57 protein-coding genes (1 of these 57 running past the window's edge) are annotated in these 57,671 nt (G+C 47.7%); 50 read left to right on the top strand and 7 right to left on the bottom strand.

The genetic code is table 11. From position 1 onward, the window contains the following. A protein-coding gene (locus HMPREF0860_RS10755) for an ABC transporter permease (RefSeq protein ID WP_051170005.1) crosses the window boundary here: on the top strand, positions 1 to 179 show its 3' portion. Its footprint begins 1,549 nt before the window's first position; 179 of the gene's 1,728 nt are visible here — the last part of the coding sequence; its start codon lies beyond the left edge, outside the window; its stop codon occupies positions 177 to 179. Positions 180 to 183: 4 nt separating this feature from the next. Further along, positions 184 to 1,293, top strand: coding sequence for an ABC transporter ATP-binding protein (locus HMPREF0860_RS10750; RefSeq protein WP_021331606.1), 1,110 nt, complete (start codon positions 184 to 186; stop codon positions 1,291 to 1,293). Positions 1,294 to 1,362: 69 nt separating this feature from the next. Here the strand turns inward: HMPREF0860_RS10750 and HMPREF0860_RS10745 are convergent, their stop codons facing one another. After that, a complete protein-coding gene (locus tag HMPREF0860_RS10745) occupies positions 1,363 to 2,139 on the bottom strand; it encodes an Rpn family recombination-promoting nuclease/putative transposase (RefSeq protein WP_021331642.1) in 777 nt (258 codons plus the stop codon). Positions 2,140 to 2,392: 253 nt separating this feature from the next. Here HMPREF0860_RS10745 and HMPREF0860_RS10740 point away from each other — a divergent pair, with 253 nt between their 5' ends. From HMPREF0860_RS10740 to HMPREF0860_RS10635, 21 genes are all read left to right on the top strand, one after another. Next, complete coding sequence (locus tag HMPREF0860_RS10740) at positions 2,393 to 4,660, top strand: helix-turn-helix transcriptional regulator (RefSeq protein ID WP_162147015.1); 2,268 nt, start codon at positions 2,393 to 2,395, stop codon at positions 4,658 to 4,660. Further along, positions 4,647 to 5,414, top strand: coding sequence for an MmcQ/YjbR family DNA-binding protein (locus HMPREF0860_RS10735; RefSeq protein WP_021331633.1), 768 nt, complete (start codon positions 4,647 to 4,649; stop codon positions 5,412 to 5,414). Before HMPREF0860_RS10740 ends, HMPREF0860_RS10735 begins: the two co-directional genes overlap by 14 nt. Before the next feature lie 17 nt (positions 5,415 to 5,431). Beyond that, on the top strand, positions 5,432 to 6,298 hold the full coding sequence (locus HMPREF0860_RS10730; protein WP_021331627.1) for an NAD(P)/FAD-dependent oxidoreductase: 867 nt from the start codon (positions 5,432 to 5,434) through the stop codon (positions 6,296 to 6,298). Between the two features lie 89 nt (positions 6,299 to 6,387). Then, entirely contained in the window at positions 6,388 to 6,930 is a 543-nt protein-coding gene (locus HMPREF0860_RS10725) for a glutathione peroxidase (protein WP_021331638.1), read from the top strand. Between the two features lie 173 nt (positions 6,931 to 7,103). Beyond that, positions 7,104 to 8,051 carry a bile acid:sodium symporter family protein gene (locus tag HMPREF0860_RS10720; protein ID WP_021331599.1) on the top strand — a complete coding sequence of 316 codons (948 nt, stop codon included), beginning with the start codon at positions 7,104 to 7,106 and terminating at the stop codon, positions 8,049 to 8,051. A gap of 94 nt (positions 8,052 to 8,145) precedes the next feature. Continuing rightward, complete coding sequence (locus HMPREF0860_RS10715) at positions 8,146 to 8,757, top strand: class I SAM-dependent DNA methyltransferase (RefSeq protein WP_038081955.1); 612 nt, start codon at positions 8,146 to 8,148, stop codon at positions 8,755 to 8,757. Positions 8,758 to 8,868: 111 nt separating this feature from the next. Continuing rightward, complete coding sequence (locus HMPREF0860_RS10710; RefSeq protein ID WP_038081953.1) at positions 8,869 to 9,972, top strand: polyprenyl synthetase family protein; 1,104 nt, start codon at positions 8,869 to 8,871, stop codon at positions 9,970 to 9,972. Continuing rightward, positions 9,965 to 10,501 carry a tetratricopeptide repeat protein gene (locus HMPREF0860_RS10705; RefSeq protein WP_021331631.1) on the top strand — a complete coding sequence of 179 codons (537 nt, stop codon included), beginning with the start codon at positions 9,965 to 9,967 and terminating at the stop codon, positions 10,499 to 10,501. Before HMPREF0860_RS10710 ends, HMPREF0860_RS10705 begins: the two co-directional genes overlap by 8 nt. Further along, positions 10,498 to 10,914: a SoxR reducing system RseC family protein gene (locus tag HMPREF0860_RS10700; RefSeq protein WP_021331615.1), complete on the top strand. Its 417-nt coding sequence runs from the start codon at positions 10,498 to 10,500 to the stop codon at positions 10,912 to 10,914. The genes HMPREF0860_RS10705 and HMPREF0860_RS10700 overlap by 4 nt, the downstream gene beginning before the upstream one ends. Positions 10,915 to 11,227: 313 nt before the next feature. Continuing rightward, on the top strand, positions 11,228 to 12,529 hold the full coding sequence (aroA, locus tag HMPREF0860_RS10690; RefSeq protein WP_021495772.1) for a 3-phosphoshikimate 1-carboxyvinyltransferase: 1,302 nt from the start codon (positions 11,228 to 11,230) through the stop codon (positions 12,527 to 12,529). Between the two features lie 9 nt (positions 12,530 to 12,538). Next, on the top strand, positions 12,539 to 13,921 hold the full coding sequence (locus HMPREF0860_RS10685) for an MmgE/PrpD family protein (protein WP_021331620.1): 1,383 nt from the start codon (positions 12,539 to 12,541) through the stop codon (positions 13,919 to 13,921). Positions 13,922 to 14,031: 110 nt separating this feature from the next. Next, a complete protein-coding gene (locus HMPREF0860_RS10680) occupies positions 14,032 to 14,733 on the top strand; it encodes an ABC transporter ATP-binding protein (RefSeq protein ID WP_021331625.1) in 702 nt (233 codons plus the stop codon). A gap of 2 nt (positions 14,734 to 14,735) precedes the next feature. Further along, a complete protein-coding gene (locus HMPREF0860_RS10675) occupies positions 14,736 to 15,566 on the top strand; it encodes a hypothetical protein (protein ID WP_021331641.1) in 831 nt (276 codons plus the stop codon). A 1-nt stretch (position 15,567) separates the two neighbouring features. Further along, positions 15,568 to 16,473: an orotidine-5'-phosphate decarboxylase gene (gene pyrF, locus HMPREF0860_RS10670; RefSeq protein WP_021331614.1), complete on the top strand. Its 906-nt coding sequence runs from the start codon at positions 15,568 to 15,570 to the stop codon at positions 16,471 to 16,473. A gap of 192 nt (positions 16,474 to 16,665) precedes the next feature. Then, entirely contained in the window at positions 16,666 to 18,447 is a 1,782-nt protein-coding gene (locus HMPREF0860_RS10665) for a flavocytochrome c (RefSeq protein ID WP_021495774.1), read from the top strand. Positions 18,448 to 18,629: 182 nt separating this feature from the next. Then, entirely contained in the window at positions 18,630 to 19,514 is an 885-nt protein-coding gene (locus HMPREF0860_RS10660; protein ID WP_038082435.1) for a dihydrodipicolinate synthase family protein, read from the top strand. Positions 19,515 to 19,558: 44 nt separating this feature from the next. Then, positions 19,559 to 20,524, top strand: a complete 966-nt coding sequence (locus HMPREF0860_RS10655; protein ID WP_021331612.1) for a tripartite tricarboxylate transporter substrate binding protein — start codon at positions 19,559 to 19,561, stop codon at positions 20,522 to 20,524. A 66-nt stretch (positions 20,525 to 20,590) separates the two neighbouring features. Next, the gene (locus HMPREF0860_RS10650; protein ID WP_021331610.1) at positions 20,591 to 21,058 is read left to right on the top strand and encodes a tripartite tricarboxylate transporter TctB family protein; all 468 of its coding nucleotides are present in this window, start codon (positions 20,591 to 20,593) and stop codon (positions 21,056 to 21,058) included. A gap of 28 nt (positions 21,059 to 21,086) precedes the next feature. Next, on the top strand, positions 21,087 to 22,613 hold the full coding sequence (locus tag HMPREF0860_RS10645; protein WP_021495758.1) for a tripartite tricarboxylate transporter permease: 1,527 nt from the start codon (positions 21,087 to 21,089) through the stop codon (positions 22,611 to 22,613). Between the two features lie 136 nt (positions 22,614 to 22,749). Continuing rightward, a complete protein-coding gene (locus HMPREF0860_RS10640; RefSeq protein WP_051170004.1) occupies positions 22,750 to 24,537 on the top strand; it encodes a flavocytochrome c in 1,788 nt (595 codons plus the stop codon). Between the two features lie 142 nt (positions 24,538 to 24,679). Further along, positions 24,680 to 25,066, top strand: a complete 387-nt coding sequence (locus HMPREF0860_RS10635) for a hypothetical protein (protein ID WP_021331619.1) — start codon at positions 24,680 to 24,682, stop codon at positions 25,064 to 25,066. Here the strand turns inward: HMPREF0860_RS10635 and HMPREF0860_RS10630 are convergent. Together HMPREF0860_RS10630 and HMPREF0860_RS10625 are read right to left on the bottom strand one after the other, a co-directional pair. Then, a complete protein-coding gene (locus HMPREF0860_RS10630; RefSeq protein ID WP_021331608.1) occupies positions 25,063 to 25,740 on the bottom strand; it encodes a helix-turn-helix transcriptional regulator in 678 nt (225 codons plus the stop codon). The two genes, HMPREF0860_RS10635 and HMPREF0860_RS10630, sit on opposite strands and share 4 nt — an antisense overlap. Before the next feature lie 40 nt (positions 25,741 to 25,780). Then, a complete protein-coding gene (locus tag HMPREF0860_RS10625; protein ID WP_021495764.1) occupies positions 25,781 to 26,896 on the bottom strand; it encodes an alanine racemase in 1,116 nt (371 codons plus the stop codon). 124 nt (positions 26,897 to 27,020) lie between these two features. On the opposite strand from HMPREF0860_RS10625, the gene HMPREF0860_RS10620 reads away from it, so the two are divergent. The 18 genes from HMPREF0860_RS10620 (at position 27,021) to HMPREF0860_RS10535 (ending at position 43,779) form a co-directional block, all read left to right on the top strand. After that, on the top strand, positions 27,021 to 28,514 hold the full coding sequence (locus HMPREF0860_RS10620) for an amidohydrolase (RefSeq protein ID WP_052037686.1): 1,494 nt from the start codon (positions 27,021 to 27,023) through the stop codon (positions 28,512 to 28,514). A gap of 10 nt (positions 28,515 to 28,524) precedes the next feature. Beyond that, entirely contained in the window at positions 28,525 to 28,899 is a 375-nt protein-coding gene (locus HMPREF0860_RS10615) for a RidA family protein (protein ID WP_021330944.1), read from the top strand. A gap of 33 nt (positions 28,900 to 28,932) precedes the next feature. Beyond that, entirely contained in the window at positions 28,933 to 30,321 is a 1,389-nt protein-coding gene (locus tag HMPREF0860_RS10610) for a YfcC family protein (RefSeq protein WP_021330957.1), read from the top strand. Between the two features lie 160 nt (positions 30,322 to 30,481). Then, positions 30,482 to 32,380, top strand: coding sequence for a dihydroorotate dehydrogenase (locus HMPREF0860_RS13630; RefSeq protein ID WP_021495768.1), 1,899 nt, complete (start codon positions 30,482 to 30,484; stop codon positions 32,378 to 32,380). Between the two features lie 91 nt (positions 32,381 to 32,471). Continuing rightward, entirely contained in the window at positions 32,472 to 33,560 is a 1,089-nt protein-coding gene (locus HMPREF0860_RS10600) for a 30S ribosomal protein S1 (RefSeq protein WP_021330956.1), read from the top strand. A gap of 2 nt (positions 33,561 to 33,562) precedes the next feature. After that, positions 33,563 to 34,072, top strand: a complete 510-nt coding sequence (locus HMPREF0860_RS10595; RefSeq protein ID WP_021330934.1) for an HD domain-containing protein — start codon at positions 33,563 to 33,565, stop codon at positions 34,070 to 34,072. Positions 34,073 to 34,298: 226 nt separating this feature from the next. Continuing rightward, on the top strand, positions 34,299 to 34,556 hold the full coding sequence (locus HMPREF0860_RS10590) for a phosphopantetheine-binding protein (protein WP_021330938.1): 258 nt from the start codon (positions 34,299 to 34,301) through the stop codon (positions 34,554 to 34,556). Positions 34,557 to 34,568: 12 nt separating this feature from the next. Continuing rightward, the gene (locus HMPREF0860_RS10585) at positions 34,569 to 34,817 is read left to right on the top strand and encodes an acyl carrier protein (RefSeq protein WP_021330961.1); all 249 of its coding nucleotides are present in this window, start codon (positions 34,569 to 34,571) and stop codon (positions 34,815 to 34,817) included. A 68-nt stretch (positions 34,818 to 34,885) separates the two neighbouring features. Continuing rightward, positions 34,886 to 36,913 carry an AMP-binding protein gene (locus HMPREF0860_RS10580; RefSeq protein WP_038081482.1) on the top strand — a complete coding sequence of 676 codons (2,028 nt, stop codon included), beginning with the start codon at positions 34,886 to 34,888 and terminating at the stop codon, positions 36,911 to 36,913. Between the two features lie 74 nt (positions 36,914 to 36,987). Beyond that, positions 36,988 to 37,353, top strand: coding sequence for an ApeI family dehydratase (locus HMPREF0860_RS10575; protein WP_021495773.1), 366 nt, complete (start codon positions 36,988 to 36,990; stop codon positions 37,351 to 37,353). A gap of 3 nt (positions 37,354 to 37,356) precedes the next feature. Then, positions 37,357 to 38,160, top strand: coding sequence for a glycosyltransferase family 2 protein (locus HMPREF0860_RS10570; protein ID WP_021330937.1), 804 nt, complete (start codon positions 37,357 to 37,359; stop codon positions 38,158 to 38,160). Continuing rightward, the gene (locus HMPREF0860_RS10565; protein WP_021330962.1) at positions 38,153 to 39,151 is read left to right on the top strand and encodes a lysophospholipid acyltransferase family protein; all 999 of its coding nucleotides are present in this window, start codon (positions 38,153 to 38,155) and stop codon (positions 39,149 to 39,151) included. Before HMPREF0860_RS10570 ends, HMPREF0860_RS10565 begins: the two co-directional genes overlap by 8 nt. A 1-nt stretch (position 39,152) precedes the next feature. Beyond that, complete coding sequence (locus HMPREF0860_RS10560) at positions 39,153 to 39,578, top strand: acyl-CoA thioesterase (RefSeq protein WP_021330943.1); 426 nt, start codon at positions 39,153 to 39,155, stop codon at positions 39,576 to 39,578. A 31-nt stretch (positions 39,579 to 39,609) separates the two neighbouring features. Then, positions 39,610 to 40,239, top strand: a complete 630-nt coding sequence (locus HMPREF0860_RS10555) for a LolA family protein (protein WP_021330954.1) — start codon at positions 39,610 to 39,612, stop codon at positions 40,237 to 40,239. Continuing rightward, positions 40,211 to 42,568 (top strand): MMPL family transporter, encoded by a 2,358-nt coding sequence (locus HMPREF0860_RS10550; RefSeq protein ID WP_021330952.1) that lies wholly within the window; start codon positions 40,211 to 40,213, stop codon positions 42,566 to 42,568. Before HMPREF0860_RS10555 ends, HMPREF0860_RS10550 begins: the two co-directional genes overlap by 29 nt. A 10-nt stretch (positions 42,569 to 42,578) precedes the next feature. Then, positions 42,579 to 43,028: a hypothetical protein gene (locus tag HMPREF0860_RS13410; protein ID WP_021330945.1), complete on the top strand. Its 450-nt coding sequence runs from the start codon at positions 42,579 to 42,581 to the stop codon at positions 43,026 to 43,028. 164 nt (positions 43,029 to 43,192) lie between these two features. Next, on the top strand, positions 43,193 to 43,498 hold the full coding sequence (locus tag HMPREF0860_RS10540; protein WP_038081499.1) for a type II toxin-antitoxin system RelE/ParE family toxin: 306 nt from the start codon (positions 43,193 to 43,195) through the stop codon (positions 43,496 to 43,498). Beyond that, positions 43,486 to 43,779, top strand: a complete 294-nt coding sequence (locus HMPREF0860_RS10535; RefSeq protein ID WP_021330949.1) for an addiction module antidote protein — start codon at positions 43,486 to 43,488, stop codon at positions 43,777 to 43,779. The genes HMPREF0860_RS10540 and HMPREF0860_RS10535 overlap by 13 nt, the downstream gene beginning before the upstream one ends. Positions 43,780 to 43,799: 20 nt before the next feature. Here HMPREF0860_RS10535 and HMPREF0860_RS10530 read toward each other — a convergent pair whose 3' ends face one another. Then, positions 43,800 to 44,174, bottom strand: coding sequence for a HigA family addiction module antitoxin (locus tag HMPREF0860_RS10530; protein WP_231364420.1), 375 nt, complete (start codon positions 44,172 to 44,174; stop codon positions 43,800 to 43,802). 308 nt (positions 44,175 to 44,482) lie between these two features. On the opposite strand from HMPREF0860_RS10530, the gene HMPREF0860_RS10525 reads away from it, so the two are divergent. Next, on the top strand, positions 44,483 to 47,422 hold the full coding sequence (locus tag HMPREF0860_RS10525; protein ID WP_021330948.1) for a leucine-rich repeat domain-containing protein: 2,940 nt from the start codon (positions 44,483 to 44,485) through the stop codon (positions 47,420 to 47,422). A 151-nt stretch (positions 47,423 to 47,573) separates the two neighbouring features. Here the strand turns inward: HMPREF0860_RS10525 and HMPREF0860_RS10520 are convergent, their stop codons facing one another. Further along, entirely contained in the window at positions 47,574 to 49,964 is a 2,391-nt protein-coding gene (locus HMPREF0860_RS10520) for an efflux RND transporter permease subunit (protein ID WP_021330940.1), read from the bottom strand. Between the two features lie 224 nt (positions 49,965 to 50,188). Between HMPREF0860_RS10520 and HMPREF0860_RS10515 the strand changes: the two genes are divergently transcribed. After that, entirely contained in the window at positions 50,189 to 51,391 is a 1,203-nt protein-coding gene (locus HMPREF0860_RS10515) for a dicarboxylate/amino acid:cation symporter (protein WP_021330936.1), read from the top strand. Positions 51,392 to 51,633: 242 nt separating this feature from the next. Here HMPREF0860_RS10515 and HMPREF0860_RS10505 read toward each other — a convergent pair whose 3' ends face one another. Both HMPREF0860_RS10505 and HMPREF0860_RS10500 read right to left on the bottom strand, forming a co-directional pair. Then, positions 51,634 to 52,287, bottom strand: coding sequence for a cupin domain-containing protein (locus tag HMPREF0860_RS10505; RefSeq protein WP_038081484.1), 654 nt, complete (start codon positions 52,285 to 52,287; stop codon positions 51,634 to 51,636). Positions 52,288 to 52,493: 206 nt separating this feature from the next. After that, positions 52,494 to 53,156: a Crp/Fnr family transcriptional regulator gene (locus HMPREF0860_RS10500; protein ID WP_038081503.1), complete on the bottom strand. Its 663-nt coding sequence runs from the start codon at positions 53,154 to 53,156 to the stop codon at positions 52,494 to 52,496. Between the two features lie 257 nt (positions 53,157 to 53,413). Between HMPREF0860_RS10500 and HMPREF0860_RS10495 the strand changes: the two genes are divergently transcribed. From HMPREF0860_RS10495 to HMPREF0860_RS10465, 7 genes are all read left to right on the top strand, one after another. Then, a complete protein-coding gene (locus HMPREF0860_RS10495; protein WP_021330951.1) occupies positions 53,414 to 53,845 on the top strand; it encodes a putative toxin-antitoxin system toxin component, PIN family in 432 nt (143 codons plus the stop codon). Then, entirely contained in the window at positions 53,842 to 54,075 is a 234-nt protein-coding gene (locus HMPREF0860_RS10490) for a hypothetical protein (RefSeq protein ID WP_021330942.1), read from the top strand. Before HMPREF0860_RS10495 ends, HMPREF0860_RS10490 begins: the two co-directional genes overlap by 4 nt. A gap of 83 nt (positions 54,076 to 54,158) precedes the next feature. Continuing rightward, entirely contained in the window at positions 54,159 to 54,608 is a 450-nt protein-coding gene (locus HMPREF0860_RS10485) for a hypothetical protein (RefSeq protein ID WP_021495767.1), read from the top strand. A gap of 46 nt (positions 54,609 to 54,654) precedes the next feature. Beyond that, complete coding sequence (locus tag HMPREF0860_RS13840) at positions 54,655 to 55,038, top strand: hypothetical protein (protein ID WP_162147014.1); 384 nt, start codon at positions 54,655 to 54,657, stop codon at positions 55,036 to 55,038. 137 nt (positions 55,039 to 55,175) lie between these two features. Beyond that, positions 55,176 to 56,126, top strand: coding sequence for an ABC transporter substrate-binding protein (locus HMPREF0860_RS10475; protein ID WP_021330950.1), 951 nt, complete (start codon positions 55,176 to 55,178; stop codon positions 56,124 to 56,126). Continuing rightward, on the top strand, positions 56,101 to 56,859 hold the full coding sequence (locus HMPREF0860_RS10470) for an ABC transporter permease (protein WP_021330941.1): 759 nt from the start codon (positions 56,101 to 56,103) through the stop codon (positions 56,857 to 56,859). Before HMPREF0860_RS10475 ends, HMPREF0860_RS10470 begins: the two co-directional genes overlap by 26 nt. Then, positions 56,837 to 57,517: an ABC transporter ATP-binding protein gene (locus HMPREF0860_RS10465; RefSeq protein WP_021330947.1), complete on the top strand. Its 681-nt coding sequence runs from the start codon at positions 56,837 to 56,839 to the stop codon at positions 57,515 to 57,517. The genes HMPREF0860_RS10470 and HMPREF0860_RS10465 overlap by 23 nt, the downstream gene beginning before the upstream one ends. Positions 57,518 to 57,671: the final 154 nt, after the last annotated feature.

The following is a 57,671-nucleotide window of genomic DNA, read 5'->3' as shown; positions in this document are numbered from 1 at the left end:
TCACCACATCGGTGCTGCTCTACGGTCCGTATACGCGGACGCTCGGGGTGGCGATTTACTCGCTGCGCAGCGACGGTTATATCCAGAGAGCTTCCGCGCTCGCTTCGGTAGCCATCATATTGATCATCGTGTGTAATACGATCGTCACGCAGATTACAAAAGAGAGAAAAGGAAGGTAGAGCCGTGGCTCAAGTCGTATTAAAACACGTTACGAAAAAATTCGAAGAAAAATCGATAGAGTCGGTTGTCGCGGTAGACGACTTCAATCTCGAAATTGAAGAGGGCGAATGCTTTTCTTTTCTCGGCCCGTCGGGCTGCGGCAAAACGACGACGCTCCGCATGATCGCGGGCTTCGAAGATTTAACAGAAGGCGAAATTCATTTATGCGGGCGGCCGGTGTCGGTCAAAAGCAAAAACTTGTACGTGCCGCCGGAAGAACGCGGATTGGGTATGGTGTTTCAAGCGTTCGCGGTGTGGCCGCACATGAACATTTTTGAAAACGTCGCGCTGCCGCTCAAAGTGCAAAAAGTTGCACGGAACGAAATCAAAGAGCGGGTTGCCGCAGCTCTTTCGTATACGAATTTGGACGGATTGGAATCGCTCTATCCGGGGAATCTTTCCGGCGGACAGCAGCAGCGCATCGCTCTTGCGCGCGCGATCGTGACGAATCCGAAAGTCATGCTGCTCGACGAACCGCTTTCGAATCTCGATCCGAAACTGCGCGAGTCGATGCGTTTCGAAATCAAAGAGCTGCAGAAAAAATTCAATTTTACGATCATCTTCGTCACGCACGATCAGTCCGAAGCGATGGCACTGTCCGACCGCATGATGGTCATGGATATGGGAAAGATCGTCCAAATCGATACGCCGCGCAATCTTTACAACAAACCGGTGAACAGATTCGTGCACAGCTTTTTGGGAAAATCGACCTTTGTCAAAGTCGAAATCAAAGACGGCAAAGCGTATCCCGACGGCGATTATTCGCAGGCCATTCCGTGCCGGCTTCCCGACGACGCGTCGAACGGGGAAAAGCGTTTTATGGCGGCGCGCCCGAATGCGATCAATCTGAATAAATCGGTCGGATATAAAACGAAAATTGAAAAGCGCGTGTTCCTCACCGATTGCACCGAATACTACGTAAAAGTCGGCGGACAGATGCTCCTCGTGCAGACACCGCACCGCGTCGTATTCAGGCAGGGAGAGGAGTGCCGCGTCGATTTGGTCGGCGTCATGTGGTATAAAGACGACGATAAAAACTCCGAAGAAGAGCGCGCTCGGCGTCAACTCGTATAATTGTGCGGAGTGCTTGCGTAAAGTCTATGCGCAAGCGCTTCCGACGGCACAGTGCATTTGCATCCAAGTTTACAGCTTTTCCACTTCCGCTTCGCTGAGGCCGGTCATTGCGCAAATTTCCGCCACTTGATAATTGTGAGCGCGCATCAACTTTGCCGTTTCAAGCTTTGCTTGGCGCGAGCCATCGGAAAAGCCTTTATCCCGGGCATCCATTTCAAACCCCGACATAAAGCGGTATTCCTGCCGTGCCTGTTCACTTTTTTTTACAGTTTGTATCATCGTTTCTATCCTCCCTGTATAATCTGTGTTTGCATTACCTGTTTTCAGGTATTCCAAAAAACCTTTGAGCTCCGCGTCTTCGGATTTGCTAAAAGCTTCCGCGTTTATTATAATCTTTTTTGTGCCGTCTTGTAAGGGCGTTTGCCGGTTTTCAATGCAGATGTTTTCAAAGGTGTAAAGCGGCCGGCCTTTGCCGATTGCATCGAAAAGGCAGACGAAAATAATGTAGCAGTCGTTTAAGGCTTTGTAATGCGTTCCCTTGTCCAAGAATGCTATGTCAATCGCTGCTTGATAGTATCGCATACGTTTCGGGATATTGTGTTCGTTCGATACCTGCATTTCGATATCGTAAGATTTGCCCGCTTCGTCTTTTACAAGTAAGTCGAGGCGTACCGACTTTGCTGCAACGCCGGTCGCTACGGTGTTTTGCGGCGACAGGCAGGCAATCTTCCCGATTTCGTTTGCCAAGACCATTTCGAGGAATTCTTTACAAATACCTTCATCCTGCATGATTTTACAGAACATAAAATCGTCGGCGATAGTCAGATCGTCAAAACTTTTGTGCATAAGCGTCCTCCGTTATATATATCGCGAAGATATTGCGATTTCGGAGTTTTTTGTAAAATATAAGTTTCCTGTGCCGTACGCTCGTTGCAAGCTGCGTACTCGTCGCCAATTCGTCTAATTGCGCGGAGTGCTTGCGTAAAGTTTATGCGCAAAGCGCTCCCGACGGCACAGTGCCGGATGCGGGGGTCGAGTGCTGAAAAAGCGGCGCGTTTGTGCTATACTTATTAAAAGCAGGTTTTTGCTTTCGATGAGTATGAAAAGTTCTACTTCGTATTACGCGGCATTTACGTGGCTGTTTCACTTTCTCACTGCAGCTCTGTCCTTTGTCGTCGTCGTTGCGATTTTGAGCGCGGCGCACGAAAAAATGGTACTGCGCGCCATTTCCAATATGACCGGCGAACTCGTGCAGTATGCCGACAGCACGGCAAAACAAGTGCACACGATGCTGACCGCCTGCACATATCAGAACTTTTACAATCCCCAAGTAACGAAACTGCGCACACAGGCCGACGTTTCCAATTTTGACGCGATACTCGCGATCAGGGTATTGAATTCGTTTACGAGCTCGAACGGCTTTATCGATTCGGTGTACGTGTACAACGCTCGCCGCGCATACGTCTATTCGACAAAGGAAACGGGTTCCGATACGTGCGGCGATTTTCCCGACAGGGGGGCCGTCGAATTGCTGACCTCAAAGGACGCGAGTTATCCGTATTTGATTTGGAGGGGCGATGTGTATTCGCTTATCATTTCGGAAACGGACGCCCGTGGTGTATGCACGAATGCGATGATGGTCAATTTCGACGCAAAAGAATTTAATAAATTGTATTTTCAATTTCCGTACGACAACTGCGTGCTCTACCGCCTCGATACCGATGAAATCGTGTTTCCCGATGTCGTTTCCGAAAATACGGCTTCCTGCGATTTTTCGGCGATACGGAACGCTTCGGCACTTTCGGGCTACATAACGGTAAAACCGCGCGCATCGGGGTATGCGGCGGGAAAGAAGGTGAGAGACACATCGTTTATCTATTCGTATCTTGCAGACCCGCAGCTCTACTATATACGCTGCATCGACGCCGACAGGCTTTCGTACGAACTCGAAAGTTTTCGGACGACCGCCGTACAGGTTGCCGCGATTATTCTCGTAAGCTGGCTTTTCGTTTCGCTGCTCATATTGATACGCTTTTACGTTCCGCTCAAAAAAGTTGTTAATTTTTTTGCCGTACAAACAGGGCAGAACGCTTCCGGTGAAGATGCGGTTTTTAATAATATCGATCAGTACCTTCAAAAAGAGCTCGTAAGCAAAGAAGCATCCGCTTCCATATTAAAGAGGGAATATCTGAAACAGCTGCTTACCTCTCCCGCTCCGGACGATGTCGATTTGCAAACGGCTTTCAGCGGCTGTGAAACCGAGCTCGATACATTGCATCCGCTGTACATCGTTTTAACCGCGTCCGAATTTTTGCCGGGTGTCGAACGAACGGCAGCGCAACCGGCATCGACGGCGGCAGAAAAATCCGCCGCCGAATCTGTAAAATGTGCGCCGGCGGAAACCGCGCGGCAAGGGGATGCTCCGTGTGCGGCGGAACGCGTTGCCGTCGACGATCTCTTTGCGTTTATCGTTCAGTTTTCGAGCGAAGAAAAAGCGTCCGCATATTTTGAGCGCATCGCGGGGAATGAAAAAGCCTTTGCGGTTATTTCCGAAAAAATCTGCGGCGCGTGCGATATGTACCGTTCTTTTACACGCCTTCGGGAATTGTATGCGGCGCGCATCTTTTACCGCGAAAAAGGGGCGGCGTATGAGCGTTATATCGATACGCGGAAAAGCGGCATGCGCTATCCGGAAGCGATCGAAGCGAAATTGATGCAGGCGCTCAGGGCCGGTAACCGTGCGGCGGCGGAAGCCTCTTACGGCGATACGGTACGCGAACTCTGCGAATACCGATACGCCGCGATCGTGTTTAATTTGAAGCGCCTTTATGTAAACCTTACGGCCGCGTTGGACGGTACGCCCTCCGCCGAAAAAGAGGAACGGCTGTACGACAGTGCCGACCGCATCGCTTTAGTCATCGAACAGGCGAAAGTTATTTCGGACATAGAGGCGGAGTATTATGCGCTTATGGAAAAGATCTGTGCGCAGAGCGAAGAGCAACATAAGCAAAAGCAAAAGAAAACGGCCGAGCGGATCAAACGGATCGTCGACGAGCAGTTGTACGATGCACAGCTTTCTTCAAAGGCGATCGCGGACAGTCTCGGCCTGTCCGATACCTATGTTTCGAAATTGTTTAAAGCATCGGAAAATATTTCGATCGCAAATTATATCAATGAAGCGCGGATGGCGCATGCAAAGCGGCTTTTGCTGGAAACCGATTTGACGATAAAAGAGATCGCCGAGCGGATCGGCATATCGAACGGACAATATTTTTACGTGCTGTTTCGAAAATATTTCGGCGCATCTCCGGCACAGTTCAGGATGCGGCCGGAGCAGCTGACGGAAAAAGCGTATGGCGACGATTAAAGACATTGCAAATCTTGCAGGCGAATCTTTTTCGAGCATGACGATCGAAGAAGAAATCTTTGCGCGCTCGATTCCCGATTTTGCAAAACTTGTGAAATTCGGTTTTGTTAAAAACGGCTCGAAGTATTCGTTTTCCGGAAAATTTTTGAACGGCGATTTTACGGCCGACGTCGTTGTCACAAGCGGCGGAGATATCAGCGCTTCGGTGTTCGACGTGCAGGCGGGCGAACGCTATCTTCCGCTCAGGGCGAAAAGCCGGCAAAGCGCGTTCGTAAACGAAGTGCGCGAAAGTTACCGAGCGTTTTTGCGGGAAATTAAAAACGCGTGCTTTGTGCCGCAGCCGTTTTTGACGGATCAGGCGAACCGGATCGCGCGCGAAGCGGAAAAACTTTTCGGCGATAAAATCGATTTTCCGTTTTCGACCGCTCCCGAGTACGGCGTATTCAGAAATCCCGAAAACCGCAAATGGTACGGGATCATTATGAATATACCGAAAAGCAAAATCGAAAAGCAGGGGCGCGCTGCCTCTCTTTCGGCGGACGATGCGATCGTCGAAGTCATCAACGTAAAAATCGATCCTGAAAAAAGTATCGAGCTGAAAAAGCGGCGCGGTTTTTACGATGCGTATCACATGAGCAAAAAAAATTGGATAACGATTGCGCTCGACGGCAGCGTTTCCGACGACCTTATCGTCGATTTATTAAAAAAAAGCCGTGCGCTCGTGTCGCCCCGCCCTTGTCGTGCGCGCTCATAAATACGTATATTTAAAGCATGGAACGATACGACATCGCAATAATCGGGACGGGGCCGGCAGGTTTGTCCGCCGCACTCACCGCAAAAATCCGCAATAAAAATTTCGTGCTTTTAGGCAGCAAGCGTTTAAGCGAAAAAATCGAAAAAGCGCATGCGGTACAAAATTATCTCGGTTTGCCGAATATTACCGGAAGCGATATGCAAAAGGCGTTTTATGCCCACCTCGATGCGATGGGGATCGAGATTACGGAAGCGCGCGTGCAGGCGGTATATCCGATGGGCACTTATTTCGGCTTACAGACGTCGATCGGCATGCTCGAAGCGGAAGCCCTTGTTTTGGCGACGGGCGTCGTCGCGGCAAAGCCGTATCCGGGAGAGGAGCGCTTTCTCGGCAAAGGCGTAAGCTACTGTGCCACCTGCGACGCGCCGCTGTATAAAAATAAAACAGTTGCCGTAATCGCGTTCGGCGCGAATGAAGAGAGCGAAGCGAATTTCCTCGCTGACCTTGCGGCGAAAACGTATTATATTCCGATGTACAAAGGAGATGTGCGCGTGTCGGATAAAATCGAAATCGTGCGCGAAGTGCCGAAATCGATCGAAGGCGATACTTCCGTGCAAGCGTTGGTAACCGACGCGGGAAAGATCCGCACGGACGGCGTCTTTATTTTGCGCGAAGCGATTTCTCCGAGCCGGCTCGTATCGGGCATCGAAGTCGACAACAACCACGTGCGCGTAAACCGCCGCATGGAAACGAGCGTCGCCGGCTGCTTTGCGTGCGGCGATCTCGTCGGTCCGCCGTATCAGTACAGCAAGTCGGCGGGTGAGGGGACGATCGCAGCTCTTTCTGCGGTAAGCTATCTCGATGCGAAAAAACGGGGCGCGTAAATCGTACGGTTTTTCGACGCGGATTTCGATATATATCGGCTGTTCGGGAAAATGAAATTGAAAAATATCTTTGATTACGGAGGTGTAAAATGACGATCTATGATTATTCGGTACAGGATGCGAACGGAAACGATATTTCGCTCGGCGATTACAAAGGCAAAGTGATGCTCATCGTAAATACGGCGACGGGCTGCGGATTTACGCCGCACTACAAAGAACTCGAAGCGATGTACGAAAAATATCACGACTCGGGCTTGGAAATAATCGATGTGCCGTGCAATCAATTCGGCGGACAAGCGCCGGGTACGGACGAAGATATCCGCGAATTCTGTACGCTGCATTACGACACAAAATTTCCGCAGATGAAAAAATCCGACGTCAACGGGTCGAACGCGTTACCGCTCTATGCGTATTTGAAAACGCAAAAGAAATTCGAAGGTTTCGGCGACGGAAAAACGGCTGCGAAACTGGACGCGTTGCTTGCAAAAATCGACAGCGGCTACAAAGACAATCCCGACATCAAATGGAATTTTACGAAGTTCGTCATCGCACGGGACGGCACCGTCGTCTCACGTTTCGAGCCGACGGCATCTATGGACGATGTCGAAGCGTGCGTTGAACGCTGCATGTAAAACGAATAACATCCGAAACGATTGCTGCAGAGGGGCGAAACTCCGTGGTGAGACTTTAAGGCGTATCATTGAACTGAAAAATCTATGAATTCTACTTTACATTGCTGTTTAATTTATGCTAAAATACTTTAATATAATTAAAATATTTAAAAGCACGTAAAGGATGTACTTGTATGGAATTTCTCGAAAAGGTAAGCACATTTTTCGGTAAATGGATGGCGCTCATCGTCATTGCGGTTGCCGCTCTTGCGCTGTTTGCGCCGCAGACCTGTTTGTGGATTAAAACGAGCTGGATAAATTGGCTGCTCGGCATCGTCATGTTCGGCATGGGTCTTACGCTCAAGATGGACGATTTTAAAGTCGTGTTCAGCCGGCCGAAAGATATCATCATCGGTTTTGCCGCGCAGTTTACGCTCATGCCGCTTATCGCCTTTCTTTTGGCGAAAGCGTTTAATTTGCCGACGGAAATCGCCGTCGGCGTTATCCTCGTCGGCACCTGTCCCGGCGGTACCTCGTCGAACGTGATGACTTATCTTTCAAAAGGTGACGTTCCGCTGTCGGTCGGCATGACTGCTGTGTCGACGCTGTTTGCACCGTTTATGACGCCGCTTTTGACGCTCCTGTACGCGGGTCAGCGTGTCGATGTCAATGCCGTCGCGATGTTTTTGTCGATCGTAAAAGTCGTGCTCCTTCCGATCACACTCGGTTTGGTGTGCAATTATTTTTTCGGAAAAGTAACGCGCGCGATCGTGCGCATTCTTCCGCTTATTTCGACGGTTGCGATCATCATGATTATTGCAAGCGTCGTGTCCGCAAATTCCGCGCGCCTCAAAACGGTCGGCGCTTTAGTCGTCATCGTCGTCGTGCTTCACAATCTGCTCGGCTACGCGGCGGGATTCGGCGTCGGAAAATTGCTCCGCCTCAACACGACGAAGTGCCGCGCGCTTTCGATCGAAGTCGGTATGCAGAATTCGGGACTTGCGACATCGCTTGCGGCGACGCATTTTGTACAGTATCCGCTCGCGACGATTCCGGGAGCCGTGTTCAGCGTGTGGCACAATATTTCAGGCGCCGTGTACGCGAACTTTCTCGCAAGCCGGCATCCTGAAAAAGCGAAGTAAAGGCGGGCAATAGGCGTTCGCGCGTTTCCTATGAGAGAAAAACGGCTTGGCCGTTTTTCTCCGTAAGATGTATTTGCGGCAAAAGAAAAATTGCATGAATACACAGTATTTTGATGAAAGAGCGGAAAAATGGGATGCTCATGAGGCAAGCGTAAAAAGGGCCGAAAAAATATATCGCAAAATCGCGGAACTCATCGCAATAAACGATACCGATACGGTGCTGGATTTCGGCTGCGGAACGGGCTTATTGGGTTTTAATTTTATCGACAAAGTAAAGACCGTTACCTTTGCGGATACGTCAAAAGGTATGCTGGAACAAATTAGTAAAAAAGCCGGCCGGTTTTACATACAAAATTATAAAACGCTTAACGTAAACGAAAACGCAATAAGCGAAAAGTTCAATATCGTCGTTTCGCTGATGGCTATGCACCATATAGCGGATACGGGCAAAACCGTGCGCGCTTTGGCCGAAAATCTTTTACCGGGCGGATACATCTGCTTTTCCGATCTCGATGTTGAAGACGGCAGCTTTCATTATCCCGATGTCGCGCCCCATAACGGAATAGAGCGCAACGTTATAACCGGAAACCTGAGCGCAGGAGGGATAAGCATTATATACAACGAAACCGTTCATGTCGATTCAAAGACGGTACGGGGAAGCGTAAAGGAATTTCCCGTGTTTTTAATCATAGGCATAAAGCGCTGACAGAGATGTGTTCGCCGCGCGACTTACAACGCGCGCGAAGTTTTCTGCCCCGAGCAAGCGTATCCGAACAAAGGCGTTGTTTGCGTTCCGTTAATGTTGTATATTATAAGTATGGACAGCGTATTTTCTTCACGCCTTGCACGGATCGAAGCTTCTCTCGAAAACGCGCTTGCATCGGATGCGGCGTGGAAGCTCGCCTCTTTCGGCTCTCTTTCAAGCGGCGTTCGGGACACACACATCGACTGCCTCACCGATCCGTGCAAAAGTCTCATCACGCTCGGAGGAAAACGCTGGCGGCCGCTTTTGCTCGTGCTGTGCGCCGAACACGCGCGCGCTTTTTACGGCAGCCGTTCTCTGCTTAGCGAAGACGAAACGTATTCGCTTTCTCCGCTCGTCGAATTCGTGCACACGGCAAGCCTCATCCACGACGATATCGAAGATTCGTCCGATATGCGGCGCGGAAAGCCCGCAGCGCACATCTCATACGGTATCGACGCCGCGCTCAATGCGGCTTCGTGGCTCTATTTCGAAGCGCCCGTGTGCGTTGACCGCCTCACAGTTTCCCCCGAAGTAAAGGCAAAACTCTACGCGCTTTACGCAAACGAAGTGCGCCGCCTCCACCTCGGGCAGGCAGCCGACATTTTGTGGCACAAAAATCGGGAGCTTTTTCCGTCGATCGAAGAGTATTCGGCGATGGTGCAAAATAAAACGGGGACTCTCGCTTCCTTCGCGGCAAAAGCGGGTACGCTTGCCGGCGGCGGCAGTGATGAAGAGATCGAGCGCTCCGGAAAGACGGCCGCCGAAATCGGAGAGGCCTTTCAAATACTCGACGACGTGCAAAATCTCACGACGGGAAACCCCGGCAAAAAACGCGGCGACGACATCGTCGAAGGGAAAAAAAGTCTGCCGGTGCTGCTGCACATAGAATCGCACCCCGGAGATAAAGCGCGCATCGCACGATTTTTTGCCGAAGCGCAGAGAGACGGCATCGATTCGCCGGCGGTCGAAGCGTGCATTTCGCTGCTCGAACAAAGCGGCGCCGTCGAAAGGGCATTTGAAAAAGGAAAAACACTCGTTCGAGAAAAGAGCGCCGAACTTGCCGCGCTTTACGGCGCATCGAGCGAAGCCGAAACGCCGCAGCTGATCATCGATTTATTCGCTTCAATGATAAAAAAACAGGAATCGGATTATGTACGGGAGAAAATGCATGCTTAACGAAACCGCGGAAAAGCTCAACAATCAGGCGATCATCCTCGCTTCGCACGGAGACTACACCGAAGCGATCGCATGCTTTGTGCGTGCCCTCACGATAGAAAACGACAATTCGCTTTTATGGTTTAACCTCGGTGTCACGTACCGCGACGCGGGTAATTTGGCGAATGCGCGCGGAGCGCTCACAAAAGCCTATGCACAAAACTATACCGATGAAGAGATCGTCGAAGCGCTTTCGCTCGTGTGTTTCGGGCTCGGCGATTTTGCCGCCGCGCTCTATTATTGCCAAGAGGGACTCGCGTACAATCCGGAAAATCCGCATCTGTGGAACACGCTCGGCGTTATCTACTTTAACCGGCAAATGCTTACCGCCGCTTGCGATGCATTCGAACACGCCGCATCTCTCAATCCGTATTATTACGACGCGCTTTTCAATCTCCGCGACACGTACAAAGAACTCGGAAACGGAAAGGGCGAAGCGGAGTGTTCGAGGCGTATGAAAGAGATCGAAAAACACGGAGCGCCGAAATGAATACACAGTACATCGTCACCGCAGCGGACTCGGACGCGGTAACCGTAACACCTGCGGAAAACGGCAGCGCGTGCGCAACCTGTCACGCGAACTGCAAAGCATGCGCGCTCCACATCACCGTGGCAAATACGAAACGCTTCGATGTAAAGCCCGGACAAAAAGTGCGCATCGGCCTGTCCGCAAAAGACGAAGCGCGGCAAAGCTTTGTGTCGCTCGCCGTTCCCGTGCTTGCCGCCGTCTTGGGATTTTTCGCGGCAGCCCCGATCGCCGTTGTCTTCAATGTACCTGTGACCGAACAGCTGCGTGCGCTGTGCGTACTCGTTTTCCTCTTTGCCGCCGGCCTCTCCGTCATACTCGCTGCGAAAAAAAAGCGGAATCTCGAAAAACTCGATATCGCGGCCGTGTGTTCGTAAACGCGCGTATTTTTTAAAGAGCTGTCCAAGCTGAAGGAATCGATTGAAGAAATATTCATTGCAATATTGTAATACAAAGAAATATGAAGCGGCATGATTATTCTCCTGCGTCAACCGTTCTCGGAATGGTTTTAGGCCAGCTTATGGACAGCAATTTCCGTCGTGCGATGTCGCTTTCTCGAAATTCGGATAATCCTTTCGGAAATATGTTTTTTCATCCGATAACAATTATTCTATCGTTTTTGATTTTAGTTTCGCTGTTGGCAAGTTCGGATAAAATTAAAGCAATAATCGGAAAAATGAGGTTTACTATATGCAGGTAGTAGCGAGTAAAGCATCGTTGACAGGCTCAATTACGGTACCCGGAAGTAAAAGTCATACGATACGCGCATGTCTTTTTGCCGGTCTTGCAGACGGTACCAGTCACATATACAATCCGGTAGCCAGCGAAGATTGTCTCAGTGCCGTAAAAATGATTCGGAATTTCGGTTGTTCCGTCGATATGCGGAATAATGAATGGATTGTTAAAGGAATCGGTTCGAAATGGCCGCAACCGTCGTTTGTGATCGATGTCGGTAACAGCGGGACGTTATTAAGTTTTAGCGCAGGCATTGCAGCGACGCTGCACGGTTATTCGGTGATTACAGGAGATGCATCAATTTGTAAGCGTCCGTTGGAAGATGAACTGCAAGGGTTTAGGCAGTTGGGAGCGAAAGCGTTTGCAACGAGAAAAGGTATCGATGCTCCTCCGGTGATTATAGAAGGGCCTATCCGTTCCGGGCTTGTGCGTCTGAAAGGTACCTTATCTCAACATGTGAGCGGTACGCTTATGGCCGCAGCATTGACGGAAGGGATTACCCGTATCGAGCTAAGCGATCCCGGAGAAATTCCGTTCGTTAAAATGACTGTCGGATGGCTGGAATCTCTCGGCGTTCATGTCGAATATGATCATGAAAATTATGTATGGTCTGAAATTACAGGATCGAATACTTTTTTGCCATTTGATAAAACAATTCCATCCGATTGGGAAAGTGTGGCATTTCCCGTTGTTGCAGGTATATTGACTCATTCCGAAATTGTGATCGACAACATCGATATGTCATCTACGCAAGGGGATAAAGCGATAATTGATTTATTGAATGAAATGGGAGCGCACATCGAAACGGATACGGTCAACGCTCGGTTAATTGTTCATCCGACAAATGAATTACATGGAATTACGGCATCGTTATCCGATTTTCCCGATGCGTTGCCTGTTCTATCGATAGCTGCGGCATTTGCGCACGGGCGTTCTCAATTTACAAACATAGGCGTTTGTCGTTTAAAGGAGACGGATCGCATCACGTTGATGCGGAAAGAACTGACAAAACTCGGTGTCATCTGTACGGAAGGTACCGATTATCTGGAAGTAAACGGTATGGGAGGGCAAGGAATACACGGAGGAAGTATTGAAAGTTACGATGATCATCGTATTGCGATGGCGTTTGCCGTATGCGGGTTGGCATTACCTCCCGAATACGCAATAGTTATTAATAATGCAGAATGTTGTTCCGTTTCGTTTCCGCATTTTTATGAGAGTATGAATGGAATCGGTGCAGGGTATAAAATAAAATGAGAAATTGTTATGCGAAATGACACGCTTTTGAGCATTCTTGCAGATTTTACGGCAAATCTGAAATATGAAGATTTACCTCCGAAAGTAATTTCAAAAGCAAATGATGTCATTTTCGACTTTATCGGATGTTACTACGGCGCTCTTGCCGATTTTAATAATAAAAAAATACTGAGATTTGCCATAGAACATTCAGCCGGAAAAGATTCATCTCTGTGGGGGACAGGAAAACGATTGTCTTCCGATGAAGCTGCTTTGGCTATGGGGTATTGCGGTTATTCGCTGGAATATGACGACGGCGTATCACTTGCCGGTCATTGGGGCAGTTCGTCTATTCCGGCGATCTTTTCAGTTGCGGAAAAATACAAAGCAAGCGAAAAGGATATTATTGCAGCGGTCGTCTGTGCCTATGAAGTCGGAACGCGGATTAGTAGGATATATTCGAAGTCCATGTTGGAACATAAAATCCATTTTCCCGGAGCGATGGGTTTTTATGCCGCTGCAGCCGGGGTTGCCAAGATTATGAAACTCAATTCTGAGCAGATTGCAAAGGGTTTGGCGAATGGAGGATTGGCTTCGATAAGTCCGTACAGTACGGCAGTTAGCGGCGCCCGAATAAAAAGTATGTATTCGGGATGGCCGAATTTTCTCGGCATTCGCTTGATGGAGTTGGCACGTACCGATGTCGGCGGAGATATCGATGTATTTGAATCCGTCGACGGGCTCGGTGTCGTTCTGTCGGGACGGCCGCTTTCCGATGAAAAGAGAGCAAATGCGCTTGCAAATTTGGGAAAAGAATATATGCTGCTGCAGAGTTATTTTAAACCCTATCCGTGTTGTCGATGGCTTCATGCACCTTTATATCTGTTGGAAAAAATATTGGCGGAAAACAGCAATAAAAATATAACGCAGATTATTGTTCGAGGACCGAAGTTTATTAATTTATATAATACGCGCGGTGATTATTCCCAAACGGTTAAAGCGCAATACAGCATTCCGTATACGCTTGCAGCGATGTTATTACATCACAGATGCGGTATTGAGGAATTTTCAGATACATTTCGTACAAGTGCTGCTATTCGAAAAACAGCGGATATGATAAAAATTGCAGAAGACGATGAGGCGGAGAAATTATTTCCGGAGCGATTTCAGATTACGCTTGCGGTGCGCTTCGATGACGGGAGTTATGTCGAAAAAACAGGCGGATTACCGTGGGGCCCTGATTTACCGGCTACAAAAGATGAGTTGATTTTAAAATTTAAAAGATTGACGACTGCAATATTGGGATACAGAAACGGTGATGCAATTGTAAAATTATATAAAAGCGGATTTGAAATTACAGGTGCGTTTCGTCAATTAGTACGTATTCTTAATCGTAAAGTTATCGATATATAATAAGTATAACGGTGTTTTCGAAAAATACGGTTTTTCCGGATTTTTCTCCCGAATCTGCAAAGCGCGTCATAGCACACCGCACGTAAATTCGCTATACTGTCCGTACAGCTATGGAACCGATATTGACTGTAGAAAATCTGACGAAGCGTTACGGTGCGAAGCCCGCGCTTAAAAATATTTCGTTCGTGCTTGAAGCGGGGCGAATACTCGGGCTTATGGGGCCGAACGGCAGCGGTAAAACGACGTTTTTGAAAGTCGTCGCGGGCTTGCAAAAGGCGAACGGCGGAAAAGTGCGTGTATGCGGAAACCCCGTCGGCGTTGAAAGCAAAAAGTACGTGTCTTTTTTACCCGACAGAAATATTATGCCCAAGCGCATGACGGCGCTCGATGCTTTCGATTATTACCGCGATTACTTTGACGATTTCGATGTACACAAAGCGCTCGATATGCTCGACTTCGTCCGTCTCGAAAAAAACGTTCCCGTCTCGCAGATGTCGAAGGGCATGATCGAAAAACTGAATTTGACTTTATGTTTTTCCCGCAAAGCCAAATTGTTTTTGCTCGACGAACCGCTCGGAGGAGTCGATCCCGTTGCACGGGAAAGGATCGTATCGGCTATCGTCAACACGTACAATCCTTCTTCGTCGATCATCGTGAGCACGCATCTCGTGCACGACATCGAACATATGTTCAACGACGTGTGCTTTATCGGCAAGGGCGAAATCGTGCTGTATGAAGATGCAAGCGTGCTGAAAAGCCGGCGCGGTATGGACATCGACGAACTGTATATCGATACGTTTAAGGAGATGTGAGCATGATGCAAGCGACGTTGAAACAGGAATGGAAAGCGAGCCGCCTGCGCATTTTGTATACGAGCGCCGTCATCGCGATGGTATTGCTCGGCGCGGTTCTTGTCAATTTTATCGCGTATCAGACGAAGTCGGATCATCTTTCGCTTTTCGGCATGACAATGTATTTTATCGGATTTTGCTGTATGGGGATTATCCCGCTGTATGCGTTGGTGCGCGGAAGCGGCAATATGCAGCCGATTCTTTTCGGCGATACGGGCTGGCTTGCATTGCTTGTGCCCGAACGAAGTTATGCGCAGCTCGGAGCGAGGCAGCTCGTAAATCTTGCCGAATACGTCATCTATATGCTGCCGGCTCTGTTGTATCTGTCGTTTATGGCGCCGACGGCGGGGCTGCTCTTTCACGGCGCGTTTTCGGAATATCTGCCCTTTTCGGTCAATCCGGGTATGTCCTATGTTGAGAGCATAAAGCAGCTGTACCGCTTTGCATTTGCCGAACATTTTTTAGAACTCGTACAATTCGGCGCAATGGGCGTCATCTCTTTTGCGAGCTGGCAGGCGATGTTCAATTTTGCAATGGCGCTGTACTCCGCTTTTATCCGCACGAAAAAGCCGAATAAATTTTTGATCGTCGTAATCATCTTTTTTCTGTTTTATTTTCCGATGCGTATCGGTACGCTCGGCTTCGATAACGACGTGAGCGATATGGTGCGGGACTCGTCGTTCTATGGAGCGGTGCTGCGCTATTCGTGGAATCATACGCTGCGCTATGCGATTTTCGGCGCGGTGTATTTTTTAGCGACGGGTTGGCTTATGGAGCACAAAATCGAGGTGTGACGTGAAACATGCGATGGAGCGCCTGCGGGAGCTTTCGAAAAAAAACGGTCCGCTGTGCGTCGGACTCGACACCGATCCCTCGTATATTCCCGAAAGCGTTTTGCGGCAATTCGGCGGAAAAGCTGAAGCGGTTTTCGCATACAACAGAGAAATTATTAATCGAATCGCGGACGACAAAAGCGCGTGCTGCTGTAAAGTACAGATCGCGTATTACGAAGCGATGGGCGTCGAAGGGATGAGCGCGTATGCGAAAACGCTTTCGGCGGTGAGGGCTGCGGGATTGTCGGTTATATCGGACATCAAGCGGGGAGACATCGCGAATACGGCGGAAGCATACGCGCGCGCGCATTTTTCGGGCGACTTCGAAACGGATATAGCGACGGTAAATCCGTATATGGGGTTCGATACGCTTTCACCTTTTGTAGATTTTTGCAAAAAGGGCAAAGGGATATTCGTTTTGCTCCGCACGTCGAATCCCGGAGCGGCGGACATCGAGCGAAGGGAGCTTAAAGAAGGAGGCGCCGTATTCGGTATCGTCGGCGCGGAACTCAAGCGGCTTGCGAAAGAATGCGGGCAGGGCTGTGACGCGGCATGCTGTCCCCCTGTCGGTGCCGTCGTCGGCTGTACGGAAGAAAGCGATGCCCGTTTTTTGCGCGACGCGTATCCCGAACTCTTTTTTTTGATCCCCGGTTACGGAGCGCAGGGCGGAAAAGCGCGTGTGGCTGCAACACTTCTCGGCAAAGCCGGCGGCGTCGTCAACTCTTCGCGCGCTCTTTTGTGTGCATGGAAAAATGATGCGGATCTCCTGCGAAAAGCGGATGAAGGGGTGATTACGCTTTCCGATATGGCCGATGCGGCCGCTCGAAGCGCGCTTTCGGCAAAAGAAGAACTGTGCGCTTTGGCGTAAGCGCCGGATTTTGCGTCAATCGTTCGAAACATTGTCATTTACGAATTGATGTGTTAATATGAAGTCTGATGACGCGTTTTATTTAATTTGAAATTGAATCTGTCAACTCGGTTCTAAGCGCGGACACGCGGGATTTGTTCTGTCGTAAAGCGCATCTACAAATACGTTTTATATTTGTTTATGGAGGAAAAAATGAAGAAATTCGCTTTTAAGCGGACGGCAGCAGTGATGCTTGCAGTATCGTTGCTTTTTGTTTCTTGCGGAGGCGGAAGCAAATTCAAAGCGGGAACCTATACCGGCGAAGGCACTGGTATGGGAGGGGCGCTCACGGTGCAGGTAAAGCTTTCCGCTTCGAAAATCGAATCGGTAACGGTAACGAAGCACAACGAAACGCCCGGTATCAGCGATCCTGCAATCGAAAAGATTCCGGCGCAGATTGTAGCTGCTCAAAAAACGAACCTCGACGTTATCGGCGGATGTTCGATTACGAGCCGCGCGATTATGCAGGCGGCGGATGCTGCGCTCAAAAGCGCAGGCGTCAATGTCGAAAAGCTTAACGCAGCAACCGCTTCTTCTGCGGAAACGAAAGCGGCCGATGTCGAAAAGACGGCGGACGTTATCGTCGTCGGAGCCGGAGGAGCGGGTATGGCAGCCGGCGTTCAGGCAAATCAAAACGGCGCGACGGTTATCATCATCGAAAAGACGGCTCGCGTCGGAGGCGATACGATTATGGCCGGCGGCGCGCTCAACGCGGTCGATGAAGGCAGCGAAACGGCTAAGGCGAACAAGGATTCGGTCGCGCTGCATTACAAGCAGACCTATGAGGGCGGCGACAAGCAGGGTGATCCCGATTTGATTCACACGCTTACCGACAACGCATGGAAGGGCGTCGAGTGGCTCAAATCGATGGGCATGGAATTCAAGCCCGGCACGTTTACGGTAACCGGCGGTTTGTGGCCTCGCGCGCATAAACCGGTAGACCCCGTCGGCACGGGATTTTTCAAAACCTATAACCGCTATATCGATTCGCACGAGGGCATCGAAGTGATGCTCAATACGAAGGGCGAAAGCTTTATCGTCGAAAACGGTAAAGTCGTCGGCGTCAATGCGATCGGTGAAACGGGTAACAAAGTGACGCTCCGCGCGAATAAGGGCGTAGTTCTTGCGACCGGCGGTTTTGCACGCAACGTCGAAATGCGCGAAAAATACAACAAACAATGGCCGACGCTCGGCGCGAATATTCCTTCGACGAACCCGCCGAGTTCGACGGGAGACGCTTTTGCCATGCTCGAACCGCTTCACGCTCAGCTCGTGCAGATGGAAAACATCCAGCTCCTGCCGCTCGGCGATCCCGAAACGGGAAGCCTTTCCGGCAATATCGAAATGGATGTCGAACGCCGCATCTTTGTCAATAAAAACGGCGACCGCTTTGTCGATGAAGGCGCTAGGCGCGATACGATGACGATGGCGCTGTTTCATCAGCCGGATAACTATATGTGGATCGTACTCGATTCGCACTGCTATCCGACGGGCGACGAAAAAAACAATTTCAACGAATCCGCGAACGAACTCGTTGCTGCCGGCCGCGCGGTGAAGGCGAACTCCGTCGAAGAACTTGCAAAAGCGATGAACGTTCCCGCCGATCATCTGAAAGCCGCGCTCGACGATTTCAATAAACACGTCGCCGATAAATCGAAGGACGCGTTCGGTCGTACGCTTTATTCGACGCCGATCGACAAGCCGCCGTTCTATGCGGCTCCCCGCGTTCCGACGGTTCACCACACGATGGGCGGCGTCAAAATCGATACGGGCTGTCACGTGTACAACACCGACGGAAAAATCATTCCGGGCTTGTATGCGGCGGGCGAAGTTACCGGCGGCATACACGGTGCGAACCGCTTGGGCGGCAACGCGCTGACCGATACGGTCGTATTCGGACGCATCGCCGGTACGAACGCAGCTGCGGGTAAGTGATCGTCCGTTCTAAAAGCTGAAGTTTCGGACGCGCTTTGAAGCGCAGGTGATGACGTAAAAGCGGCTTTCTCTTCGGGGAAGGCTGCTTTTGCGTACTTATCGATTTCATGTGAAGTTCAAAAGCGGCGGCTGAAATATCGTCGCTGCTTTTGAATGCCGAGCCGTTTTTTATGGGAGGTTCTATGAAAAAATTATACGGCGTTATTACCGCTATGACGACGCCGTTTACGCAAGATAACAAAGTGGATGTCGCGGCGCTTGAAGAACAGACCGAATTTTTAATTCAAAAAGGCATTCACTGTTTGTATCCGTGCGGTACGACGGGTGAAATGTTTTCGATGTCCGCCGAAGAGCGCGAACTCGTCGCCGAAACCGTCGTCAAAAAAGCCGCCGGCCGCGTAACGGTTTTCGTCCACGTCGGCGCAATGTGTCAGGACTGTACGATCCGCCTTGCAAAACATGCGCACAGCATCGGTGCTGACGGCGTGGGCATCATTACGCCGGTGTTCTTCCATGTCGATGACCGCGCTATGGTCGAATATTATAAAACGGTATGCGCCGCGCTGCCGGACGATTTTCCCGTGTATGTATATGTGATTCCTCAGCTTGCGCACAACGATATCGGGGCTGCGACGATGGAAGAGATCGCTTCCGCGTGTAAAAACGTCGTCGGTGTAAAATACAGTTTTGCCGATATGCGCCGGATAAACGAATATCTGCAAGTGCGCGGAGGAAATTTTTCGGTTGTCCCCGGAGCGGACGATCTCTTTTTGCCCGCGCTGTCGTGCGGCTGCGACGGTACGGTGTCCGGCTGTTCGGGCCCGTTTCCGGAAGCTTTCGTTGACGTGTATAAAGCGTTTCAATCGGGCGATATTGCCGCGGCTCGGAAAGCGCAGGTTAAAGCGACGAAATTGGCGATGATTATGAAATGCGGCGCGAATATGTCCATATTCAAAAATATCTTGACGATGCGCGGTATTCGCGGCGGATACATGCGCCGACCGCTTCTCGATTTGACTGCCGAGCAGGTTGCGGAACTGAAAAAAGAAGTTGCATCGTATTTGTAATTGCAAATACGGTGTAGAGGTATATGGCTTTTTATGGAGGTAGTATGAAAAGAATCGGAATACTGTGTCTGCTTTCGGCAGCGGTAATTTCTTGGAGCTTTGCTCTGGGTAATGGAGATAGTGTCAAATTTCCCGGCAACAAACAGATTTCTCTGATCGTTCCGTATTCTGCGGGCGGCGCGTCCGATACGACGGCGCGCATCTATGCGTCGGAACTTGAAAAAGCGCTCCCCGGTACGATCACCGTGAGCAATATCACCGGCGCGTCGGGAGCGACGGGATTGACGCGGGTCAAAAACGCAAAAGCCGACGGCTACACGGTCGCGTATATGCCCGTCGAATCGACGATGCTCCGCGCACTCGGTCTCACCGATTTGAGCACCGACGATTTCAAATTCATCGGACGGGCGATGACGATTCCGTCGGCCGTCACGGTAAAAGCGGATTCTCCGTGGAAGACGATTGAAGATTTTATCGCGTATGCGAAAGCGAATCCGGGAAAAGTTCGCGTCGGAAATTCCGGAACGGGATCCATCTGGCATGTCGCGGCCGCTTCGGTAGAAGACAAATGCGGCGTTAAATTTACGCACGTTCCGTTTGAAGGTGCAGCCCCTGCCGTAACCGCTCTTGCCGGCGGCAATATCGAAGCGGTTACCGTTTCTCCGTCGGAAGTGCAAAGCCTCGTCAACGACGGCAAACTGAGAGTTTTAATAATTCTCGGCGAAGGCCGTTCGTCCGTCGTTCCGAATGTACCGACTGCCCGCGAAAAAGGCATCGATATTGCGATTCAGGGATGGGGTGCGTTCGCCGTTCCGAAGGGTACGCCCGCCGAAATCGTGAGTATCCTCGAAAAAGCGTCCGCCGCTGCGCTTAATTCCGCGCCGGTAAAAGAACTGCTCGCATCGAAAGGTTTTGAACACGCATATTTGAGCGGTTCCGATATGGATGCCGCCGCCGCAAAAGAATTGAGCTATTACGGAAAATTGATTCCCGCATTGCTCAAAAAATAATGCTTTGCCGATCGCTCCCGTATTTTCGGGAGCGATTTTTATCGTATGAAAAGGAGGTCGCCGTTTATGCGCAAGGGTGATGCGATATCCGGTATTGCGATAACGCTTTTGGGTTTCGGAGTGGTCGTTTATACGCTCGCGGAAAATACGATGCGCTTTAACGCGCAAACTTCCGACGGAGTTCCGGGAGCCGGTTTTTTCCCCGTGCTGCTCGGATCCGTTTTAGGGATTCTCGGCATCGTTTTACTGATTCGCAGCATCCGTGAAAAGATCGAAAAAGCACAGTCTGCCGCTGCAAGTGAAGAAACAAAAAAAAATATTAAAATGCTCGTACTGACGATAACGGCCATCGTCATATTTTTTATTTTGTGGCAGCTTACGAAATTATTTATTTTGTGGGCGCTTGCGCTTGTGGTTTTTCTTAATTTTATATTTGAGCGTACGTGGAAATTCAATATCATCTATTCGCTCGTGTTTGTCGCTTTTATCTATCTGGCCTTTGTCGTAGGCTTTTCCGTCCAATTCAATATTTAAAAGATGATAGATATATACGGGAGTATGTATGACACTCGAAATTTTTGCCAAGGCTTTTTTTGAACTTTGTACGCCGTCGGTTTTATTGTTTTTATGCCTCGGAGTCGTAATCGGTACGGTGATCGGCGCGCTGCCCGGCCTATCCGCAACGATGGGTATCGCCATTATGACGCCGATTACATTTTGGTTTCCGCCGGCAAACGGATTCGCGCTGCTTATGGGACTGTGGAATGCCGCAATTTTTTCGGGATGCATTTCCGCGATTTTAATAAATACTCCGGGAACGCCCGCTTCCATCAGTCAATCGCTCGACGGCTATCAGATGTACCGGCAGGGGAAAGGCGGTCTCGCGCTCGGCGTAAACGTCATCTATTCGTTTATCGGAGGGGTCTTTTCGACGCTGTGTCTTATTTTGTTTTCCACACCGATAGCGAATTTTACCGTAACGTTCAATGCGCCCGAATACTGTATGCTCGCGCTTTTCGGTCTTTCGATGATGATCGCCGTGTCGACCGGCAACGTGCTCAAAGGTACGATACTCGGCGTCGCGGGCATCCTGCTCAGCTGCGTGGGACTCGATCCTCTGCTTGCCGTACCGCGCTTTACTTTCGGTTCGGTCGACTTGCTCGCCGGCATTTCGTTTATCCCCGTTATGATCGGTATGTTCGGTATCGGCGAAGTGCTGTATCAGATGTATTCGCGGAACCGCGCGGAAGAAGCGGCGGAAATGAAAGCGCGGAAAGTCAATCTTGCGCTCGGCCGCGTTTTGCCGTCGTTTAAGGAATTCAAAGAACTCACGATACCGACGCTTATCGGTGCCGTTGAAGGAACGCTCATCGGCGCGATTCCCGCAGCGGGCGGCGACATCGCATCGATTATCTCGTGGGGCAATGCAAAAAAAATGAGTAAGCATCCCGAAGAATACGGAAAGGGGTCGATTGAAGGGCTCGCCGTTTCTTCGACTGCAAATAATGCGGTTATCGGAGGGGCGATGACGACGATGATGACGCTCGGCATTCCCGGCGATTCGGTTACCGCGATCCTTATCGGCTCTTTGACGATGTACGGTATGCAGCCGGGTTTGAAAATGTTTACTGAAAATGCCGACTTTACCGCAAAGATTATGCTGCTCATGCTGCTTGCGAATGTCGTCTTTTTGATCTTCGGTCTCGTTACCGCAAAAGCATCCGCGAAAGTGCTGAACGTTTCGCAGCCGACCGTTTGGACGGCGGTATGTCTTTTGTGCGTCGTCGGATCCTATGCGTTGAATAATAATTTTTTCGACGTTATCGTCATGTTTGCCGCTGCTCTTCTCGGCTTTGTGTGCAAAGTATATAATTTTCCGACGGGACCATTTGTGCTCGGTCTGCTCCTCGGCAATATGATGGAAGCGAACTTCCGCCGTGCGCTCGTGATGAGCCATGGGAAGCTCATGACTTTCGTACAGCGTCCCGTTTCCTGCGTGCTTTTGATCGCGACGATTCTCGCGTTCTCTTGGCCGGTTATTAAAAATATAATCGATGCGCGGAAGGGCAGCGCGCGAAAGGCGGGGTAAAAGCATGTGTGTATGTATTTTGCGGTATCGAAAAACGTAAGTTTCGAGCGGTTTCCTTTTGTTGCAAAAGGATTTATCTTGGGATGCTTTTTATTAATTGATAATTAATAAAAATTTCGTAAAAAGGAGAAACCTTATGAAAAAGAGATTGTTTTCGGGGTTCGTGCCGGTAATGCTGTTTGCCGCAATGCTATCCGTTGCCGCGTGTAAATCAAATCAGTTATTTAAATCGGGTACTTACACAGGTAAAGGACAGGGTATGGGCGGAGCTCTTACCGTGGAAGTAAAACTTACCGATTCCGAAATCGAATCGGTAACGGTGACAAAACATAACGAGACGCCCGGCATCAGCGATCCGGCAATCGAAAAAATTCCGGCCCAGATCGTAGCTTTTCAAAAAACGAACCTCGACGTTATCGGCGGATGTTCGATTACCAGCCGCGCGATTATGCAGGCGGCGGATGCTGCGCTCAAAAGTGCGGGTGTGGATACCGCAAAGCTTAATGCGAAAAGTAAAGTAAAAAATACTGCAAAAACGAAGAATGCCGATATGAAGACCGATGTAGTTGTCGTCGGAGGCGGCGGTGCGGGTATAGCAGCAGCACTTTCTGCGGCGGAAAAAGGTGCGTATGTTATTCTTATAGAAAAAATGGGTGCGTTGGGCGGTGCTACGCAGTTATCGGCCGGTATTATTCCGGCAGTCGGTACCAAACAGCAAAAGGATGCGGGCATCGAAGATAATAATGATTGGTTTGCCCGAGACATTTTAAGGCCGAGCAACTACAGTGTTCGGCGTGATCTTGTGTATACGGTTGTCGAAAATTCCAAATCGCTGATCGAATGGCTTGAGTCGAAAGGCTGCCGTTTTACGCTTGTCACCCGTTCTTTGTACTATGGGCAATCAAACTATAGAATGCATATCAGCGACCGCTTAGGTGCCGGTATGACAGCCGCATTGATCGATAATCTTGAACATGTTGAAAATATTACCGTTATGTGCGGGACGACGGGAATCGGTTTGCTTACAAACGACAAAGGTGAAGTCGTCGGTGTCAGAGCAAATGACGGTATAAATGATTTTAATATTACGGCTAACAATACGGTGCTTGCTACATCGGGTTTCGGCGCAAACGATGAAATGGTTAAAACGTATATGCCGGAAGTTGCAAGTGCATTTAAATATGTAGCGCCGGGTGCAACGGGAGAAGGTATTCTCTGGGGACAAAGATTAGGCGCCGCCGTTGCGAATATGAAAGCATATCAGGGGCACGCATTTTATAACGAACAAATACACGCTTCTCTGTCGCAGGGAATGGCTAATATGGGCGGTATTTTCGTCAATAGTAACGGTATCCGTTTTACTAATGAATACGGCGGGTATTCCGAATTGACTCCGCACGTCCTTGCTCAGCCCGGACATTTTGCATATTTGATTATCAATGACGATATTGCCGCCGCTACCGCTGCTTTTGCCGGTTATAAAGAAAAAGGCATTGTGGTATCCGGTAATACACCCAAGCAGCTTGCGGATGCGCTGGGTATTAATGCCGAATCTCTCTCAAATACTTTTGAGCGCTATGAGGCTTCCATTAAGCGCGGCGAAGATGAGTTTAATAAAACGAAATTACCGAAAAACTGGAACGGCCCGTATTATGCGATGAAGATAACCGGCGATTTGCGCCATACGCAGGGAGGTCTTGTCACTGATGTTGCCGCTCACGTTCTGAAAGCGGACGGTACGGTTATTCAGGGGCTCTACGCTGCGGGAGGCTGCACGGAAGGTTTTGCAAGTACGGGCGGCGCCGCATATATGTCCGGCGACGGATTATTGCAAGCGCTTGTTTTCGGCCGCATAGCAGGTGAAAAAGCCGCAACTGAAAAAAAAGGGAGTATTAAAGCGACGGTTCGGTCAGATACATTTTAAAAATAATTTTGCAAACTAAGGAATGTAATCGATTTTTGCACGAAGCGGACGGTACCCCCTTATTCGGGGTGCCGTTTTTTATACGGGAGCCTCCGCCTCCGTCCGTCTTGTCCTAACTCGCGTAAAATCATATCTTTACACTATGTCCGATACCGCAGTTTGCAAATCTCCTCCGCTCTATGCGAGAGGTACCGTCATATCCTGTGAAAAAGAAAAAGGCGCGCGTCCCGAAGGAAGCGTTTTTCTGCTGAAAGCCGCCGTACCGAAGTCGGCAGCTAGACACTGTCAGTCAGTGTCGTCCTCGGTTCCGCAAACTGTAAACCCTTCCGCCTCGCTGCAAGAGGCCGCGAGTGCCGGCAGCGCTCTACAAGGCAGAAGTTTGCCGAGCGCGCGATCCGGCATGCCGCTTCCGGGACAGTTTTATATGCTCCGTGCGGAAAGGTCGGGTGTGCTTTTGGGGCGGCCGGTCAGCGTATTTCACGCCGAAGCGCGCTCGGACGAAATCGAAGTGCAGTATAGGCTGTATTAAAGCTGCGGTCGGCTTTCTTGCGTATTCTTTCTTCTGATTTCATCTAAATAGCCGTATACGGTGACTGCCGATATACCCATTTTTTCGGCAACTTTTTCAACGGCACCCTTTACTAAAAATACACCTTTAGTATCCATAAATTCAATAAGATTAAGCCGATCTTTTTTTGTTATTCGCTTTTCTCCCGACATACTGATAATTCGATCAAGTAAATCGTTAAAAACATCACTGACACCGGAAATATCCTCTATGTCCACACCTGATTCAAAAAGGTTCGCCTCCGGTTTTATAAAGTTATAAAGCATATCCATAGATGCTTCTATTGCTGTAATGTCAATATTTATACACAAAGCACCTATTACCCTATCCGCATGATTGCGTATTAATACGGTACTCGATTTTATTTTCTTTCCGTTTTCTAAGGTAAATGTATAATTACATCTTTGGTCATTTTGTAAAGAGGGAGATAATAAAACTTCCGTAATTAAGTGATCAAACGACTGTCCGTCTTGTCTTCCTGTAACATGATTGTTCATTACAAAAACGACGGAACTTTTGGGCATAGTGAGATCATGTAATACGACTTCACAGTTTTTTCCGAAGGTTTGCCCAATCATTTTTACTATTGGTAAGAACCTTTTAAGCTCATCATTCTTCATTTTTTCTCTTGTCATTTAATGATGATAGCAAACGATAGGATTGATGTAAAGAGTGCTATTGTGATTTGCCTCGACATGCAATATCAATTGTTCTTACAATATCGTTGTTTTTGATTAAGATTGCTTTATCGTAAAGATTGACGGTCGGGCAAATATGGCTTGGAATAACTTCAACTTTGTCGCCGATTTTGACTTGTTCATTGAAAGCCTTATTGATTATAACACCGTGTTCGTCAAAAAGAGCTGCGATAGTTACATTTTCAAAATTCTTGATACGTCCAAAACCGTTTGTTGCACAAATACCGATGTCTCGATTTTGACTTACCAATGCTTTTGCACCTGCATCGATGACTACTCTTTCTTTATTGGGTTTTGATATGACAGTGGCGAGGACTGTTGCCGCACAATGAGAAAAATCTTCTATAGCAGAGGCTTGCCCCACATCAAAAAAAATATAGGTCCCTATACGCAGTTCTGTAATTCCTTCTGTAAACGCACCATTTAAAATCGAAGGAGTTGCTCCGACACTTATAGTTTCAACTTCAACTCCCATATTACGCATAAGGTCTGTCGCATGTAAAGTACGACGATATGCGTTTTCTGCCAGCGAAATACATTCGGTTCTGTTTGCGGCTTTATATGTATGACCTTCGTGCGAAAAAATGCCTTTAATTATAATATGTTTCTTTTTCAGCGTATATTTAACTAAATGAATGAGGTCTGTATCTTCTATAATTCCGGAACGATTTTCACCTACTTCATATTCTATAAGGACTTCTAAAGGTTCTTTTTCCGTAGAAAAAACTTGCTCGATTTGATCGACCTGAGTTGTATTATCAATACCGATTCGCAATTTTTTTACCAGCGGCCGTAAGGCTTTCAGCCGTTTGTATTTAAGAATACCGACGATTTCATTTGCAATAAAAATATCTTGGATACCATGATTTGCCATAACTTCTGCTTCACCTATTTTTGCACATGCAATACCGGTTGCCCCGTATTTCATTTGCAATTTTGCAAAGTAAGGCATTCTGTGTGTTTTAATATGAGGGCGCAGCAATACCCCTTTAGAATCGGCTAAAGCTTGTGTGTTTTTTATATTATCGAGTACAATTTCTTCATCGATAATTAATGACGGAGTATCTATTATTTCGTATAATTTATTATTCATAATATACCTCTTTTATATAATAAATTATCTATATTATATATAATATAACATAAATTGAAAAAAAGCAATATAATTTTATATATAATTCATAAAAAATATAATTTTTTATTGACTTTTGGATAAAATGATATATAATAAAACCGAGGTGAAAATTATGAATTATCAGTCTGTTATTAATTCTATAATTAAACCATACGAGCAACGAATTATCGAGATAAGTGATGAAATTTGGAAACTTGCTGAAACAAAATTTGAAGAATATCAATCCCAAAAACTGTATTGCAGTTTTTTGAAAGAGTTGGGTTTTTCCGTTGAAACGGGAATCGGAAATCTTCCTACTGCTTTTCGTGCCAAGTACGGGACACAAGGTCCTACTATCGGTTTTTTAGGAGAATTTGATGCACTGCCGAATTTAGATCAAAAAGCTTTTTCAATTCAAAAAGAGCCTTCCGGCGGAACATCTACGAACGGGCACGGCTGCGGGCATAACTTACTTGGAACGGGGGCACTTGCAGCTGCGATTGTGATAAAAGAACTAATTGCAACAAAAAAAGTCAACGGACAGGTAGTATATTACGGATGTCCTGCAGAAGAGGGCGGTTCAGGAAAGGCTTGGATGGTGCGAGAACATTGTTTTGATGATTCCGATATTATTTTAACTTGGCATCCCTATCCGTATAACATGATATTAGGCGAAGTTTTTCTCGCTTCAATTCAAGCTGTCTTTAAATTTGACGGTATTGCTGCACATGCAGCTGCATGTCCTCACCTAGGCCGGAGCGCACTTGATGCCGTTGAATTGATGAATGTCGGCGTCAACTTTTTAAGAGAGCATGTTGTTCCTGAAGCAAGAATACATTATGCAATTATTGATTCCGGCGGCAAATTTGCCAACGTTGTTCAGCCGCATGCAGAAGTTCTTTATCAGTTACGGGCTCCCAAAATGAAAGATGTTAATGATATTTATCAAAGAGTACAAAGGATTGCCAAGGGAGCCGCTTTGATGACGGATACGAAAGTTTCGGTTCAATTTGACAGATGTTGTAGTGAAATTCGTCCGAATAAAGTTTTGAATGAATTGTTATATGAACAAATGGAATTAGCCGGTATTTGCCCGATTGATGAACAAGATATTGCGTTTGCAAATAAAATACGGAGTGCTTTAAAACCGGAAATGATCGGAACTGATGAAAGGAATTTATGCAAGTATTACGGGGAAAGAGGAACCGTTCTGGCTGCACAGCTTGAAAAAAAAGAAATATGCGATTTTTTATACCCGCTAAATCCTATTTCAAATGCGTGTTTCGGATCAACGGATGTAGGGGATGTTAGTCAAATAAAACCGGTCGGTCAAATCAGTATCGTTTCTTATGCAAAAGATACGCCGGCTCATTCTTGGCAGCTTGTTTCTCAGGGAAAAGCTCCCCTTGCGCATAAAGCGTTATTACATGCAGGAAAGGTATTGGCCGGTACTGCCTTGAAACTGCTTTGTGAGCCGACAGCGTTTGAAAAGGTAATTAAAGAATTTAATGCCGGTAGTTTAAAGGAACCTTATCTATGGCCTATTCCCCAAAAAGCAAAACCGCCGATTCCTAAAAACAAAAAAAGGTATAAATAAAGGAATAAATATGAGCATTATTAAGCAAGTTGAAGGGTTAAAACCGAATGGACATTATGCTTTGGCCGTAGTTGATGGGGGACGTATCTACGTTTCCGGTCAGTTTTCCGTTAGTTTGGAAAACGGAGAAAAAGTTTTTGGAACAGTTGAAGATGAAGCAAAGCGCGTTTTATCAAATATTGATAAGATTTTGAAAGCTGCCGGTTCTTCCGCTGCAAAAATTTTAAAGTCTACCGTTTATGTGGATGATTTAAAAAATTGGGATAAAATTAATGATATTTACAGCAGTTTTTTTAAAGATCACATTCATGCGCGAACTATTATTTGTGTTAAAGAGCTTCATTATGGATTTAAGTTAGAAATGGATGTTATTGCCGGTTTCTAATTTAAATTCAAATAATAAAATAGGAGGAATATTTTGGAAGCTAAAACGAAAAAAATTGTGGTTCCACATACGCTGGCGATCATTGTGGTTGTTATGTTTATGGCATCGGTATTGACTTATGTTATTCCTGCCGGTAGCTATGATCGTACAAAAAACGAATCCGGACAAACGATTGTACTTCCTGAAAGTTTTCATTATGTTGACAGAACTCCGGTTAATCCTCTTTCTATTTTTTCCCATGTGTTTACCGGATTAAACAAAGCAAAAAATGTTATATTTGTTTTGCTTTGTGCCGGCGGAGGAATGGGGGTATTGCTTTCTACCGGAATGTTTCAGGGTATTGCAGGTTCTGCTTGTCGGAAAGCACGAGGTAGAAATAAAGAGTGGCTTGTAATTTCTCTCCTGATGACTGTTTTCGCTTTGTTATGTATTCCGATAAATTTAAATTTCTTTATACCATTTGCTGCTTTAGGGGTGTTGGTTGCACTCAGTTTAGGTCTGGACGCTATTGTCGGTGTATCAATAGTTATGTTGGGCGGTGCTGTCGGATTTTCTTGCGGTGCAATGAATATATCCAATACCGGAACAGCACAACAAATTGCAGAGCTCCCTTTATTTTCGGGTATGTGGTTTCGTCTTCTTTCGATGATTCCTTTTTTGCTGGTCAGTATTCTCTATGTACTCAAATACGCAAAGGAAATTAAAAAAACGCCGGAAAAAAGTTTAATCTATGATGTCAAAATAGATTTTGCTTTTGAAGAAAATGATGAAACCCGATTTGTAAAACGACATATTCCCGTTGCAGTTGTTGCTTTAATCGGAATCGGTTATATCATTTATGTTTCCATTTTTGGAAAATTGTCGAATGAAATAGTTGCAACAACATTTATTTACATGGGCTTTGCGGCAGGGATTGTATACAGAATGCCGATCAATACAATCTGCAAAGAATTCATGAATGGTGTTAAAAGTATGGCGGCGACATCGATGATGATAGGATTTGCATATGTCATCGGTGTTATCCTAACAAAAGGAAATGTTATAGATACTGTTGTTCACGGGCTAGCCGGTGTACTTTCATATGTACCGAATATTCTTAAAGCTCCGGCAATGTTTATTATGCATATTATTATTAATCTGTTCATTACTTCGGGCAGCGGGCAAGCTGCCGTGTCTATGCCGATTTTCGTACCGGTGGCTGATTTGGTCGGTATTTCTCGGCAAACGGCCGTATTGGCGTTTAATTTTGGAGATGGATTCTGTAATAATATTCTTCCGCATGCTGCGGCGACAATGGGCTTTGTGGGTGCTATCGGAATCCCCTTTACCAAATGGTTTAAATATGCGATTAAACTTTTTGCTATTTGGACTGTAGTAGGAATAGTTTTATTGATGATTGCTTCTTTAATTAATTATATGTAAGTAAATATTTATTTAAAGAATATGCTGTTTGAAATACACTCCCTCGAATTTCTTTGATTTAATTTTTCACATGAATTCGAGGGGTATTGTTTCCTTACTTTTTTATGCGGGAGACGCTGTCCGTCTTGCCCTAACTCGCGTAAAATCATATCTTTACATTATGTCCGATACAGCAGCTTGTAAATCTCCTCCGCTCTATGCGAGGGGTACCGTCGTGTCCTGTGAAAAAGAAAAAGGCGCGCGCCCCGAAGGAAGCGTTTTTTTGCTGAAAGTCTGCGTACCGAAGTCGGCAGCTAGACACTGTCAGTCGGTGCCGTCTTCGATTCTGCAAGCTGTAAACCGTTCTGCCGTGCCGCAAGAAGCGGCGAGCGCTGACAGTACCGTACGCGACAAAAGTTCGCCGAGCGCGCAGTCCGGCATGCCGCTTCCGGGGCAGTTTTATATGCTGCGCGCGGAAAGGTCGCTCGTGCTTTTGGGGCGGCCGGTCAGCGTATTTCATGCCGAAGAGCGCGCGGACGAAATCGAAGTGCAGTTTCTCATCCTCGTAAAGGGACGCGGTACGAGGGAGTTGTGCGCACTGAAAGCGGGAGATGCCCTACTGATGCTCGGCCCCGTCGGAAACATTTTTCCCTTTCCCGAAAACGATACAAAAGTCTGTGTTGCAGGCGGCGGTATCGGCGTCGCGCCCGTAGCTGCTTTTGCCGAAACGCTTCCGCCCGGCTCTTACGATTTTTTTGCGAGCTTTAAAAGCGGCTCCTACGGTTTGGAGTATATCCGCCCGGAAAAATTAATAATTACGACGGACGACGGAAGCGAAGGCGTTCACGGCATGCTTCCCGCAGCCCTTACCGAAGATGCGCTTCGTGCGGGATGTTACGGTGCCGTGTATGCGTGCGGCCCTGTGCCTATGCTTTCGTATGTAAAGCGCATAGCCGAAAGCGCAGGTATCCCGTGTTATATAAGCATGGAAAGCCGAATGGCTTGCGGTATGGGTGTCTGCCTCGGCTGCACGATTCACACGAACGAAGGCAACAAGCGCTGCTGTAAAGACGGTCCCGTTTTCGACAGCCGCATCCTCGAATTTCCGAAGCCCGTATCGAAGCCTGCTCGGAAAGCGCTCGACGGAGTACCCGATCTTTCGATTGCGATCGGGGGCGTGCGTTTAAAAAATCCCGTCATCGCGTCTTCGGGGACTTTCGGATTCGGCACGGAATACGCTTCCGTATTCGATGTCGGAAAGCTCGGCGGCATTGCGAGCAAGGGGCTGACGCTCGAAGCGCGCGAAGGAAATACGGGCATCCGCTTGTGGGAAACGCCTTCGGGTCTCATGAATTCGATCGGGCTGCAAAATCCGGGCATCGCTCATTTTATCGATTTCGAACTGCCGGAAATGCTCAAACTGAAAACGGTGACGATCGCGAACCTCTCCGGTTCGACACTCGAAACGTACATCGAAGGCGCAAAGCTGCTCGATAAAAGTGCCGTCCCAATTATCGAACTGAATATTTCCTGTCCGAACGTTGCGGCCGGAGGGGCCGCATGGGGCATGACGTGTGCGAATGCGGAAAGTGCAGTGCGCGAAGTGCGCGCCGTAACGAAAAAACCGCTCATCGTCAAACTTACGCCGCAAGCGCCCGATTTTACGGGTGTCGCGCTCGCCTGCATCCGCTCGGGTGCGGACGCGCTCAGCATCGGAAACTCGTTTCAAGGCGTCGCCGTCGACATAGAGCGCGGCATGCCGGTTTTCGATAAAATCAAAGCGGGCTTCGGCGGCCCTGCCGTTCGTCCGATCGCCGTGCGCCTCGTGTGGGAAACTTTCGAAGCGATGCGCTCGCTTCCGCCGCACGAACGCGTGCCGATCGTCGCCGTCGGCGGTATCGAAAAATGGGAAGATGCGGTCGAGTTTATCATGGCGGGAGCGCTTGCCGTTGGAGTGGGTACGAACACTTTTGCAAATCCGCTGACGATGCTCGAAGTGCTCTCCGGCATCGAAGCGTTTATGAAGCGCAAAGGCTTTGCCTCCGTGTACGATATGTGCGGCATCGCACACGAGGATTGATTTCGCCGATTTGCGTTCCGATGCGATTTGCATTTCGATTTGCGTGCATCTGCGGAATGCGCTATAATCGCGTTCGAAGTATGAGGCTTTTATGAAAAGATTTGATATGGGAGAGAGGGTTTCACTCAAAGTCGTCGCGGTTTCCGCGGGTACGGTTTTTCTCGATTTGAACGCAAAAAGCGAAGGCGTACTCGACGCGTCCGAGTTTACCGATGAAAACGGCATCTGTTCGATACATCCGGGCGATATGCTCGACGTATATTTTATCGGAAACGAAAGCGGGGAAGCTCGCTTTACGACGAAGATTTCCGGCGGCAAAGCGGATAAATCGATTCTCGAAAACGCGTATAAAAACGGCATCCCCGTTGAAGGGCATGTTGACAAAGAGATCAAAGGCGGCTACGAAGTGACGGTCGGGACGAGCCGCGCCTTTTGCCCGTATTCGCAGATGGGCTGGAAGCAAAAGGGAGATGCCGCGTCATTTGTCGGAAAGCACCTCGTTTTTAAAATTCAGGAATACAAAAACGACGGGCGCGACATGCTCGTTTCAAACCGCGCCGTCATGGAAGAAGCGTACGAAAAAGAACTCGAAGCGCTCAAGGAAAAATTAAAAGAAGGCATGACGGTCGAAGCGACGGTTGTGTCGCTGCAAACATACGGCGCTTTTGTCGATATCGGCGGATTCGAAGCGCTCCTGCCGATTTCGGAAATCGCGCGCTCTCGTGTCGACGACGTGAGCACCGTTTTGCATGTCGGGCAAAAGCTCGACGTAAAAATTATTAAAGCGGATTGGGCGCACGAGCGCGTTTCGGTCAGCGCAAAAGAGTTGCTTGCCGATCCGTGGACGGCTGCAGCGGAAAAATATGCCTCGGGTTCGAAATACGAGGGCATCGTTTCGCGCGTTGCGCCCTTCGGCGTTTTTGTCGAACTCGAACCGGGCGTCGACGGACTCGTGCACATATCGGAAATGGACGGCGTCGACTCTCATACGAATCTGAACAAAGTCTTTTCGAAGGGACAAAAGATGTCGGTACTCGTCAAAGAAGTAAACGCTCGGGAACGGCGTATTTCGCTTACGCCGACGACGTCGGTCGAACAGGATAAAACGACGGCGCGCTATATTTCCGGTCAGACGGACGGCGAGGGCTACAATCCGTTTGCAGCTCTTTTGAGGAAATAGCGGTGCCGGAAAACAGCGAACTTTTGCGCGCGATGATCGCGTATGACAGAGGGGATCCGAAGCGTATCCATCACTTTTTGAAAGTGTACGAATTTGCGAAGCTGATCTGTGCGGGCGAAAAGGTCGGCGACGAGCTGCGACACGTTACGGAGACGGCGGCGATCGTACACGATATCGGTATTCACCTTGCGGAGCAAAAATACGGCAACGGGCACGGGCATTATCAGGAAATAGAGGGGCCGCCGGAAGCGAGAAAAATGCTTGAAGCGCTCGGTTACGATAAAGCGGTGACGGATCGCGTGTGTTGGCTTGTCGGTCATCACCACACGTATACGAATATCGACGGCACGGATTATCAAATTCTCGTCGAAGCGGATTTTCTCGTAAACATATATGAGCACCATGAAAACGATTCGGACGATGCAGCGATGAAAGCGGAGGCGCTCGCGGTGCGCAAAACGATTTTTCGCACGCAAACGGGAAAGGCGCTCCTCGACGAATTGTACGGATAAGCGCGGGGCGTTGCGGGGGCACGAGCGAAAAAGGTTTGCCCCCGCTCGAAAGGGGTCGGGTGAAGAGCGGAGCTCTGAACCGAGGGGAAAGGCTTTTCCCCCTTAAAAAATTTGTCGGGGCAATGCGCTGTTATCTTCGGTGAACTTTTGCCGCGCTGTTGCTTTTTTTTACGGGTTTGTTTATAATAATAAAATATATTGTAAGGGTGGGGTTTAGAAGGTCGTTATGGATGATTTAAAGCGACAGATTAAAGAAGTGATTGTATCGTCGTTGCAGCTGGAAGACGTAAAGCCGGAAGATATTGTCGATGCCGAGCCGCTTTTCGGAACGGGCTTGGGACTTGATTCAATCGATGCTCTTGAATTGGGTGTGGCGTTGAAGAAAAAATTCGGCGTAAAGCTTTCAGCCGAAAGCGCTGATAATAAAAAGCACTTTGCATCGGTCGATGCATTAGCTGAATATATTGCAGCCGAAAAGGCGTAAGAGGAATTGTATATGACTAAAGAAGAGATTTTCGACAAACTGAAAGCGATTCTTTCAAAAGAATTTGAAATCGAAGAGGATAAAATCACTCCCGCGGCAAAGCTTGCCGACGATCTTGAGCTCGACTCCATCGATTCGATTGACTTGATCGTAAAGATGAAGGATTTTATTCCCGGAAAAGTCGACCCTGCGATTTTTAAAACGGTAAAGACGATGCAGGATGTCGTCGACGCATTGTATCCGTATACGCAGCAGGCTTAATAAAAAAATGAACGCGGCAGCTCGTGCAGCCGGCCGCTTCTTTTTTTAATCGATGTCGTTTCCGATTGATGAAAAAATTTGTTAATGTTTTTTTTTATGCGGTTGCGGCGCTTTATCCCGTTCTCATCTTTGCGTTCCTTGTCGTATTAAAACTTCCGGTCAGGATTTTATCGCTGTGTATCGTCGTCGTCGCCTGTGCGTTTTTTTTGAGCGCGACGGGGCGGGTACGAAACGCGGACGGAAAGGGAAGGGGAACGGCAGAAAGTGAAAAGCGGTCTTTCGATTGGAAGCCGCTTGCGCAGTCCGCGCTTTTTCTTGCGGCGGGTCTTTTTTGTTTTTTTACGAATCGGACCGTATTTTTAAAATTGTATTCGGTAACGATCAGCGCAACGCTGCTCGTCGTTTTCGGCAGCACGCTTTTTTTGCCGCCGAACATCATTTTCAGGTTTGCGTGTCTGCAGGATAAAACGATACGCGGCTCTGCGGCGGAAAGTTCGATAGAGCGGTACTGCCGGAAAGTGACCCTTGCGTGGTGCGTCTTTTTTATCTGCAACGGAAGTGTGTCGGCATTTACGGCGTTTTTTTGCTCCGATACGGTGTGGTCGATATACAACGGCGGCATTTCATACGCGCTCATGGGCTGTATGTTTGCCGTTGAATTTATTATCAGAAGGCGGGTACAAAGAAAAATGCCGAAAGCGCATACGATCAGTACATTTACGGCGGATTCCCGCCCCGACGATTTTATCGTCTGTTACGAACGGAAGTGGTCGGACGGCGCGTATAAAACGTGGCGCGATTTTCTTTCCGATTCGGCAAAGCTTCGAAAATTCATTTCCGAAAAGTCCGCACAAAAATATATTCTCCACTGCGAAGATTATTGGTATTTTCTGTGCGCGTTCATTGCGCTTTTGCAGTGCAAAAAAACGGTGCTGTTGACGCAAAACGTTACACGCGAATTCATCGCGGAAATCAAAACGGACGGCGTCGAATTTTTAACCGACCGCGATATTGCCGATTCGATTTTTATTCCCGATGTCGTCGAAAAGGCTGCTTTTCCGTCGGAAAGCGATATGCGCTCGCTTCCGAAAATCGTCGCGGACGATACGGATATTTTGCTCTACACGTCGGGCAGCACCGGAAAGCCCAAAGGCGTCCGCCAACGCATGACCGAATTCGAACTCGACAATGCATTCGTCTTTTCGAAGTGGGGTGCGGAATTCGCAAAGCGAAAACTCGTTACGACGGTGAGCCAGCACCACATCTACGGTTTTTTGTTCGGCATCGCGCTCCCCTTCGGCTACGGCGTTCCCTTCCGCCGTACGCGCATCGAATATCCCGAAGAATTCGAAACGCTGTCCGACGAATCCTACATGATCATCGCGACGCCCGCGTTTTTAAAGCGTACCGTTGAAACGGAGCGGAAGCTCCCGCTCGACGATTGTTTTATCTTTACAAGCGGAGGCGCCGTTTCGAAAGAGCTTGCCGAAAAGACGGAAGCCGTATTCGGTTTTTGTCCGCTTGAAGTGTACGGTTCGACGGAGACAAGCGGCATTGGGTACCGGCAGCAGACGAAAGACGGGCTTGCGTGGACGCCGTTCGACAACGCGAAGATTTGGAAAGGGGAAGACGGTTGTCTCGTCATCGTTTCTCCGTATATCAAAGACCCGAAAGGTTTTGCGACCGCCGATTTGGCGGATCTTCTCCCCGACGGCAGATTCGTCATGAAGGGAAGGGCCGACTCGATCGTAAAGATAGAGGAAAAACGCATTTCGATGACGGAAGTCGAAAACAGGCTTTTGCAGAGCGGATTAGTCTCCGACGTAAAAGTCATCGCGCTCGAAGACGTGCGCCAGTATCTTGCGGCTGCGCTCGTACTCAATGCTGACGGCAAGCGGAAATTTCAAAACGAAAAAAAATTGACAATTAATAAATTCTTTCACGACTATCTTATGAATTATTTTGAAAACGTCGTCATTCCGAAACGCTGGCGCTATGTCGCGTCTCTTCCGTGCGACGTACAGGGTAAAAAGCACAAGGAAGATATCGCAGCTTTGTTTGCAACGCGCGATGCGTCGGATGCGGCCGTACGATAAAAACGGCACGGAGTTGCGATACATACGGACGGAATACGGCGCGGCGGCGTATATGAAAAGGGGGCATAATAACCATGAGTGAAAATCTGCACGATATCGTCGATGAAAAGGTTCTTTCGCAGAGCGGAGATTCCGCAGAGATCGAATTTTTTATTCCTGCTTCGAGCGATTTTTTCGACGGACATTTTCCGGAGTTTAAACTGCTCCCGGCTGTCGCACAGTTCGAAATTATAACGCGGTTTTCAAAAAAATATTTCGGTACGCAGCGTTATGTGCCGGAAATCAAACGCATTAAATTTTCCGCACCGATCAGACCCGACACGCTCGTCCGCTTAAAGCTCGATTTCAATCGCGAAAAAAAATCGATGTCGTTTTTGCTCCGGGATGCAAAAAAATCCGATAAAGCGTATTCGTCGGGAATCTTCGTCGCTGCGGTGTAGTCGATGGGTGCGATGCAAAACGCTGCGCAAAACGATGCGGTGCAGAAAGCTGCGATAAAGCTCGGCTTCGTCATCCCCGTGTACAATCACGGTTCGACGGTCGGTTCCGTCATCAGCTCTCTTGCCGTATACGACCGGCCGATTATCGTCGTGGACGACGGTAACGATGCGGCGAATAAAATGCAGATCCGCGCGGCGGTCGAGTCGTGCCCGCTCGCCGTGCTCGTCGAACGGCAAAAAAACGGCGGCAAAGGCAAAGCGATGACGAGCGGCGTTTTAAAAGCGCACGAGCTCGGTTTGACGCACGTCTTTCAAATCGATTCGGACGCTCAGCATGACGCCTCTCGCGCTTCTTTTTTTATCGAAGCCGCGGAAGAAAATCCCTCTTGCCTTATCTGCGGTACGCCCGTGTTCGACGAGTCGGTGCCGACCTCGCGCAAAAAAGGCAGAGAGATTTCAAACCGCTGGGCACGCTTTGTGTCTCTGAGCGATGAAATCGTCGACGCCATGTGCGGGTTTCGAATCTATCCGGTAGCGCCGTATTGCCGCCTGCTCACTCACCGCGCGTGCGTGGATGCGCGTATGGGATACGACGCGGATATCCTCGTACACTTCGTATGGAGCGGCGTGCATATAAAATCCTATCCGGTGCGCGTGACTTACCCTGCAGACGGCATTTCGAATTTCCGCATGGTGCGCGACAATATCCGCATATCGCTGTCGTTTACAAAATTGTTTTTGGGTATGATCGTGCGCTTGCCGGTTCTGACGTTCCGCGCTATTTGCAGAAGAAGGGTTTATGGCTGAACCTGCGGAAAGTGCGGATAAGCACTGGACACAAAAACGGGAAGAAGTGTCGAGCAGCCGCCCGATCGAATTTACCGTGTGGCTCATTTCGCACCTGCCTTTGTGGTTTATCGGTTTGCTCGCTTTTCCTATTTCGTTTTTTTATTTTGCGTGTTCGAAGCGCGCCCGAGACGAATCGCGCGCATATCAAAACCGGTTGCTGCGATATACTGCGGACAGGGGTGATTGCATAAAGCGGCCTTACGTCTATAGGCACATCGTTTCGTTTGCGCTGTGCATCATCGAAAAGATCGAAGGCTGGTGCGGTAAAATCGATTTTAATAAGATCGCGCTCCAAAAAGACGACGTTAAATCGCTGATCGATCAGCTCGATCGAAAAAAAGGCGCGCTGCTTATCGGCTCGCATTTGGGCAACATCGAAATGCTCAGGAGCCTCGCCGAATACGGCCGCACCGGCGTGTCGCACTATGTTCCCGTTACGGCGATTTTGAATTTGAATACGACGAAAAAATTCAACAATACGATAAAATCGATCAATCCGCACGTGCAGCTCAATATAATAAACGCCGATGAAATCAACGCGGGAACGATTTCGCTGTTGATGGACAGAATCGACGAAGGCGGCCTCGTCGTCATCGCCGCAGACCGCACGTCGCTCAATACTGCGGACAGGGCGATAACCGAAAACTTTCTCGGGAAGCCTGCGCGGTTTTCGTACGGCGCTTTTTTGCTTGCAGCGCTTTTAAAAGCGCCGACGTATTTCGTCTTTGCGCTCCGCGAAAAGACGCTCATGCTCACTCCGCGCTATTCGATGCACGTACATAAAACGGGCATAGCATTCGATTGTCCGCGTGCCGAACGGGAGGCGCGGATCAAGCGCTTGTGCCGCGAATATGTCGCTCTCTTGGAACAGTATTGCATAATGTATCCTTTGCAGTGGTATAATTTTTTTAATTTTTGGACGGAAAACGAAAATCGCAAGGAAGCATGATATGAACGGTTCGCTCGTTTCGGAAGAGATGACATTTAAAGTCGAATTTTACGACGTCGATTCGATGCGCGTCGCGTGGCACGGAAATTACGTAAAATTCATCGAACGCGGCAGGTGTGCGCTGCTCGATAAAATCGGCTACGGCTATCTGCAGATGGTCGAAGACGGCTACGCGTTTCCGGTCGCGGAGCTGAAGATAAAATACGTGCGCTCTCTTGCTTTCGGAGACGAAGCGCGCATCAAAGCATCATTGATTGAATACGAAAATCGTCTTAAAATACGCTACGAGATTTACAACGCGAAGACCGGCGTCCTTGCGACAAAGGCGGAAAGCACGCAGATGGCGGTAAAGCTGCAAACGGGCGAAACGTGTTTCGTGTGTCCTGAAAAATTGATAACCCGCGTTGAAAAATTGTTAAAAAAATAACGGCGTCGAATGGCGCTTGCGGAGGTATTGTATGAAAAAGATAATTGTTAATGTTATATGTGTTCTTGCTTTTGCGGCGATGCCGCTCTTTGCGGCGGATGCGACATTCGATACTGTATGTGCCGATCTCGCACGCCATCCGAATACGACCGGAAACTTTACGCAGGTGCGTACGATTTCGAAAGTGAACCGTTCGCTCACGTCGAGCGGAACCTTTATATTCAGCCTCGACGGTATTATGTGGAAAACGCTGAAGCCCTTTCCGTCGTCGCTCGTCGTGGGATTGACGAGCGTTATTCAAACGACGCCCGACGGAAAAAAAACCGTTATCGACGCGTCGAACAATCAAATCTTTACGAGCATTTCGACGACGCTCTCTTCGATTTTTTCCGGCAATGTGAAAAAACTGTACGAAAATTTTTCGGTCGCTTTTTCTTCCGACGGAAATAAATGGAGTGCCGTTCTTACTCCGAAAGATAAAACGGTCGCCGCCGTGATGAAAACGCTCGCACTCGGCGGAACGGGCGCGTCCGGCGGTGCCGAATTCGATACGATCGTTATGACCGAAGCGGGCGGCGATACCGTTACCTATACGTTTTCGAATCAAAAGTATCCGAAGGAGCTTTCAGCAGATGAAAAAGCCGTCTTTGCCGCGAAATAAAACCTTTGCATTTGCATGGCTTGTTTTCCACGCGCTCGTCCTTGTCCCTTGTCTTTTTATCATTGCACGCGCGGGTACGGTAAACCTCGACGCCGATCTTTTTAATATGCTGCCGAAGCCGGATATCGGCAAAGCGATGGGCGTCGCCGACGAACGCCTTACCGAAATGACGGGGCAAAACGTATTTATCCTCGTATCGCATAAAGATTTCGATACGGCGAAGTCCGTCGCGGAAACCGTCTACGGTGAATTGAAAGACAGCCCGCGATTTAAATCGGTATCGCTGTATTCCGATGAAGCGATGCTCCAAAGCGTGATGGACTTTGTGCACGAGTACCGCTGGAATCTGCTCGACGATGAAGCCGTCGAAACGCTTTCATCTCCGGGCGGCGCGGAAAGCTTTGCCGAAAACGCGCTTGCGAAAGCCTACGGCGCCTTTACGTTTTCTTCTCTCGATAAGCTGGAAGACGATCCGTTTATGCTCGACGAATACGTATTGCAATACTACCTCGCGTCGCTCGAAAACTCCGGTACGTCAATGTCGCCGAAAGACGGTGTGCTCGCTGCCCAATACGGCGGCAGCTGGTATGTGATGGTTCAGGGCATTTTAAGCAAAGAAGGGGCGGCGCTTGCAAGCAAGTCGAACGCCGTCGTGCAGATTTACGACGTGTGCGAACCGCTCGAAAAAGACGGCGTGCGCTTTGTGTATTCGGGTACTCCCTTTCACAGTCACAAAAGTTCGACGTCGGCGAGCAGAGAGATTTCGATTATTTCAACCGTAACGCTGCTCGGCATTATTATTTTATTGCTGATCGTGTTTAAAAATCCGCTGCCGCTCGTTTTGTCCATCGTATCGATTTTGCTTTCGATCGCGACGGCATTTGCGATGACGTATACATGCTTCGGTCAGATCCACATACTAACGCTCGTGTTCGGCACATCGCTGATCGGCTCGTGTATCGATTACAGTCTGCACTTTTTCATCCACTGGAAAGCGAACAAGGCGCTCGCAAGCGGTGCGGAGATCCGCCGTCATTTGATGACCGGTCTTTTACTGTCGCTTGTCTCCACCGAACTCTGCTATTTTATTCTCGTATTTGCACCGTTCGGATTGCTCAAGCAGATGGCGGTATTTTCGCTTACCGGCATTTTCAGCGCGTTTTTAACCGTCGTAAGCGTGTATCCTCTGCTTGCGATGCCGGCCGATGCCAAGCGCGCGATCCCGCTCATCGATGCGCTTGCCGCGCCTAAGTGGTATGACAAAAAGAAAATCGGCAGAATTGCAGTAGTTTCGATTTTTGCCGTAACGCTTACGACGCTTTTCGTCAACCGTAAAAATATTAAAATAGAAAACGACGTCAACACCTTATACGAAGCGACCGGACGCGTCCGCGAAGATGCGGTCATTTCGTATAAAGTGCTCAACTACAATCCGACTGGCTGGTTTATCATAGCCGGAGACACGGTTGAAAAAACGCTCGAAGAAGAAGAAGCGCTCTGTAAGCGCCTGTCGGAAGTCAACGAGGGTAAAGCGCTCGGCGGTTTTATTGCAACGTCGCAGTATATCCCGTCCCTTGCAAAGCAAAAAAAATCGTACGAAGCGGCGGGAAATCTTTTGCCGTTCGCACCCGTCCAATACGAAATGCTCGGCTATGATGCGTCGCTTGCGGCGGAACTGCAGGCATCGTACGATGCGGACGCAGCAAAGTACATCACTCCCGACGGTGATATCCCGTCGTACCTCAAAAAAGCGATATCGTCCGCATGGCTCGGTGAAATCGACGGGAGGTACTATTCCATCGTGCTTCCCATTTCGATTACCGACGAAGCGGCGTATATACGGATCGCCTCGGAAAATCCGAACGTCTATTTTGAAAATAAAATCAAAGACATCGGACGCGATTTGGATCGTTTGACGAAGACGATTTTGACGCTGTTTGCAATCGCATACGTCGTCATCGTCATCGTGCTGAAGATTTTTTACAACTGGCGGCACACGCTGAAGATCGCATCTATCCCGCTGCTCATCGTGCTCGTCATCGCATCGATATTTTCGGCGCACGGCATACCGCTCGAATTCTTTTCGATTACCGGCATGATTTTGGTGTTCGGTCTCGGTCTCGACTACGTGATCTACATGGTCGAAAACGAAAAGCGCAGCGACACGTCGGTGAACGCTCGCCTTGAACCTTTTGCGATTTTGCTGTCGTTTTTGACGACCGCCGTTTCCTTCGGTGCGCTCGCGCTCAGTTCCTTCGTGCCGGTACACATGCTCGGTCTTTCGATCTTTTTGGGCTTGACGACGGCGTTTTTGTGTACGGTGTTGTAGGGGGCGATTTATGAAGCGAGTCGGAATTGTGTTTGCGATATTTTTTATTGCGGTGCAGGTAATTTGTGCGAATGAACCGTTTAAATATTATTCCGATTGGGAAACCGGATATAAAGGTTATGCGAAAGCAGAGTATTGGGTAAAGGATACTCAAATTAGTGAAAAACTTAGAAAGACTTTTGAGAGCGATATTACACAAGATCTTGAAGAAATTGAAAAAAGCTTTGAAGAATATTTTAATGATTTTGATGTTTCCGATATATTAAAACTTACCAAAGAGGATTTATGGCTGTGCCGATCCGCTTTGTCCGAATATGATTTGGAAGACGGAGAAGTATATTTTATATGTTGGTATCGTACACCGAACTCGGATACGGTAAAAGTTTTGATTGCCGTTATAAAAGATAACGGAAAGTCGTTTGACTATTATTTTACGAAAGTTATGACTGAAAAAAAATAATATTATTTTCTCTTTAATCCTCTAACCGAAGCTGAAAACTTTTCTTGCTGTTGCGGAACCTCATTGATTATTTCATCGGCTGTTTATCTTAAAAGGTTGGTGTTTCGGGCGATTTTTAGGAAAAAACTGTTGACGGAGTGTATATCATGCTATACAGTATAATTGTGTATAAGGTATTACAGACAGAAACATATAAGAAATGGTTTAAAAAACTCCGTGATGAAAGAGCGAAATTCGCCATAGGTCAAAGAATTGCAAGAATGACAGTCGGCAATTTCGGGGATTCCAAGACGGTAGGCGGCGGAGTTTTTGAGCTGAGGATAGATGTAGGAAAAGGCTACAGGGTTTATTTTACGAACAATGGAAAGCAGATTGTAATACTTCTTGTGGGTGGTGATAAATCAACACAAGATGAGGATATAAAGACTGCCAAGAAAATGGCCCGGGGGTATCGATTATGGAAAAATTGACTGAATTTGATATGGCAGAATATCTTGATACCGAAGAATTACAAAAAGGCTATCTTGACTATAATGCCAAAGAGGGAACACCTGAAGATTTACTCCGTGCAATAAACGCAGTGGCAAGAGCAAGGGGAATGACAAAGACGGCAAAGGAAGCGGGCATTACAAGAGATGGGCTTTACAAGGCACTTGCCCCCGAAGCGAACCCCGCTTTTTCAACGGTGTTTAACATTCTCCACGCTATCGGTTATACACTCACGCCTACACCGATAGCAAAAACGATGTAACGAATCGGAATATTAATCCTTTACCCGAAGCAGGCGACTTTTACATTTTTCGGCGCGTTTTGCATCGCAAGCCATAACGTAAGTTTCATTTGCATTACCATCCAGCTTTCCGGTGTTGTAGCCGTTGTTTTAGCAATCCTAATTGCCATTTCTGGACTTAACGCGGATTTTTCATTTACAAATTCCGAGAGCGTTTTTCTTGTAACCCCAAGCATCTCTGCCGCATCGGTGATGGTTACTCCCAACGGTTCAAGAACATCTTTTAAGAATACTTCACCCGGATGAGTCGGTTTTCTAGTCATAGTTAGTTTGGAAGCATGTTCAGGAATAATTCCCGCTTTATTCCCGGTTTCGAAAAAATCTTTAAGACCTTTATGCCGCCATGATTTAATCATAATTGATTATACTTAATAACGCGTAACGTATCAAGTTATACCGATGGTTTTCCGCTACACGCGTACGTTTTGCAAAACGATTGACAAAGCGGTGTTGAATAGTTATCGTTGATAATCATAGATAGAATTGTGCATCAATTTTTGAGTCTTGTAAATGAAGTTTTCATTTATTGCATAGAAATGATTTTGAAAGAGGGCTATTATGAAAAGAAGCAAACGCGGGTTTGTATTTTTTGTAAGCGTATGTATCGCTTTGACAGCGTTATGTATCGGATGCAGTAACGATTCCGATAGCGGTTCTTCCGGCGGTGGAAACGGATCCGGCGGCGGAGGAAGCTCGGGCGGCGGAGGCGGTAGTAGCGGGGGGGGGGACCCTCATAACAAAAACGGTAACGGTAGGGGAAGCTCCGTCATATATTAAACAGCTCGATGCAGATAACCGTTATATAGTCAAAGTTACCGGTTCTTTCAACGAAAGTCTATTTCCTGCAGATATTTTATTGTCGTTGATCGGGAGCGCATTGACGGGTACTCCTGTAAAAAGAGTTACGCTCGATTTATCCGCTACCGAAGATTTTCCGGGCATAACACTCCAAGATTTTAAAGGCGCGACATCGCTTGTCGAAATCTCCTTGCCTGCTTCTAAGAACAATACTGTCATAGGTAAGGAAGCCTTTTGGGGGTGTACAAATCTTGTAAAAATTTCCATACCGGATTCCGTAACGGAAATCGGCGAATCCGCATTCTATAAGTGTTCCGCTCTGAAAGATGTACATATTCCTTCGGCGGTTACGACGATTAAGAAGAACACATTTTACGAATGCACGTCATTATCGGAAATAACCATTCCCAAAAATATTGTCTCGATTGCAGAAGATGCTTTTTATAAGTCAGGCATAAAAAAAGTTACCTTTGATAAAGAATCGCAGCTTACCGAAATTAACTGTTTCAGCGGATGCGCAGCGCTTGAACAAGTGGAAATTCCTGCGTCTGTTACAAAGCTCGGTAAAAATGCTTTTTCCCTGTGTACTTCGCTTACAACCGTTTCTTTCGAGGAAACGGCTAAGGTGGAAGAGCTTATCGGTTTTGCCGGATGTACTTCGCTTACAAGTATTGAGATTCCTCCGTCGGTAAAGACGATAGCCGATCGTGCTTTTTCAGATTGTACCGCTCTGCAATCGATAACCGTTCCCAAATCCGTTAAAACGCTTGGGTCGTCCGCTTTCGGAAATTGTACGGCGCTCAGTTCCGTAAATTTTGAAGCGGGCTCACAGCTTACAACATTGAAAGGGGGGATTTTTTCCAATTGCAGCAGTTTACGCTCAATCGAACTGCCGGCTTCGGTTTCAAGTTTCGAGCCGAACATTTTTGAAAACTGCAATAAGCTTACAACAATCGCGGTAGCCGCAGAGAATACAACCTATGCGGCTGAGAACAATTATGTTTATACAAAAGGTTCGAAAAAACTTTTTTGTGCGGCACCCGGCATAACGGAAGTAACCGTGTCGGGAACTGTTGCAGAAATTGCTTCGAATGCGTTCGTCTATTGTACCGAGCTTACTAAAGTGACGATGGCGGACGGCTGCCGGAGTCGTGGATCCGATTTTTCAAAATGTACAAAACTGACCGATGTTGCAGTCGTTCATACGGAAGGAGTGACGGAAGGAAAATTTAGATTTAGCGGAAGCACTACGATAAAAAACGCCGTGATTGCAGATGGTGTTCCGTCCGTTAATTATGCGTTTTCGAACTGTACTGCATTGGAACAGGTTACGATCGGCAATGGCGTAAAAAAGATATACTCGGCATTTAACGGTTGCAGCAAGCTTCTGCGTATACACATTCCGGCAAGCGTTACTGAATTGCACGAAGTTTTTGCGGACTGTACCGCTTTGACCGAACTCACGGTGGATCCTGCAAATACGACATACGCTTCTGAAAATAATTGTATTTATGAGAAAAATTTAAAACAGCTTTTAGCCGTTGCTACCGGACTGGAAGAAGTAGTCCTTCCCGATACTATTAAATTTGTGTATTCATGGAATTCTCCATTTCGACGTCATACAGTTCTTAAAAAATTGACAATAGGGACGAATCTCGTTTCGTTTCCGAGCGGTACGTTTGCGGATTGCAGTGCATTAGCGGAAGTACGCTATAAAGGCAGCCCTTCCCAGTGGGCGGCGATAGAGTTCAAGGACAAAGAAGCGAATCCTGTTTATTTTGCAAAGCAATTGTATTTTAACGACGTGCTTGAGGAAAATATTACGCTTTCCGATACAACACGCAATAAGGAAGTAACGCAATTTGCGTTTGTCAATTGTACCAATATTAAAACGATAAACATGAGAGATATTCGAACAATTGCGCGCAATGCTTTTGATGGATGTTCAAATCTTTCAACTATAAAACTTGAAAAGATTTGTGAAGGCAGTATTGATTCCCGCGCTTTCAATGGATGTAGAAATTTATCGAAAATTTATTATTACTATGATAATAATAATCACAATGCGAGAGAATGGACCGATATTTGGGGCGGGATTGTATTTGACTATCCGTATGAATTGTACATCAATGATAATCAGGCTACAAAGGTTGTCATAATGCCTATCCTTTTTTATAGCACGACATATGCCAATTGCATAAGTATACAAGAGGCTGAACTATCTGTAGACACAGTGTTAGCAAATACGTTTTCTAAGTGTAGTAATCTTAAAAACATAATTCTATATTCAAAAATTAAAAAAATTGAAGAAAAGGCTTTTCTCGGCTGTACTTCTATAGAAAAGGTGTGCTATCGTGATACAATACAGAACTGGTGTAATATTTCCTTTGCAGGGTCTGATGCGAATCCTCTAAAATACGGACACCGGCTGTATATCGGCAAAAAAATTGGTTTGTATGAATGGTCTTATGAACCGGTTACTGAGCCGGAAGTTCCGGTGCTGAATGAAAATAAAAGTTATGTTTTCTACGGAGCGAATTTTACTAAGGTAACGTTTGCAGCCGGCAGCAAAGTGATTCCCGACTATACTTTTGCCGAATGCAAAGAATTGACGAAGGTTACGATTCCCTCATCCATGAAAACGATAGGACAAAGCGCTTTCAGTAATTGTACGAAGCTTACGACAATCGAATTCGAAGGTACATCGGCGGAATGGAATGGAATAAAAAAAGAAAAAGAATGGAACATGGGCATTCCCGCGACGGCGGTAAAGTGCCTCGGCGATAACGTCGATGTCCAGTTGTAAAATACCGTAATAACTGCATCGCAAGCTCGAATGTCTCGTCACCCGCACGAAGGCGCATTCGGTTTGCGTAATTTAATGCTTTCGTTTTTATTAATTTCGCACCGCCTGCAAACGCTCCGCAAAACTGCGGGGCGTTTGCGTCGATTGTCGATCAGCGATTTCGTTCGATCCCGTCGAATTCTTTTCCGAACGGTTTCGTCACATAGATGAGCGCGGGCGTCATGAGGTAGTCGGCAACCAAAGCTGCCGTCAAACCGATAATCGAAAGCATTCCGATGCGATGCATCGTGGTCATCGGGCTGAACGCGTAGATGAGGAACATGGCGCAGATGATAACCGTTGTCATGCACATCGTCTTTCCGATTTCAAGATAGGTACGCAAAATCGCATCTTTGTAATTTCCGTGCACTTCGTAATAATATTTGACGTGATTGATAAAGTGAATCGTATCGTCGACGGCGATGCCGAGTATCATCGGCATGATCGTCATCGTCATCATATCGAGCTGGAAGCGGAAATAGCCCATAATGCCGGCGAGAATGATGACCGGTGTGATATTCGGGATCATTCCGATGAGTCCCGTCCGAATGCTCATAAACACGAGGATGAGCATCGCAGCGATCATGATAAACGAGCCTGCAAACGATTTCAATTCTCCGCGTACGATTTTTCCGTTCATTTCGGCAAACTCGGCGACCGCTCCGATAGCGGAAACTTCGGCGCCGGGGAAAAGTTCTTCAGCGGCTTTTTCCGCATCCGCGATGTTCGATGCGATTTGACTGCTGTTGTATGTCGCGAGATTGACATTGACGTATGCCATATTGTAATCGGCGTTGAGCCAATCGTAGAGCCGAGAGCCGCCGGTTATTTCGTACAGGAAGAGTTCCTGTGTCAAAAGGTCTTCGTCGTCGGGGATCGAATAATACGCCGGATCGTCTCCGTTCAGCATGCGGTTCGTTTCTTTTACGATGTCGAGCACCGATTTGACGCGGGGTTTCCCGTTCGATTTTCTCGTCAAACTTAAATTGCCGAGCGTGTTTTCGAGCTTTTCGAGTGCGAACATGCGTTCGGGTTTTTTGAATTCATCGACGTCGGGATATTCGATTAATATTTTATACGAATACACCGAACCGAGCTGCGTCTCCTGCAGTTTTGCCAAGCGAGCGATGTACGGGATCTTTAATCCGAGCATTTCGATATAGTCGAGCGTTACGCGGATTTTAAAAATTCCCGGAATAAAGACGACGATCATCGCGAAACCGACGATGAGGACGGCTTTGCTGTGTTTCAACACGCGCTTCCCGAACGACTCGAACGCGAGGTCGGCTTTCGTCACTTTCTGCGTCGTTGCGCTTTCTTCCTTTTTTTTATCTTTTCCGAACGAAAGCAGTACGGGGATCAGGATGATCGCGTAGAGGAATATGACCAAAACGGTCGCCGACGATGTCAAGCCGAGCCATTTGAGCGGACCGATGTCGACGAGGGCGAAAGAGATGAGGGATGCGATCGTCGTGAGCGCGGTAAAGAAGAGCGGCCAGCCGGTTTCTTCGACCGACATGATGACCGATTCTTTTCGAATCCCCGTCTGTCTGAAATGCAGTTTGAACGAATTGATGTAGTGGATCGAATAGCCGACCGACAGCGCCATGCCGAGCAAAATCGGAATCGTCATCATATTTTGATCGGCTACGATGCCGAAGTACGACATAAAGCCGAATACGACGCCGATACCGCCGACCGTCGAAAAAAGAGGGACGATGAGACCGCGCAGAGAACGGACGAATAAAATCAAACAGATGATCATTGCGATAAAGCCGCTTATAAGGTTGCGCGACATCTCTTTTTGCATGACGTCGGTTTCTTCGCATTCCGTGTACGGCGTTCCCGCGCAGATAAGATTCCATTTATCGCTTTGCCACTTCGGGTCTTCGAGCAATTTATGTGCGGCTCTACCTGCTTTGTACATGCCGGTGCGCGCTTTATTGTCTTCTTCGCCGTAGCCGTACAGATAGAGGATGACCCAAGTTTCGGTCGCATCTTCGGAGACGAGTTTGTTTGCAATCGCTTCGCGCGAGAGTAGAAATTTTTTGATCGATTCCATCTCCGCTTTGCCTTCGGCCGTGTGCGTGTCGGGTATGCCGTCTTCAAACGGCGTGACGACTTGCATACCGTCATCGGTACCTTTTGCAACCGAAACTTCGACGACGGACATGACATCGCGTGCATAGGGAATCGTTTCCATCATTTCGTTTCCGAGCCGGTCGATCATGTTGAGTACGTCGGAATCGAATACGTCTTTTGTCTGAACCAAAACCGTGATGACGTCTTCGTTGCCGAACGTCTCTTCAAAGCGATCGGTTGCGAGTTTGATTTTCTCTTTGTCGCCGAACCAGTCTTCCTGCAGATCTTCAGCGACGAATTTTCGCAAACCCGAAAGCCCGACCGCGGTAACGACGAACATCGCGAGCAAAAAAAGCCATCGAAATTTTACTTGGATTTCTCCGAATTTTCGGAACGCTTTGTTTATTTCCAATACTTTCATAGAAGCTCCTGTTTCGTTGTTAGCTTATGCTAATTGTATTATTGTGTCAAGAACAAAAAAATCTGCCGATAGAAACGGAAAATTTTTATCGGCTTATAATGTACGGCTTTGCATAAAAAATTTGACAACCTGAAAAAGCGGATTTATACTGTTTTATATTGCGGAATCGGAACATTTTACTATGCTGCCGGATCGACGCCGCAAAAAGGAGGATTTTTAAAATTATGGAAAAAAAAGAAAGTTTCAAATTGGGTCTCTTGCCGCAGCTCGGCTTGGGAATTCTTGCCGGCGTACTGTTGGGCTTGTTCGTCCCCGCTTCGGTGATGGGTATTATTGCAACGATTAAAAAATTGCTCGGTTCGCTCATCTTTTTTGCCGTTCCGCTCGTCATTTTCGGCTTTATCGCTCCGGCAATCTGCGATCTGAAAGTAAATGCAGGAAAGATGCTCGGTTCGTTTTTACTCATATCGTACGCTTCGGCGGTCGGCGCATCGCTGTTTTCAACGGTTGCCGGATACATACTGATTCCGTTCCTGCACGTTCCTTCGCAGGCCGCCGCGCTGATTGAAGTTCCGGCGACTCCGTTCGTATTGAATATCCAACCTATCATGCCGGTTATGACCGCGTTGCTGCTTGCGATTTTGGTCGGTATTTCGGTTATCTGGACGAAGGCTGCGACCGTCGAAAAAGTGCTGAAAGAAACGCAGGCGATGGTGCTTGCAGTCGTAAACCGCGTTATCGTACCGGTATTGCCGTTCTTTATCGCGACGACTTTTGCAGAACTCGCATACAGCGGCAGTTTGACGCGCCAGCTTCCGGTATTCTTGAAAGTTATCGTAATCGTATTGATCGGACATTTTATTTGGATGACGCTGCTCTATCTTATCGGCGGCGCGGTTTCAAAGAAAAATCCGCTGGAAGTCGTAAAGCACTACGGCCCTGCGTATGCGACCGCCGTCGGTACGATGTCGAGCGCGGCGACGCTGCCGGTCGCATTGCAATGCGCACATAAATCGAGCGTTTTGCCTTCGGATATCGTTGACTTCGCCATTCCGCTCGGAGCGACGACGCATTTGTGCGGATCGGTTTTGACCGAAACGTTTTTTGCCATGACGATTTCCCAGCTGCTTTACGGTTCCGTCCCCTCGGTCGGAACGATGATTTTGTTTTCGTTTCTGTTCGGAATTTTTGCCGTAGGCGCGCCCGGTGTTCCCGGCGGAACGGTTATGGCGTCTCTCGGTATCGTCATCAGCGTGCTCGGTTTTAACGAAGTCGGTACGGGATTGCTCATTGCGATTTTTGCGCTGCAGGACAGCTTCGGTACGGCATGCAACGTAACCGGTGACGGTGCCCTTGCGCTGATTTTACGCGGCCTTTTTTACAAACCCGACGGGACGATAAAACAGGCGGCAAAGAGTGCCGATTGATCGCTTTCAGCGGTCCGAACATAGGGCTGCAGTATTTTATAAAGTACCGTGAGACAGTCGATATCTGTTCGAATCTCATCGGTATCAATAATTTTGTTGCCCTCGCCGAAGCGCCGCACGATATTTTTATAAAAATATCGTGCGGTTTCAATATGAGGCTATGCGATGATTGTACTTTGTGAGAAAAGGGAATATTTTGTACGGCGTTTTTGTCGATTATTCTGCCTGCGATATGCGTACAATCAGTCGCGGACGAGCAGCAAAGCCATTTTGAATTTGCCTTCCGCTTTGACGTAGTGCTTGCCGTTTTTATCGAACTTAAAGTTTTCGCCTTCGTGAATGCGGTACTCTTTTCCCTCATATCCGATAATGCCTTCGCCGTCGAGGCAGAATATAATCGCGTCTCCGGGGGCGGAATGTTCGGACAATCCCGTTCCTGCGTCGAAAGCCATAATCACAAATTTGGTTTTGTCGCTGTCGACAAGATCCATGTTTACAATCTTTCCGTCTTTATAGGGAAGAAGATCTTTTAATGCGAAAACTTTCGCGCTCTTTAAAATGTCGTTCATAACACACTCCTTATCTAAAAGTATTTCCGAATATATGCATCCCGTTTTGCTTCGTATGCCGACGGGAATATTCTGCGGTACGATGAAAATGTCACCGCGTGTAAGCACTTGCGTTTCCGCCGTCAAATACAGCACTTCGGCGCCGCCTTCTTCGATCTTCCAAATTTTCGGATAGTCGTAGCTTTCGGGGCTGATGTTCGTGCCTGCCGCGATCGAAAAAACGCTCATGCTGCACCCGTTCCCCTGCAGCACCTTTTCCGAAACCGTACACCCTTCTACCGGCGCATTGTCTTTTGCGATGGAAAATATATGTTTGCTTTTCAGCATATCGGCCTCCGTGAATCGTCTGGAATAAACATACTGTAAATCCGCTGCCGAATCCGTTGCACAGGCAACAAAAATATTGGAGCTATGCAAAATCGATTTGATTAATAATTTATGGAAAAAGTAATAATTCGTATCTGTCAATCGGTACCGCTGGAGTTTTTCCGTACACATCGTACATCGGGCGATAAACTGCCGGTGCGGCAAGTTCAATTCAGCGTTACCGTTTTCCCTTCGATTTGAATAATTCCTTCACGATTCATGCGGCTCAACTCGCGCGAGACGGCGCTTCTGTCGGCCGATATGAATTGCGCGAGTTTTTCGCGCGTAAACGGCAGCGTAAACGAATTGCGGTGCAGCGCGTTTTGCGTGAGATGCAGGTAAAATAAAAGCTTGTCGCGGAGCGTCGGCTGCGCCAAAAGCTGAATTTTCATGTTGAGGTGCTGAATGTCGCGCGCCATTTCGCGCAACAGATTTTCGAGCACGATTATGCGGTAGGGGCAGCCGCACCGATTTGTGCCGTCTTCCGAGGGAAGCTGAATGAACAGAACCTTTGTCTTTTCCGCGCTGATAATGCGCAAAAACGGGTTCGCCTGTCTGAGACAGCACAGCGCTTCTCCGAAAGATTCTCCTCGTCCGATTTCTTTGAGCAGCACGGTTTTGCCGTCTACACCGATTTGTTCGGCGTGAACGTATCCGTCGACGACGATTCCCGCATAAGAGACTATATCGCCGGAACGGTATATCTCTTGCCCGCACTCGAAGGAGCGGTAAAATCCGCGCAGGCAGGCGATCGCTTTGTCTATGTCTTTGGCGGGAATCCCTTTGAATACCGCCGTTCGCGCTAAAAACGACGTGTAAAAATTCAGCATTTTTTCCCCGTTTGTTGCTGCGGCAACGGAATTTATTATTCGTGCGGAGGATTTAATACCCCGGCGCTCTGCGCCGTAACAAAGGGGATTAAAGCCGACTGCGATACCTTTTGGGAACGACATACCTCGCCGTAAACCAGCGAGGTATGTCGATTAGTTTATGCTAACTTTTAGACAGTGTCAATCATCATATAAATCATCCGTACATTCAGTTTTAAAATATTGACGGATAGCCTATCTCATATATAATATAGATTATGAACGGACCGGTTGTCGTCATAGATACAAATGTGATTTTATCCGCATTAAAAAGTATCAACGGGCAATCGAACCGATTACTGCAAAAGATAGATACGGGCGTATTTGATTTTGCGTTGTCGGTACCGCTTGTTTTGGAATATGAAGCCGTTCTAAAGGAATACCTAAATCGAGCGGATTATTCGGACGAGGTTATCGACGATTTTTTGGATTATCTTTGCCGCGTCGGTAAACACATAGAATTATTTTACCTGTGGAGACCGTATTTAAAAGATCCGTATGACGATCACGTATTGGAAGTTGCAATTCAATCCAATAGTGAATTTATAATAACGTATAATAAAAAAGATTTTAAGGAAGCGAAATCTTTAGGCATAAAGATAGTGACGCCTAAAGAATTCTTAAAATATGCAGGAGGCCGGCACGAATGAGTACCTTGAGCATCAACATTCCCGATTCGTATCATAAAATGGTAAAGACCGTATCGAAAGAAGATAAAATCTCAATAAATCAGTTTATAGCTTCGGCGATCGGCGAAAAGCTGTCCGCAATGCAAACCGCCGCCTATCTTCAAAAAAGAGCGGAAAGAGGTTCGCGGGAAAAATTTCTGTCGGTTTTAAATAACGCGTCGAATACCGAACCGGAAGAATACGATAAATAAAATGATATGAGATTATCGTATAATGCTTCCGTGTCTATATATTCCGTATCAATATATATGGTTGTCTTCGGAGGTAATCTTGTATGAACAAAGATAAGCAAAACAAGGAAGATCCTAAGAATATAAACTTTCGCGAGAGGGTACTTAGTTTTTTTTCTGAAGAAAACATTTTTTTTAAAATCTTACCACAAATAATGCGTCTTATTGCGATTCTAGGTACAGTCTTAGGTTCGATAAAGTTATCATTAGATTTTTATATAAATCAAAGCTATAAACAAAATGCATTTGAATTTTATAAAATATCGACGGAGTATTTTGCAATCGATTCGAATAAGAATTTATTTTTAATACTTTTGTATTTAATCTTGATAGTTTTTATCGGATCGCCTGTTATAGTAAAAAAAAATTTATCCGATGGAAAAAGAGGAGGCAATTACAAAATTTGCAAATTTGTTTCTTTTATCGACTTCCGTTTTCCTTCTATGGCTTTTCGATATAGGAGCCATAAGGTCTTTCTGTTCAAATCAGAATAGTCCAAGATGGATTTGTTGGATTTCGAGTAAATGCGGGTGGGTAACGATGATTGTTGTTGCCTTTTTTTGTTTTATGGCTATATGGGGCTTATGCAATATAGAAGAATTGAGGCCGAAAAAGGTGAGGTTCTTTATCTTTCTGATTTCCTGTTTAATTTCCGGCGGAATATCTGTTGCGTATTTTATCAGCGCCAATGAATTTATTATAGAACCATCCCGTAAGGTTTACTATGAAACGTTTGTCGATGTGGAGTACGGCAATATGGCGGTTATTTCAAAAATAAGCGATCAAACGAAACTTATTGCGGTAAACTATGAAATAAAAGACGGTTCACCGAATATTCTGTATACCAGCAAGTATATCGTGCTGCCGGTGGAAGGGAAATTTTTTAGACGAAAGAAAATCGGCCCGAATCCTGAAATAAAATAGTCTTTACGAACGGCTTTTCCGACTCTTTATTTTCACAAAAATTCAGCATTTTTTCCCCGTTTGTTGCTGCGGCAACGGAATTTATTATTAGTTTATGCTAACTTTTAGACAGTGTCAATCATCCGGAGGTATCAGAGATGAAAAAGATAGTGTTTGCTGCGGCCGCGCTGTTTATTGCGCTGAACTGTGCCGCCTTTGCAAAGGAACAGGTGATCCGCATCGGTATGCCGAAAGCGCCGCCCGCTTTGCCCGTTTTGCGCATGATCGAATCGAATGCGCTCGGCGAAAACGTCAAAATCGAATATACGATTTGGGATGCGCCGGAAAAACTTATCGCGATGGTGCAGAGCGGCGATTTCGATATGTTTGCGTTTCCGCTGACGGTTGTCGCAAAGCTGTACAACAAGGGCGTTCCCGTAACGCTGACGAATGTGGACACGTGGGGCGTTTCGTATTTTTTGACGACCGATCCCGCGCTTAAAAACTGGTCGGACTTAAAAGGGAAAACCGTGTATGTCCCGCTGCAGTCTTCGCCGCCCGACGTTATCACGCAGTTTTTTATGAAAAAAGCAGGCCTTACGCCGAAAAAAGACGTAACGATTATCTACTCTTCGCGTCCGGAAATCGCGCAGATGATGGCTGCCGGAAAAATTCAATATGCGACGATGATCGAACCGCAGGTTACGGCGATTTTAATGCAGAATAAAAATACGCGTGTTGCGTTTTCGTTCGAAGAAGAATGGAAAAAAGTTACCGACGACAACACGATTATTCCGAATGCGGGCTTCGGCGCAAAATCGAAATTCATAAAAGACAATGCCGAACTTGTCGCACGCTTTGAAGCGGAATACGAAAAGGCGCTGAACTGGGTGCTGCAAAATCCCGACAAGGCGGCTGCTCTTGCCGATTCCAAGCTCGGCATGAAAGCGCAGGTTGTACAAAAAGCGATTCCGCGCATGGGGCTTATCTATAAAAACGCATACGATGCGAAAGCCGACTTGCAGCAGTTTTGGCAGCTTTTAGTCGATTTTGATCCGGCAACGATCGGCGGAAAAGTTCCCGATGAAAAAATCCTCTATAAAAAATAACTGCATAGCGGCGCTCGCCATGCTTGCACTGTGGCAGGTACTCTCTTTAGCGTACCCGCCGCTTGTAGTGCCGCCGATTCCGGCCGTCGGTAAAATACTTGCGCGCATTTTGTCCGCTCCCGATCTTTTGCACGAAGCGGCAAAAACTTTGGGCAGGCTCGGCGCGGGGCTTTTTTTCGGCGTTGCGTCGGGCTGCCTCGTCGGCTATGTGTGCGGCCTGTGCAAAACGTGCCGGGAACTGTGCAAACCGGTTCTCGGCGTGCTGCAGGTTGTGCCGCCCGTTGCGCTGCTTGTGCTTGCGATCATCTGGTTCGGTTTTAACGGAAAGCCCGCCGTCCTTATCGTCGCGGTTGCGATTTTTCCGATTATCGCGATTTCGGTGCAGGATGCGGTTTTGCACGTAGACCGAAAACTGCTTGAGATGGGAACCGTGTTCAAATATACGAAAAAGCAACGCTTTTTTTTAATCACGTGGCCGTCCGTAAAGCCGCAGTTTTATTCCGGTTTGCGGATCGCCTTGGGTACTGCATCCAAAACGGTCGTTATGGGCGAAGTGCTGACGACTTCTTCCGGCATCGGCGGGCAAATTGTGAATGCGCGTTTGAACATCGAACCGGAAGCGATTATCGCGTGGACGGTCGTGTCGGTGTGCATGTACTATGTGCTGGAAGCAGCCGTCGCTCTGCTGTTTGTGCCGAAGGAACAAAAATATGCTCAGCGTAAACAATCTTAAAAAAATCTACAACGGCAAAACGGTTATCGACCGGCTTTCTTTTTTTGTGCGCGGCGGCGATATTGCGGTTATCGTCGGGCCTTCCGGCTGCGGAAAGTCGACGCTGCTCAATATTGTTGCCGGTCTCGATACGAATTTTGAAGGCTCGCTGCAAACGGGCGGCAAAAAAATCGGCTATGTGTTTCAGGAAGACAGGATTCTTCCGTGGCTGACCGTCACGCAAAATATCAAATCGGTAAATCCCGAAGGCGATGATAAAGAAGTACAGCGCTTTATCGATATGGCGGGCCTTACCGGATTCGAGCGCTATTATCCTGACGAACTGAGCGGCGGTATGAAGCAGCGCTGTTCGATTGCGCGCGCGCTTTATTACGGCAGCGAGCTTTTGCTTATGGATGAACCGTTCAAGTCGCTCGACTACGGCATCAGACATAAGATGATTGCCGATTTGCTTGCGATTCATCAAAAAGAAAAAAATACGATTTTATTCGTTACGCACGACATCGAAGAAGCGCTTTCGGTTGCCGACGTTGTTTTCGTGTGCAAAAAAAATCCGATGCGCCTTGCCGACACGCTCGACCTGCACGACAAAAGCGAACTTACGCCCGCAAAAAAGCAGGAATTAAAAGACGGGATTTTAAAGATAATAGCAGCGTGAGGGCGATAGCCGTAACGCTTTTCAAGGGATGCCGCTGTGGCTGCGTCCGGAAGTTTTCCGCGCACTTACATCACACACAAAAAAACCGCCCCAAGCCGGAGCTTTTTCCGATTTGAGAGCGGTCAGATTAGTTTAATTTGTAATAAAACAGGGG

Source organism: Treponema socranskii subsp. socranskii VPI DR56BR1116 = ATCC 35536, assembly GCF_000468115.1.
GTDB lineage: Bacteria > Spirochaetota > Spirochaetia > Treponematales > Treponemataceae > Treponema_D > Treponema_D socranskii.
The sequence above is the reverse complement of the archived record's forward strand: the minus strand, read 5'-3'. Positions and strand labels throughout refer to the sequence as shown.

Excerpts from the sequence above, each read along its gene's own strand:
- HMPREF0860_RS10665 (WP_021495774.1), top strand. The coding sequence starts at position 16,666 with ATGAAGAAATTCGCTTTTAAGCGGACGGCAGCAGTGATGCTTGCAGTA.
- HMPREF0860_RS10550 (WP_021330952.1), top strand. The coding sequence starts at position 40,211 with ATGAAAAAGCCGTCTTTGCCGCGAAATAAAACCTTTGCATTTGCATGG.
- HMPREF0860_RS10490 (WP_021330942.1), top strand. The coding sequence starts at position 53,842 with ATGAGTACCTTGAGCATCAACATTCCCGATTCGTATCATAAAATGGTA.
- HMPREF0860_RS10530 (WP_231364420.1), bottom strand. The coding sequence starts at position 44,174 with ATGATTAAATCATGGCGGCATAAAGGTCTTAAAGATTTTTTCGAAACC.
- HMPREF0860_RS10720 (WP_021331599.1), top strand. The coding sequence starts at position 7,104 with ATGGAATTTCTCGAAAAGGTAAGCACATTTTTCGGTAAATGGATGGCG.
- aroA (WP_021495772.1), top strand. The coding sequence starts at position 11,228 with ATGCAGGTAGTAGCGAGTAAAGCATCGTTGACAGGCTCAATTACGGTA.
- HMPREF0860_RS13840 (WP_162147014.1), top strand. The coding sequence starts at position 54,655 with ATGATTGTTGTTGCCTTTTTTTGTTTTATGGCTATATGGGGCTTATGC.
- HMPREF0860_RS10640 (WP_051170004.1), top strand. The coding sequence starts at position 22,750 with ATGAAAAAGAGATTGTTTTCGGGGTTCGTGCCGGTAATGCTGTTTGCC.
- HMPREF0860_RS10745 (WP_021331642.1), bottom strand. The coding sequence starts at position 2,139 with ATGCACAAAAGTTTTGACGATCTGACTATCGCCGACGATTTTATGTTC.
- HMPREF0860_RS10705 (WP_021331631.1), top strand. The coding sequence starts at position 9,965 with ATGCTTAACGAAACCGCGGAAAAGCTCAACAATCAGGCGATCATCCTC.
- HMPREF0860_RS10615 (WP_021330944.1), top strand. The coding sequence starts at position 28,525 with ATGAGCATTATTAAGCAAGTTGAAGGGTTAAAACCGAATGGACATTAT.
- HMPREF0860_RS10500 (WP_038081503.1), bottom strand. The coding sequence starts at position 53,156 with ATGCTGAATTTTTACACGTCGTTTTTAGCGCGAACGGCGGTATTCAAA.
- HMPREF0860_RS10645 (WP_021495758.1), top strand. The coding sequence starts at position 21,087 with ATGACACTCGAAATTTTTGCCAAGGCTTTTTTTGAACTTTGTACGCCG.
- HMPREF0860_RS10740 (WP_162147015.1), top strand. The coding sequence starts at position 2,393 with ATGAAAAGTTCTACTTCGTATTACGCGGCATTTACGTGGCTGTTTCAC.
- HMPREF0860_RS10675 (WP_021331641.1), top strand. The coding sequence starts at position 14,736 with ATGATGCAAGCGACGTTGAAACAGGAATGGAAAGCGAGCCGCCTGCGC.
- HMPREF0860_RS10555 (WP_021330954.1), top strand. The coding sequence starts at position 39,610 with ATGAAAAAGATAATTGTTAATGTTATATGTGTTCTTGCTTTTGCGGCG.
- HMPREF0860_RS10585 (WP_021330961.1), top strand. The coding sequence starts at position 34,569 with ATGACTAAAGAAGAGATTTTCGACAAACTGAAAGCGATTCTTTCAAAA.
- HMPREF0860_RS10565 (WP_021330962.1), top strand. The coding sequence starts at position 38,153 with ATGGCTGAACCTGCGGAAAGTGCGGATAAGCACTGGACACAAAAACGG.
- HMPREF0860_RS10685 (WP_021331620.1), top strand. The coding sequence starts at position 12,539 with ATGCGAAATGACACGCTTTTGAGCATTCTTGCAGATTTTACGGCAAAT.
- HMPREF0860_RS10700 (WP_021331615.1), top strand. The coding sequence starts at position 10,498 with ATGAATACACAGTACATCGTCACCGCAGCGGACTCGGACGCGGTAACC.
- HMPREF0860_RS10505 (WP_038081484.1), bottom strand. The coding sequence starts at position 52,287 with ATGCTGAAAAGCAAACATATATTTTCCATCGCAAAAGACAATGCGCCG.
- HMPREF0860_RS10660 (WP_038082435.1), top strand. The coding sequence starts at position 18,630 with ATGAAAAAATTATACGGCGTTATTACCGCTATGACGACGCCGTTTACG.
- HMPREF0860_RS10560 (WP_021330943.1), top strand. The coding sequence starts at position 39,153 with ATGAACGGTTCGCTCGTTTCGGAAGAGATGACATTTAAAGTCGAATTT.
- HMPREF0860_RS10485 (WP_021495767.1), top strand. The coding sequence starts at position 54,159 with ATGAACAAAGATAAGCAAAACAAGGAAGATCCTAAGAATATAAACTTT.
- HMPREF0860_RS10625 (WP_021495764.1), bottom strand. The coding sequence starts at position 26,896 with ATGAATAATAAATTATACGAAATAATAGATACTCCGTCATTAATTATC.
- HMPREF0860_RS10710 (WP_038081953.1), top strand. The coding sequence starts at position 8,869 with ATGGACAGCGTATTTTCTTCACGCCTTGCACGGATCGAAGCTTCTCTC.
- HMPREF0860_RS10725 (WP_021331638.1), top strand. The coding sequence starts at position 6,388 with ATGACGATCTATGATTATTCGGTACAGGATGCGAACGGAAACGATATT.
- HMPREF0860_RS10570 (WP_021330937.1), top strand. The coding sequence starts at position 37,357 with ATGGGTGCGATGCAAAACGCTGCGCAAAACGATGCGGTGCAGAAAGCT.
- HMPREF0860_RS10465 (WP_021330947.1), top strand. The coding sequence starts at position 56,837 with ATGCTCAGCGTAAACAATCTTAAAAAAATCTACAACGGCAAAACGGTT.
- HMPREF0860_RS10495 (WP_021330951.1), top strand. The coding sequence starts at position 53,414 with ATGAACGGACCGGTTGTCGTCATAGATACAAATGTGATTTTATCCGCA.
- HMPREF0860_RS10475 (WP_021330950.1), top strand. The coding sequence starts at position 55,176 with ATGAAAAAGATAGTGTTTGCTGCGGCCGCGCTGTTTATTGCGCTGAAC.
- HMPREF0860_RS10535 (WP_021330949.1), top strand. The coding sequence starts at position 43,486 with ATGGAAAAATTGACTGAATTTGATATGGCAGAATATCTTGATACCGAA.
- HMPREF0860_RS10655 (WP_021331612.1), top strand. The coding sequence starts at position 19,559 with ATGAAAAGAATCGGAATACTGTGTCTGCTTTCGGCAGCGGTAATTTCT.
- HMPREF0860_RS10630 (WP_021331608.1), bottom strand. The coding sequence starts at position 25,740 with ATGACAAGAGAAAAAATGAAGAATGATGAGCTTAAAAGGTTCTTACCA.
- HMPREF0860_RS13630 (WP_021495768.1), top strand. The coding sequence starts at position 30,482 with ATGTCCGATACAGCAGCTTGTAAATCTCCTCCGCTCTATGCGAGGGGT.
- HMPREF0860_RS10635 (WP_021331619.1), top strand. The coding sequence starts at position 24,680 with ATGTCCGATACCGCAGTTTGCAAATCTCCTCCGCTCTATGCGAGAGGT.
- HMPREF0860_RS10620 (WP_052037686.1), top strand. The coding sequence starts at position 27,021 with ATGATATATAATAAAACCGAGGTGAAAATTATGAATTATCAGTCTGTT.
- HMPREF0860_RS10590 (WP_021330938.1), top strand. The coding sequence starts at position 34,299 with ATGGATGATTTAAAGCGACAGATTAAAGAAGTGATTGTATCGTCGTTG.
- HMPREF0860_RS10580 (WP_038081482.1), top strand. The coding sequence starts at position 34,886 with ATGAAAAAATTTGTTAATGTTTTTTTTTATGCGGTTGCGGCGCTTTAT.
- HMPREF0860_RS10600 (WP_021330956.1), top strand. The coding sequence starts at position 32,472 with ATGAAAAGATTTGATATGGGAGAGAGGGTTTCACTCAAAGTCGTCGCG.
- HMPREF0860_RS10470 (WP_021330941.1), top strand. The coding sequence starts at position 56,101 with ATGAAAAAATCCTCTATAAAAAATAACTGCATAGCGGCGCTCGCCATG.
- HMPREF0860_RS10515 (WP_021330936.1), top strand. The coding sequence starts at position 50,189 with ATGGAAAAAAAAGAAAGTTTCAAATTGGGTCTCTTGCCGCAGCTCGGC.
- HMPREF0860_RS10680 (WP_021331625.1), top strand. The coding sequence starts at position 14,032 with ATGGAACCGATATTGACTGTAGAAAATCTGACGAAGCGTTACGGTGCG.
- HMPREF0860_RS13410 (WP_021330945.1), top strand. The coding sequence starts at position 42,579 with ATGAAGCGAGTCGGAATTGTGTTTGCGATATTTTTTATTGCGGTGCAG.
- HMPREF0860_RS10575 (WP_021495773.1), top strand. The coding sequence starts at position 36,988 with ATGAGTGAAAATCTGCACGATATCGTCGATGAAAAGGTTCTTTCGCAG.
- HMPREF0860_RS10715 (WP_038081955.1), top strand. The coding sequence starts at position 8,146 with ATGAATACACAGTATTTTGATGAAAGAGCGGAAAAATGGGATGCTCAT.
- HMPREF0860_RS10730 (WP_021331627.1), top strand. The coding sequence starts at position 5,432 with ATGGAACGATACGACATCGCAATAATCGGGACGGGGCCGGCAGGTTTG.
- HMPREF0860_RS10520 (WP_021330940.1), bottom strand. The coding sequence starts at position 49,964 with ATGAAAGTATTGGAAATAAACAAAGCGTTCCGAAAATTCGGAGAAATC.
- HMPREF0860_RS10650 (WP_021331610.1), top strand. The coding sequence starts at position 20,591 with ATGCGCAAGGGTGATGCGATATCCGGTATTGCGATAACGCTTTTGGGT.
- HMPREF0860_RS10735 (WP_021331633.1), top strand. The coding sequence starts at position 4,647 with ATGGCGACGATTAAAGACATTGCAAATCTTGCAGGCGAATCTTTTTCG.